This is a genomic window from Providencia sp. (genome assembly GCF_040396775.1).
Taxonomy (GTDB): Bacteria; Pseudomonadota; Gammaproteobacteria; order Enterobacterales; family Enterobacteriaceae; genus Providencia.
Window position 1 is genome coordinate 1 of sequence record NZ_JBEBNT010000026.1, and the last position, 51,103, is coordinate 51,103.

At 42.4% G+C, this 51,103-nt stretch carries 36 protein-coding genes, 1 tRNA gene and 1 riboswitch; of the genes, 22 read left to right on the forward strand and 15 right to left on the reverse strand.

Features of this window, described 5'->3' with window-relative positions:
• Window positions 1–179 precede the first annotated feature (179 nt).
• The 6 genes from cpdA to ftsP all read left to right on the forward strand — a co-directional run bounded on the left by cpdA (window position 180) and on the right by ftsP (window position 8,494).
• Window positions 180–1,019: a 3',5'-cyclic-AMP phosphodiesterase gene (gene cpdA / locus ABWP91_RS18490; protein ID WP_353244479.1), complete on the forward strand. Its 840-nt coding sequence runs from the start codon at window positions 180–182 to the stop codon at window positions 1,017–1,019.
• 6 nt (window positions 1,020–1,025) lie between these two features.
• The gene (yqiA, locus tag ABWP91_RS18495) at window positions 1,026–1,607 is read left to right on the forward strand and encodes an esterase YqiA (RefSeq protein WP_353244480.1); all 582 of its coding nucleotides are present in this window, start codon (window positions 1,026–1,028) and stop codon (window positions 1,605–1,607) included.
• Window positions 1,608–1,694: 87 nt separating this feature from the next.
• On the forward strand, window positions 1,695–3,590 hold the full coding sequence (gene parE / locus ABWP91_RS18500) for a DNA topoisomerase IV subunit B (protein WP_353244481.1): 1,896 nt from the start codon (window positions 1,695–1,697) through the stop codon (window positions 3,588–3,590).
• 34 nt (window positions 3,591–3,624) lie between these two features.
• A complete protein-coding gene (gene parC, locus ABWP91_RS18505; protein WP_353244482.1) occupies window positions 3,625–5,880 on the forward strand; it encodes a DNA topoisomerase IV subunit A in 2,256 nt (751 codons plus the stop codon).
• Window positions 5,881–5,977: 97 nt separating this feature from the next.
• Window positions 5,978–6,718, forward strand: coding sequence for a 1-acylglycerol-3-phosphate O-acyltransferase (locus ABWP91_RS18510; RefSeq protein ID WP_353244483.1), 741 nt, complete (start codon window positions 5,978–5,980; stop codon window positions 6,716–6,718).
• 357 nt (window positions 6,719–7,075) lie between these two features.
• Window positions 7,076–8,494 carry a cell division protein FtsP gene (gene ftsP, locus ABWP91_RS18515; RefSeq protein ID WP_353244484.1) on the forward strand — a complete coding sequence of 473 codons (1,419 nt, stop codon included), beginning with the start codon at window positions 7,076–7,078 and terminating at the stop codon, window positions 8,492–8,494.
• A 70-nt stretch (window positions 8,495–8,564) separates the two neighbouring features.
• On the opposite strand, the gene ABWP91_RS18520 is transcribed toward ftsP, so the two are convergent.
• The gene (locus ABWP91_RS18520) at window positions 8,565–9,179 is read right to left on the reverse strand and encodes a LysE family translocator (RefSeq protein WP_353244485.1); all 615 of its coding nucleotides are present in this window, start codon (window positions 9,177–9,179) and stop codon (window positions 8,565–8,567) included.
• A gap of 249 nt (window positions 9,180–9,428) precedes the next feature.
• Here ABWP91_RS18520 and folA point away from each other — a divergent pair, with 249 nt between their 5' ends.
• Window positions 9,429–9,926, forward strand: coding sequence for a type 3 dihydrofolate reductase (gene folA, locus ABWP91_RS18525; RefSeq protein ID WP_353244486.1), 498 nt, complete (start codon window positions 9,429–9,431; stop codon window positions 9,924–9,926).
• 61 nt (window positions 9,927–9,987) lie between these two features.
• Here the strand turns inward: folA and apaH are convergent, their stop codons facing one another.
• From apaH to lptD, 6 genes are all read right to left on the reverse strand, one after another.
• Window positions 9,988–10,818, reverse strand: a complete 831-nt coding sequence (gene apaH, locus ABWP91_RS18530; protein ID WP_353244487.1) for a bis(5'-nucleosyl)-tetraphosphatase (symmetrical) ApaH — start codon at window positions 10,816–10,818, stop codon at window positions 9,988–9,990.
• 2 nt (window positions 10,819–10,820) lie between these two features.
• Complete coding sequence (apaG, locus tag ABWP91_RS18535) at window positions 10,821–11,198, reverse strand: Co2+/Mg2+ efflux facilitator ApaG/CorD (RefSeq protein WP_047755704.1); 378 nt, start codon at window positions 11,196–11,198, stop codon at window positions 10,821–10,823.
• An 18-nt stretch (window positions 11,199–11,216) separates the two neighbouring features.
• Complete coding sequence (rsmA, locus tag ABWP91_RS18540; protein ID WP_273805172.1) at window positions 11,217–12,026, reverse strand: 16S rRNA (adenine(1518)-N(6)/adenine(1519)-N(6))-dimethyltransferase RsmA; 810 nt, start codon at window positions 12,024–12,026, stop codon at window positions 11,217–11,219.
• Window positions 12,023–13,015, reverse strand: coding sequence for a 4-hydroxythreonine-4-phosphate dehydrogenase PdxA (gene pdxA / locus ABWP91_RS18545; RefSeq protein ID WP_353244488.1), 993 nt, complete (start codon window positions 13,013–13,015; stop codon window positions 12,023–12,025). The genes rsmA and pdxA overlap by 4 nt, the downstream gene beginning before the upstream one ends.
• Window positions 12,999–14,318: a peptidylprolyl isomerase SurA gene (surA, locus tag ABWP91_RS18550; protein ID WP_353244489.1), complete on the reverse strand. Its 1,320-nt coding sequence runs from the start codon at window positions 14,316–14,318 to the stop codon at window positions 12,999–13,001. Before surA ends, pdxA begins: the two co-directional genes overlap by 17 nt.
• A 368-nt stretch (window positions 14,319–14,686) precedes the next feature.
• The gene (lptD, locus tag ABWP91_RS18555; RefSeq protein ID WP_353244511.1) at window positions 14,687–17,059 is read right to left on the reverse strand and encodes an LPS assembly protein LptD; all 2,373 of its coding nucleotides are present in this window, start codon (window positions 17,057–17,059) and stop codon (window positions 14,687–14,689) included.
• Window positions 17,060–17,240: 181 nt separating this feature from the next.
• Between lptD and djlA the strand changes: the two genes are divergently transcribed.
• Window positions 17,241–18,056: a co-chaperone DjlA gene (gene djlA / locus ABWP91_RS18560; RefSeq protein WP_353244490.1), complete on the forward strand. Its 816-nt coding sequence runs from the start codon at window positions 17,241–17,243 to the stop codon at window positions 18,054–18,056.
• Between the two features lie 287 nt (window positions 18,057–18,343).
• On the opposite strand, the gene rluA is transcribed toward djlA, so the two are convergent.
• The 6 genes from rluA to thiB form a co-directional block, all read right to left on the reverse strand.
• Window positions 18,344–18,994, reverse strand: a complete 651-nt coding sequence (gene rluA / locus ABWP91_RS18565) for a bifunctional tRNA pseudouridine(32) synthase/23S rRNA pseudouridine(746) synthase RluA (protein ID WP_353244491.1) — start codon at window positions 18,992–18,994, stop codon at window positions 18,344–18,346.
• Between the two features lie 214 nt (window positions 18,995–19,208).
• Window positions 19,209–22,115, reverse strand: a complete 2,907-nt coding sequence (rapA, locus tag ABWP91_RS18570; RefSeq protein WP_353244492.1) for an RNA polymerase-associated protein RapA — start codon at window positions 22,113–22,115, stop codon at window positions 19,209–19,211.
• Window positions 22,116–22,499: 384 nt separating this feature from the next.
• On the reverse strand, window positions 22,500–24,851 hold the full coding sequence (locus tag ABWP91_RS18575) for a DNA polymerase II (protein ID WP_353244493.1): 2,352 nt from the start codon (window positions 24,849–24,851) through the stop codon (window positions 22,500–22,502).
• Window positions 24,852–24,913: 62 nt separating this feature from the next.
• Complete coding sequence (thiQ, locus tag ABWP91_RS18580; RefSeq protein ID WP_353244494.1) at window positions 24,914–25,618, reverse strand: thiamine ABC transporter ATP-binding protein ThiQ; 705 nt, start codon at window positions 25,616–25,618, stop codon at window positions 24,914–24,916.
• Window positions 25,611–27,215 (reverse strand): thiamine/thiamine pyrophosphate ABC transporter permease ThiP, encoded by a 1,605-nt coding sequence (gene thiP / locus ABWP91_RS18585; RefSeq protein WP_353244495.1) that lies wholly within the window; start codon window positions 27,213–27,215, stop codon window positions 25,611–25,613. Before thiP ends, thiQ begins: the two co-directional genes overlap by 8 nt.
• On the reverse strand, window positions 27,191–28,195 hold the full coding sequence (gene thiB, locus ABWP91_RS18590; RefSeq protein ID WP_353244496.1) for a thiamine ABC transporter substrate binding subunit: 1,005 nt from the start codon (window positions 28,193–28,195) through the stop codon (window positions 27,191–27,193). The genes thiP and thiB overlap by 25 nt, the downstream gene beginning before the upstream one ends.
• Window positions 28,196–28,253: 58 nt before the next feature.
• Window positions 28,254–28,351: riboswitch (TPP riboswitch) on the reverse strand.
• Window positions 28,352–28,464: 113 nt separating this feature from the next.
• Between thiB and rppH the strand changes: the two genes are divergently transcribed.
• The 13 genes from rppH to ABWP91_RS18655 all read left to right on the forward strand — a co-directional run bounded on the left by rppH (window position 28,465) and on the right by ABWP91_RS18655 (window position 47,869).
• A complete protein-coding gene (gene rppH, locus ABWP91_RS18595) occupies window positions 28,465–28,998 on the forward strand; it encodes an RNA pyrophosphohydrolase (RefSeq protein WP_042845994.1) in 534 nt (177 codons plus the stop codon).
• 4 nt (window positions 28,999–29,002) lie between these two features.
• A complete protein-coding gene (gene ptsP, locus ABWP91_RS18600; RefSeq protein WP_353244497.1) occupies window positions 29,003–31,249 on the forward strand; it encodes a phosphoenolpyruvate--protein phosphotransferase in 2,247 nt (748 codons plus the stop codon).
• A 168-nt stretch (window positions 31,250–31,417) separates the two neighbouring features.
• Window positions 31,418–32,314, forward strand: coding sequence for a prolipoprotein diacylglyceryl transferase (lgt, locus tag ABWP91_RS18605; protein WP_353244498.1), 897 nt, complete (start codon window positions 31,418–31,420; stop codon window positions 32,312–32,314).
• Between the two features lie 115 nt (window positions 32,315–32,429).
• On the forward strand, window positions 32,430–33,281 hold the full coding sequence (locus ABWP91_RS18610) for a thymidylate synthase (protein WP_353244499.1): 852 nt from the start codon (window positions 32,430–32,432) through the stop codon (window positions 33,279–33,281).
• Window positions 33,282–33,593: 312 nt separating this feature from the next.
• On the forward strand, window positions 33,594–34,079 hold the full coding sequence (locus tag ABWP91_RS18615) for a prepilin-type N-terminal cleavage/methylation domain-containing protein (RefSeq protein WP_353244500.1): 486 nt from the start codon (window positions 33,594–33,596) through the stop codon (window positions 34,077–34,079).
• A complete protein-coding gene (locus ABWP91_RS18620; protein ID WP_353244501.1) occupies window positions 34,073–34,678 on the forward strand; it encodes a prepilin peptidase-dependent protein in 606 nt (201 codons plus the stop codon). Before ABWP91_RS18615 ends, ABWP91_RS18620 begins: the two co-directional genes overlap by 7 nt.
• Complete coding sequence (locus ABWP91_RS18625) at window positions 34,678–35,115, forward strand: YgdB family protein (protein ID WP_353244502.1); 438 nt, start codon at window positions 34,678–34,680, stop codon at window positions 35,113–35,115. The genes ABWP91_RS18620 and ABWP91_RS18625 overlap by 1 nt, the downstream gene beginning before the upstream one ends.
• Window positions 35,112–35,498, forward strand: a complete 387-nt coding sequence (locus ABWP91_RS18630) for a type IV pilus modification PilV family protein (protein WP_353244503.1) — start codon at window positions 35,112–35,114, stop codon at window positions 35,496–35,498. The genes ABWP91_RS18625 and ABWP91_RS18630 overlap by 4 nt, the downstream gene beginning before the upstream one ends.
• Entirely contained in the window at window positions 35,476–38,853 is a 3,378-nt protein-coding gene (gene recC / locus ABWP91_RS18635; RefSeq protein ID WP_353244504.1) for an exodeoxyribonuclease V subunit gamma, read from the forward strand. The genes ABWP91_RS18630 and recC overlap by 23 nt, the downstream gene beginning before the upstream one ends.
• Before the next feature lie 17 nt (window positions 38,854–38,870).
• Window positions 38,871–41,774, forward strand: coding sequence for a pitrilysin (ptrA, locus tag ABWP91_RS18640; RefSeq protein WP_353244505.1), 2,904 nt, complete (start codon window positions 38,871–38,873; stop codon window positions 41,772–41,774).
• Window positions 41,775–41,779: 5 nt separating this feature from the next.
• Window positions 41,780–45,382, forward strand: coding sequence for an exodeoxyribonuclease V subunit beta (gene recB, locus ABWP91_RS18645; protein ID WP_502935825.1), 3,603 nt, complete (start codon window positions 41,780–41,782; stop codon window positions 45,380–45,382).
• Complete coding sequence (gene recD / locus ABWP91_RS18650; protein WP_353244507.1) at window positions 45,382–47,229, forward strand: exodeoxyribonuclease V subunit alpha; 1,848 nt, start codon at window positions 45,382–45,384, stop codon at window positions 47,227–47,229. Before recB ends, recD begins: the two co-directional genes overlap by 1 nt.
• A gap of 70 nt (window positions 47,230–47,299) precedes the next feature.
• Window positions 47,300–47,869, forward strand: coding sequence for a hypothetical protein (locus ABWP91_RS18655; RefSeq protein ID WP_353244508.1), 570 nt, complete (start codon window positions 47,300–47,302; stop codon window positions 47,867–47,869).
• A 108-nt stretch (window positions 47,870–47,977) separates the two neighbouring features.
• Here the strand turns inward: ABWP91_RS18655 and argA are convergent, their stop codons facing one another.
• Window positions 47,978–49,321 (reverse strand): amino-acid N-acetyltransferase, encoded by a 1,344-nt coding sequence (gene argA, locus ABWP91_RS18660; protein WP_353244509.1) that lies wholly within the window; start codon window positions 49,319–49,321, stop codon window positions 47,978–47,980.
• Window positions 49,322–49,568: 247 nt separating this feature from the next.
• On the opposite strand from argA, the gene amiC reads away from it, so the two are divergent.
• The gene (gene amiC, locus ABWP91_RS18665; RefSeq protein ID WP_353244510.1) at window positions 49,569–50,819 is read left to right on the forward strand and encodes an N-acetylmuramoyl-L-alanine amidase AmiC; all 1,251 of its coding nucleotides are present in this window, start codon (window positions 49,569–49,571) and stop codon (window positions 50,817–50,819) included.
• 133 nt (window positions 50,820–50,952) lie between these two features.
• Here amiC and ABWP91_RS18670 read toward each other — a convergent pair.
• Window positions 50,953–51,029: transfer RNA gene (locus ABWP91_RS18670), tRNA-Met, on the reverse strand.
• Between the last annotated feature and the right edge of the window lie 74 nt (window positions 51,030–51,103).

Consider the following 51,103-nt stretch of genomic DNA (forward strand, 5'->3'; position numbering starts at 1 on the left):
AGCTCCGATTGCCGCCTTCTTGCAACTCGAATTATTTAGAGTAATTAAGCGTGTTTTTTGGGGGTAGTGAAGAAAATTCATAAGCTAGGTAGGCTAACTGTCAGTGCGTTGAGTTTTTGTATAGTTGTAATGAATAGAATAGATTAAGTATTAACAATATTGACGGAAAAGGAAGACTTTTGGATAGCCAGCTTGAAGTGACTGCAAAGCACTCTAACATTGTGAGAATTTTACAGGTTACTGATACGCATCTGTTTGCAGATACAGAAAACACCCTGTTAGGTGTAAACACCTATAAAAGCTATCAGGCGGTACTTGATGCTATCGCAGCACAAAATCTCCCAATTGACTTGATCGTTGCAACAGGGGATTTGGTTCAAGACCAATCACCAAAGGCTTATCAACACTTTGCAAAAGGCATTGAACGTATTCCCGCACCTTGTGTTTGGCTTCCTGGAAACCATGATTACCCACCTGCAATGGTCGAAAGCCTGCGCGTGGCTGGTATTTCAAGTGCGAAACAAATTTTAATTGGTGACGAGTGGCAAATCCTCATGCTGGACAGCCAATTGCAAGATGTGCCTCACGGTGAGCTTTCTGAGCAGCAATTAGAATGGATGAAAGTGAGTTTAGACGCGGAACCACAACGCACGACATTAGTGATGCTGCACCATCACCCTCTGCCATCGGGCTGTACGTGGCTTGATCAGCACAGCTTAAGAAATTCACATATCTTAGCGGACTATTTAAAAGGCTACCCAAATGTGAAAGCGATGCTTTGTGGGCATATTCATCAGGAAATGGATGAAAACTGGCATGGGATCCGTTTATTAGCCACACCATCGACTTGCGTTCAATTTAAGCCTCATTGCACTAATTTTGCATTAGATACCGTTGCTCCTGGCTGGCGATATCTAGAGTTAAGCGTGAATGAAAAAGGGCAAAGGCATGTTACGACGACCGTACATCGCTTGGAAACCCGCGAATTTAGCCCTGATTTAGATTCTGACGGTTATTAATTCGCGATGGCTACCTTACTCTATATTCATGGCTTTAATAGCTCGCCGTTATCAGCAAAAGCCAATAGCTTAAAGCAATGGATAGAAGCTAATTACCCACATATCAATATGATAGTACCTCAATTACCGAATTTCCCAGCGCAAGCCGAAATGATGCTAGATGAAATAATTCAGCAACATCGACATGACCATATTGGGTTGGTTGGCTCATCCCTTGGCGGTTATTTTTCAATTTGGTTTTCAGAGCGTTATCACCTTCCCGCAGTGATAGTAAACCCTGCTGTCCGACCGTTTGACTTGCTACAAGACTATTTGGGTGCCAATATTAACCCCTATACCCATGAACAATATGTTCTGGAATCCAAACATATTGGCGAGCTAAAATCACTGCATATCGAACAGCTTTCTGCATCTCATCGAATTTGGCTGTTACAACAAATGGGGGATGAAGTACTTGATTATCGCGAAGCTGTTACCTATCTTTCAAAGTGTAAACAGACTGTGGAACCTGACGGTAATCATGCTTTTACTGGTTTTGACGCTTACTTTTCTCAAATTGTCCATTTCCTTCAATTGGTAGAGAAATAGTGCTAAAACGCATGAACACTGTTATTATCACCAGTAACTCACTGATTGAATAGTTCAATTAATCACCAATTACCGCAGAATGACAATATGACTCAATCTAGTTATAACGCAGAGGCTATTGAAGTCCTCAGTGGTTTGGAGCCTGTTCGCCGCCGTCCGGGGATGTATACCGATACCTCGCGGCCGAACCATTTGGCTCAAGAAGTAATTGATAATAGTGTCGACGAAGCGCTTGCTGGGCACGCGGGGCACATTGAAGTTATTTTATATGCAGATCAATCCATTGAAGTGATTGATGATGGGCGTGGAATGCCTGTCGATATCCACCCAGAAATGAAAGTCTCCGCGGTTGAATTGATTTTAGGTCAGTTACACGCAGGGGGAAAATTCTCCAATAAAAACTACCAATTTTCAGGTGGTTTGCATGGGGTAGGTATCTCCGTCGTCAATGCGTTATCAAAACGTATTGAAGTGACCGTGCGCCGTGATAGCCAGGTTTATCAAATCGCCTTTGAAAATGGCGATAAAGTCGAAGATTTGCATGTGATAGGCACTTGTGGGAAGCGTAACACAGGGACCAGCGTGCATTTTTGGCCTGATGAAAGCTATTTCGATAGCCCGAAGTTTTCAGTTTCCCGTTTAACTCATAACTTAAAAGCCAAAGCCGTTTTATGCCCTGGCGTGAAAATCACGTTTAAGGATCAGCTCAATAATACTGAGCAAAGCTGGTGCTATAGCGACGGGTTAACAGATTACTTGATGGAATCCGTTGATGGCTTAGAAGCCTTGCCAGAAAAACCTTTCACAGGGGAGTTTTCTAGCGAAACGGAAGCGGCACAATGGGCACTGTTATGGTTACCAGAAGGTGGCGAGCTACTTACTGAAAGTTATGTGAACTTGATCCCAACCGCGCAAGGCGGTACTCACGTCAATGGTTTGCGCCAAGGCTTGTTGGATGCGATGCGTGAATTCTGTGAATTCCGTAATATCCTACCACGCGGTGTAAAATTATCGGCAGATGATATCTGGGAGCGCTGTACCTATGTGCTTTCGGTAAAAATGCAAGACCCACAATTTGCTGGGCAAACCAAAGAACGCCTGTCTTCACGCCAATGTGCCGCCTTTGTTTCAGGGGTAGTCAAAGACGCCTTTAGCCTGTGGTTAAACCAAAACGTACAAATCGCGGAACAACTGGCAGAAATGGCGATTTCAAGCGCACAACGCCGGCTGCGTGCGGCGAAAAAAGTGGTGCGTAAGAAGCTAACAAGCGGCCCTGCTTTGCCGGGCAAGCTGGCGGATTGTAGCTCGCAAGACTTAAAAATGACTGAATTGTTCCTCGTTGAAGGGGACTCGGCAGGGGGCTCAGCGAAGCAAGCCCGCGACCGCGAATATCAGGCGATTATGCCACTGCGTGGTAAGATACTGAATACATGGGAAGTTTCTTCTGATGAAGTATTAGCTTCACAAGAAGTCCATGATATTTCTGTGGCGATTGGTATTGACCCTGATAGCGAAGATTTAAGCCAATTACGTTACGGTAAAGTGTGCATCCTTGCGGATGCGGACTCTGATGGTTTGCATATCGCGACACTGCTGTGTGCGTTATTTGTACGGCACTTCCCAACCTTAGTGAAAGCGGGGCATGTGTATATGGCAATGCCGCCGTTGTATCGTATTGATTTAGGTAAAGAAACCTTTTACGCATTAGACGAAAGTGAAAAAAATGCGGTTCTCGACAGGTTAAGCCGTAAACGTGGAAAACCTAACGTTCAGCGCTTTAAAGGGCTGGGGGAAATGAACCCACTTCAATTACGTGAAACCACGTTGGACCCTAATACTCGTCGCCTTGTTCAGTTGATCATCGATGATGAAAACTACCAAGAAACCCTTGCAGTGATGGATATGCTTTTGGCGAAAAAACGCTCAGAAGACCGCCGCAATTGGCTGCAAGAAAAAGGCGATATGGCTGAAATTGATGTCTAACATCCTGCGATAAAAAGAGTAAGGAACGAATTGAATGAGTGAAATTACTCATGATGGCGTGGAGCGTTTACCGCTTCATGCCTTTACTGAAAGCGCCTATCTAAACTATTCGATGTACGTCATCATGGATAGGGCGCTGCCGTTTATTGGTGATGGGCTAAAACCTGTTCAGCGTCGTATCGTGTATGCGATGTCAGAACTGGGCCTCAGCAATAACGCAAAATATAAAAAATCAGCAAGAACTGTCGGTGACGTGTTAGGTAAATATCACCCACATGGTGATAGCGCGTGTTATGAAGCGATGGTGTTAATGGCGCAGCCGTTTTCTTATCGCTATCCATTAGTGGATGGGCAAGGAAACTGGGGGGCACCTGATGATCCGAAATCATTTGCTGCGATGCGTTATACGGAATCACGTTTATCAAAATACGCTGAAGTATTACTTAGCGAGTTAGGCCACGGTACTGTCGACTGGGTTCCAAATTTTGACGGCACGATGAACGAGCCGAAAATGTTGCCTGCTCGTTTACCCAATATTTTGTTAAATGGTACAACGGGGATTGCGGTTGGGATGGCAACGGATATTCCGCCACACAACGCCCGTGAAGTGGCAGAAGCCTTGGTTGCTTTACTGGAAAAACCGTCCCTGAACCTTGATGAGATTATGGGGTATATTCCGGGGCCTGATTTCCCAACAGAAGCTGAAATTATCTCATCCCGTGAAGATATTCGTAAAATTTATCAAAACGGCCGTGGTTCAGTACGCATGCGTGCGGTGTGGGAAAAAGAAGATGGTAATGCCGTCATTACGGCATTACCTCATCAGGTTTCAGGTGCTAAAGTTCTTGAGCAAATCGCGAGCCAAATGCGCGCGAAGAAATTGCCGATGGTGGAAGATTTACGTGATGAATCTGACCATGAAAACCCAACACGTTTAGTGATTGTTCCGCGCAGTAATCGCGTTGACCTCGAACAAGTGATGACTCACTTATTTGCCACAACTGATTTAGAAAGAAGCTACCGCGTTAACCTCAACATGATTGGCTTAGATAACCGCCCTGCGGTGAAAGGCTTGGTTGAGATATTAACGGAGTGGATTACTTATCGTCGCCAAACTGTGCGTAACCGTTTGAATCACCGTTTAGACAAAGTTTTAAGACGTCTGCATATTTTAGACGGTTTATTAATTGCTTACCTGAATATCGATGAAGTTATTGAAATCATCCGTACTGAAGATGAGCCTAAAACGGTGTTGATGTCTCGTTTTAATATTTCGGATACTCAGGCAGAGGCTATTTTAGAGCTGAAATTACGTCATTTAGCCAAATTGGAAGAGATGAAAATCCGTGGTGAACAAGACGAATTAGCCAAAGAACGTGATGAACTACAAGCGATTTTAGGTTCAGAGCGCCGCTTGAATACATTAATCAGAAAAGAAATTCAGGCGGATGCAAAAGCTTATGGTGATGATCGCCGTTCTCCACTCCAAGAGCGTGAAGAAGCGAAAGCGATGAGCGAGCATGAAATTCTCCCCTCAGAGCCAATCACGGTTGTGCTGTCTGATATGGGGTGGGTGCGTAGTGCGAAAGGCCATGATATTGAGCCAACTAATTTGAATTATAAAGCCGGCGATGGCTTTAAAGGTGCAGCCCGTGGTAAATCGAACCAAGCGGCAGTGTTCCTTGATACCACTGGGCGCAGCTACTCGGTTGACCCACTGGAATTGCCATCTGCGCGTAGCCAAGGTGAACCGCTTACTGGCAAATTAACCTTACCACCAGGCGCAACGATTGAGCACGTCTTAATGGCGCCAGAAGAGCAAAAATACTTGATGGCATCAGACGCGGGTTATGGGTTTATTTGTACATTCAATGATTTGGTGACAAAAAATAAATCTGGTAAAGCGCTGATTTCATTGCCTGAAAATGCAAAAGTACTGGCACCAATTGAGCTAAACAATGAGCAAGAAGATTTGTTATTGGCCATTACCAAAGCAGGGCGTATGTTAATCTTCCCTGTGGCCGATTTGCCTCAGCTTTCAAAAGGTAAAGGGAATAAAATTATCAATATTGCAGGTGCGCAAGCTGCAAGCGGCGAAGATGTATTAACATGGTTGATGCTGTTACCTGTTGGTGCTTCAATGACACTGCATTTTGGTAAACGAAAACTGAAATTTAAATCTGAAGATCTACAGAAATACCGCTCGGAGCGTGGTCGTAAAGGGACATCGCTACCGCGTGGAATGCACAATATTGAGCGTATCGATATCGAGCCTGTAGATAACGCATAACAATAAATTTAATGGGTGCCTTATCAAGGTATTGTATTTGGCACCGAAGGTTAAAATTCATCGTGGGGCGCTGATGCCCCGCTAATTTGGGGTTAGTATGTTAGCGCTTATTAGAGCGATTATTGTCATTATCTACACCATCCTCGTTTGTGTGGGCGGTGGTATCTATTGCTTATTCAGCCCGCGTAACCCAAAACATGTGATGACATTCGGCCATATGTTTGGGCGTTTATCAGTGGTTTTTGGTATAAAAGTCATCAATCGTGTGCCTAAAAAAGCCAAAAGCTACGGCCCAAGTATTTATATTGGTAACCACCAAAATAACTACGATATGGTCACGATGTCCAATGGTGTGCTGCCTAGAACGGTGACTGTGGGTAAGAAAAGCTTGGTGTTTATCCCATTCTTTGGTTTCTTGTATTGGATCACTGGCAACATTTTGATTGACCGTGCGAATCGTTCAAAAGCGCATAACACAATTTCTCAAGTGGCCGATCAAATCAAAAAACGTAAAATTTCCGTGTGGATGTTCCCTGAAGGAACGCGTAGTCGTGGCCGTGGTTTATTGCCATTTAAAACGGGTGCTTTCCATGCGGCTATTGCAGCGGGCGTGCCGATTGTGCCAGTGTGTGTATCCAGCACACAGGGCAAAATTGCGTTAAATCGTTGGAATAATGGCCATGTTATCATCGAAATGCTAGATCCTATCGATACTTCAACCTATACCAGAGATCAGGTTAGGGAACTCTCGGAGTATTGCCATTCATTGATGGAAGCGAAAATCAAAGAGCTTGATTTAGAAGTCGAAGAACTGAATAAGCAAACGAAAAAAGCATAATAAATTAAGTCGATACGTCAAAAGGGTAATGAGCAATCATTGCCCTGAGTTTTACCGAGGCCTGCTCCTGCTAATTAACGTTAAGCCAATAATTATTTTCCTACCTTATATTATTTCCTAATTAATAAACCACACAATTTATAATTCTATTAATTAATTTTTTATATATTAGAAAGATATTTTTAGAATTTAATCTTTTTTCGCGATATCATGGCTTGCAAAATTAGCGAAGTAACAAATTGTTGTCTCTAAGTCGTATTATTACTAGCGCCAATCTAAAATTAGCCAACTTATAGGCTAAAAATATCGAATATCTAAAAATAAAATGCGCTGGAATGTTTATTTAGCGGAGAATTTATGTCATTCAATCGATGCCAAACCCTAGTAGCGGTAGGGTTGGCTCTGTGTGCGTTATATGCGCCAATTAATGCGAGTGCAGAAGGCGCGACAGCATTACCTGTGCCCCCATTGTTAGAGTCTCGGTCTGGGCAACCACTCTTCTTAACATTACAAAAAGTCCATTGGTCTTTTGATGGCAAATACTCTGCGGATATATGGGGTATAAATGGTTCTTCACCCGGGCCGACGGTAAAAGTCAAAAATGGCGATGATATTAAGCTGATATACAGTAATCGCTTACCCGAAGCGGTGTCAATGACCGTCAGCGGGCTACAGATACCCGGTACGCAAATTGGTGGTGCGGCAAGGTTGATCTCTCCCAATGCGGATTGGTCTCCCGTGATCCCAATTCGCCAGAATGCGGCGACGCTTTGGTATCACGCAAATACCCAAGGGAAAATGGGAGAGCAAATCCATAATGGGTTACTAGGCATGTGGATTATTGAAGATGATGTCACAAAAAACCTTCGCTTACCTAACCATTATGGTGTAGATGATTTCCCTGTGATCATTCAAGACAAACGCTTGGATAACTTTGGTGTACCTGAGTATAAAGCTGAAGAAAACGGCTTCCTCGGGGATACATTATTAGTCAATGGTGTACAAAACCCCTATGTCGAAGTCTCTCGCGGCTGGGTACGTTTACGGTTATTAAATGCATCGAACTCACGTAATTATGTAATGAAAATCAGCGATGGTCGCCCATTTGCGATGATAGCCTCAGATCAAGGGCTGTTAACAGCACCAGTCAATGTTCAAGAGTTACCACTTGCACCGGGAGAAAGGCGTGAAGTGCTCATTGATATGGCTAAAACGCAGGAGCTGACTATTACTGCGGGTGAATCTGCCACGTTTATGGATAGATTAAAAGGGTTGTTTGAGCCTTCGAACAGTTTGATCTCGACGAATGTGTTGACGATTAAAGCAACCGGTTTGATGTCATTGGTCACCGATGGTTTACCGACACAATTGACGGAAGATAAGACGCAAGTGACTTCCAGTATTACCCAAAGAGATATTCACCTTAATGATGGTTTTGGTATTAATAATGCAGCCATTGATACTAACCGTGTGGATATCACCAGCCGCCAAGGAAATTGGGAGCGTTGGGTTGTCACCACGAATGAACCTCAAGCGTTTCATATTGAGGGTGTGCGTTTTAAAATCATCAACCGTAATGGACAGCCTACGCCACCTGAAGACTATGGTTGGAAAGATACGGTTTGGGTTAGTGGTCGCACTGAATTATTGGTGCAGATGATGCAACCTTCCTATAATCATTTCCCGTTTTTATTCTATAGTCAAAACTTGGAAAAAGCGGATTTAGGTTCAGTGGGGCAGATGGTGGTTGCACCACAAGAAGCGATACAATACTAATCGTTTGTCAGAAAACAAAAAGCAGGCACTTTATTTAGCGCCTGCTTTTTTTATGTATTAAATAAATAAATTAGCTAAGTGCCACACGAATTCCGAAAGCAATTAAAATCACGCCAAGCACTCTATCGACGTATTTTTGCACTTTGGCTAAGCCTTTTCTGACAGGGGCACTTTGGATAAGAAATACTAAAATGGGCCAATAAATAACGGCTAATCCCCAGATAATAAAGGCAAACCACAGTTTTTCTCCAAATGTTGAGTTGATGTCCAACACTTGGGTAAATACGGCAAGAAAGAACAGCGTCGCCTTGGGATTGAGTACATTGCACAGAAATCCCTGCATAAAGGCTTTTTTAAAGGAAACAATTTCGTGTTTAGTGGTATTTAAATCAGCTAAATTGCTCGATTGGGGCAACAAGCTTTTAATTCCTATCCAAACCAAATAAACGGCACCAGCGTATTTTAAAATATTGAATAGCCATGGTGTGGTGGTAATGAGTACAGCAAGACCTGCAACGCAGTAAGACATGTGCAAGGCAATGGCTGCAATCACACCAAAGGCGGTCATGAGTGCAGCAGAACGTTGGTAACGGGCGGCATTTTTGACAATAAGGAAGAAATCGGGTCCCGGTGAGAGCATCCCTAATGCGGCGATCGTCGCCACCATAATACTGGTTTCGTACATGATACAGGTCTCTTTGTTTAGCACTGTTTTGCTATTTTTTGGGGCCTAACCATTATCTACTGAATGTCTGGCTCTTCAGAGAGGAAAACAGGCTCTTTTTTGATTTTTAATGTTATTTTTAGTCTTAATTTTAGCAATTCGAGTATAAGTGATTCAAAGCTGTTTAAGGAAGTTTAAATTTAGTCGACGAAGCAAATCTCTTTACGTATAGTGTGCTCAATTTTTATATTTTGCTTCTAAGGTGAGTAAATGAATATTAGCTTAATCGCAGCAATGGCGATCGATCAGGTTATCGGCATGGAAAAAGCGATGCCTTGGAATTTACCTGGGGATCTCGCGTGGTTCAAACGAAACACGTTAAATAAACCCGTGATTATGGGCCGTGTGACTTATGAATCTATTGGGCGTCCATTACCGCAGCGAGTCAACATTGTACTGAGCAGTCAGCCTGCGGGCGCGGATAATACCGTTATTTGGGTGACTTCTATTGAAGAGGCGCTCGCTGCCGCACAAGCAGTAGAAAACGTAGAAGAAGTGATGGTGATTGGTGGCGGTAAGGTTTACCAACAATTTCTGCCATTAGCCAATAAACTTTATTTGACACATGTTGATGCAGAAGTGATTGGTGATACGCACTTCCCTGCATATGAGCCAGATGAGTGGGATTCTATCTTTACGGAATATCACGAAGCGGATGAAAATAATACTCATGGGTATTGCTTCGAAATTCTGACGAAAAGAGATTGATTTTCAAGCGATGACAAATATAAAAATGGCGCTTAATTGCGCCATTTTACATTTTATTCAATCAGGATTCTTTACGGCTCTTTTGGTAGGACTTTTGGTGGTGATATTGCTTGGTTTCCCAATGGAGTAACGTTAAATCGCCTCCCCAGCAGCAGCCCGTGTCCATTGCATACACGTTATCTGGTGTACACTTTCCTTCCAGTGATGCCCAATGACCAAAAAATACGGAATAGTCTTCAGGTAGCTGGCTAGGTAAATCGAACCATGGCTTTAAAGGTGCAGGGGCTTTTTTGGGATTTTCTTTGCAGATCATATCCAACTGACCATTAGGGAAACAGTAGCGTAAACGTGTCAGTGCATTAGTGCTAAAACGTAAGCGAGCAAGCCCCATCAAGCTATCAGACCAATTGTTTGGCATATCACCATACATTGAGTCAATGAATAAAGGATAGGCATCACTGGAAAGAACGGCTTCCACTTCTCTCGCACACATTTTGGCTGTTTCAATGTCCCACTGCGGCGTGATCCCTGCATGGGTCATCACCATTTTGCGCTCTTCATCGATTTGCAATAGCGGCTGGCGGCGTAACCAGTTAATTAGCTCATCCAAATCAGGTGCATGCAATAATTCATCAAGGTGGTCTTTCGGCTTATTGCGGCTAATTTTGCAGTAGATCCCAAGCAAATGAAGATCATGATTGCCCAAAACTAAGCGGGCAGAATCCCCTAGGCTTTTGACATAACGCAAAACTTGCAGCGACTCTGCACCTCGAGCGACTAAGTCACCAGTTAACCATAGCGTGTCTTGTTGCGGGTCAAAATTGACACTGTCCATCAATTCACGTAATTCACGATAGCAGCCGTGAATATCACCTACTATATATGTCGACATAATTAATTAATCAGTGTTGGAATTGCCAGACGAAAAGCAGGGATATCCACATGGAAATTATCCCCTTGCGTACTAATCATCACGTAATAGCCTTCCATCGTCCCCATTGGTGTTTCAAGAACGGCACCGCTGGTATAACGATATTCGGTTCCCGGCTGAATGATTGGCTGTTCGCCCACAACCCCTTCACCTTGAACTTCGGTTTTATGGCCATCACTGTTCGTAATGAGCCAATAGCGGCTCATTAATTGGATGGGATCGCGCCCTAAATTGCGAATGCAAATGGTATAAGCAAACACATATCTGGCAATATCGGGCTGAGATTGGCTCTCGATGTAGACACTCTGAACTTGGATGCTCACATTCGGCTCGTTAAGCATAGTGCCTCCTTCAATATTCTATTCTGATCGGTTAGAAAGATAGTTTGCCATTTTGCAGTACTGTTCAACAGAAATATTTTCAGCACGAGTACTCAAATCGATGCCTAATTCGGTTAATTCTTCAACGCTAAATAAATCACCAAGGCTGTTACGGATGGTTTTACGGCGTTGATTAAAGGCCTGCGTAGTTATCCGACTTAAGAATTTAATATCTTTAACAGGATATGGATTCTCACTGTGTGGGATCAAGCGGACAATGGCAGAGTCTACTTTCGGTGCTGGAGTAAATGCTGTTGGCGGCACTTCAAGTACAGGCACGACGTTACAATAATATTGCGCCATCACACTCAAGCGGCCAAAGGCTTTGCTGCCGGGGCCTGCAACTAAGCGGTTAACCACCTCTTTTTGCAGCATAAAATTCATGTCAGCAATGGAATTGGTGAATGTGAATAGGTGAAACATTAATGGCGTGGAAATATTGTAAGGTAAGTTACCAAACACACGCAGTGGCTGGCCAGCTTGTTTAGCCAATTCACCAAAATCAACGGTCATCGCATCTTGCTGAATGATCGTTAATTTATCTTTGAGTTGTGGATGGACGTGCAAACGCGCCGCGAGGTCACGGTCAAGTTCGACTACCGTCATTTTTTCAATGCGGCTACCGACAGGCTCCGTAAGTGCGCCTAAACCGGGGCCGATTTCAACGATGGATTGACCCGGCAGAGGGTTCATTGCATCAACGATGCTGTCGATAATAAATTGGTCAGTTAAAAAGTTCTGCCCGAAACGTTTGCGGGCAAAGTGCCCCTGATGGACTCGATTATTCATGTATTCTTAGATGTCATTTGGATAGCTAATGTCAATGCGGTGATAAAACTTCCCGCATCTGCATGACCCGTACCTGCGAGCTCAAGGGCTGTGCCATGGTCGACGGAGGTGCGGATAAACGGTAGGCCGAGGGTAATATTTACCGCTCTACCAAAACCTTGGTATTTTAACACAGGAAGACCTTGATCGTGATACATTGCTAGAACTGCATCAGCGTGGTCTAAGTATTTGGCTTGGAAAAGAGTATCAGCAGGCAGTGGCCCGACTAAATGGATGCCTTGTGCCCGCAAACTTTCCAATGCAGGTTCAATGGTATCAATCTCTTCCGTACCCATGTGGCCACCTTCCCCTGCATGAGGATTCAGCCCACAGACGTAGATAACGGGTTTTTCAATGCCAAACTTAGTTTGCAAGTCATGATGTAAAATGGTGATGACTTCATGAAGGCTTTGCTGCGTGATTGCGGCTGAAACGTCTTTTAACGGAAGGTGTGTTGTTGCAAGGGCCACGCGTAACTCTTCTGTTGCCAGCATCATAACAACGCGTTCACAACCACTGCGATCAGCAAAAAACTCGGTGTGCCCACTAAAAGTAACCCCAGCATCGTTAATAATGCCTTTATGTACTGGCCCTGTCACAATGGCGGAAAACGCACCTGTTAAGCAACCATCACAGGCTCTAGCAAGGGTTTCAACCACATAGTTTCCATTGTCGACATTAAGCTTACCTGCTTTCACTGGGGCGTTTAATTGTACTGGAACAATAGAGAGATGCCCCGCAGCGTGTGTTTTAAGCACCTCACTTGGCACATATTCACTTAACGTGAGTGGCAAGTTTAGTGTTTTAGCGCGCTCAAGTAACAAGCTAGGATCTGCGCAAGCAACAAGCTCAACAGGCCATGCCTGCTGAGCGAGCTGGATAAGCAAATCTGGGCCAATCCCGGCGGGTTCACCGGGGGTAATCACAATAGGCTTAGTTAGATTTTTCATCTTTAGCTTGGTTATCGCGACCATCAACAATTTTCACGTAAGCGGAAGCTCGTTGTTCTTGCATCCAGCTTTGTGCTTCTTCGTTAAATTTACGGTTGAACAGTAAACGGTAAGCTTGGTCTTTTTGTGCGGCGTCAGTTTTATCAACACTGCGTGTATCTTCTAACTGAATTAAGTGCCAGCCAAAACTTGAAGGAACCGGTTGGCTTAATTCACCTTTATTCAGTTTCATCAATGCATCACGGAATGCTGGGTCGTAAATATCAGGCATATTCCAGCCCAGTTCACCACCTTTTAATGCACTACCCGGGTCTTCTGAGTTTTCTTTCGCAGCATCTTCGAATGACACGGCACCAGAGCGGATATCTTGGGCAATTTTATTCAGCTTTTGTCTTGCTTGTGCATCATCCATAATTGGAGATGATTTAATCAAGATATGACGCGCTTTTACTTCAGTCACAGAGATAGGCTGGCTACCCCCGCTGACATCGTTCACGCGTAAAATATGGTAACCGACACCTGAGCGGATTGGGCCTGCGATATCACCTTTTTTCGCATTTTTTAGCTGTTCAGCAAATACGACTGGAAGCTCTTGCAAACGTGACCAACCCATATTGCCGCCTTTGAGCGCTTGAGGGTCCGCAGAGTATGCAATGGCTAACTTACCGAAATCACCGCCTTTTTTCAGGTCAGCTAAAATTTTATCCACTAATGCTTCCGCGGTTTTTAGCTGTTCTGGTGTTGGGTTTTCTGGTAATGGGATCAAGATGTGACTTAAATTGACGCCCATTTCATAGTTAGCTTGTGAACTCATTTGCTCAGCAAGAGCATCAACTTCTTGTGGCAAAATGGTAACGCGACGGCGAACTTCGTTATTACGAACTTCGGCAATAAGCATCTCTTTGCGGATTTCACTGCGGTACTGGTTCATGTTGATGCCATCAGCGGTTAAACGCTGTTGCATTTGTTCCAGTGTTAAACCATTTTGACGTGCAATATCAGTGATAGTTGCAGTCACTGCTTCATCTGGGATATTGATCTGCATTTGGCTTGCCATTTGCAGCATGATGTTATCCATCACCAAACGATCGAGGATTTGATGACGTAGCGTTTGATCATCAGGGATCTGCTGGCGTGCGTTCTGTGCATTCAGTTTAACTGTGTTAATCATATTCTGGATGTCACTTTCCAGCACAACTCCGTTATTGACAACCGCAGCCACTTTATCCATTTGCTGTGGCGCAGCCAACGTAGCAGAGCTTGCGAACATCAGTCCCAGAATAAGCGTTCTCCAATTCTTCATAATGGTCCTATAATATTGACTTTGATTCCGCTAAATGCGGGCTAATACGTTGTTTATTCGTTTTACTCGTCATACTTCAAGTTGCAGTGTTGTTGACTGCACTCACTCGCGCAAGTCACATACTGATGTATGTTCCTAGCGACTCACTCATTTGTCGCCTAACTGCACCTCGAATTATTTACTTGTCATACTTCAAGTTGCAGTGTTGTTGACTGCACTCATTCGCGCAAGTCACATACTGATGTATGCTCCTAGCGACTCATTCATTTGTCGCCTAACTGCACCTCGAATTATTTAGAGTAAATGCATCTCAAATTGTTCACTCGCGCAAGTCACATGTTATTCAGAATAAACGATGCTATTTGTTATCAGAAAGCACGCTGGTAAGGCATGATACCCGCTTCTAACATTTTCTGACTACCTAAACTATGATTGTTATTTAGGCCTCTAAGTTCCACATTGACTGACCATTTATTATCATATTCGCTGCTGAACTTCTCTTTTTGCCAACCGACAATCTTCCGTTCATAGCCAAGGTTGACTGCCCAGCAACAGGTATTGTATTGCAACCCAACCAATTGGCTTGCAGATTGCTGTTGTTTGGTATCGTAATAATAGGAACCAACAAAGCCCCATTGTTCGCTTAATGGCCAACTTACAACTGTACCAACTTGGGAAATACCTTGTTGGTATTCAGGTAGTGTATAGGTATAGCCGCCATTCTCTGCTTCATCTCGACGGAAAGTAGCTTGAATATAATCACGGTCAACAAAGCGGTAGTTTAATTGGACTAAGCGGTCAGCATCTAAACGGTACTCTGCAACGGCATTACCCATTGTGACGTTACCGAGGCGGCGGTCGTATTGTAACCCGCCACGAATACCCCAGTTTTCATCAATACGCCACATGGAATCTGTTGCCCACAGTAAAGAACCTGTGTTGCTCTTATCATCGATAGGGCTGTTAGAGTTTCCTGCACGTGGACGCTCAAAGTAATAGATTTGCCCTACAGAGAAATTAAAGCGTTCCGCGAGTGCATCATCATAAACGCGAGTCGTTAAACCAGTCGTGAACTGATTTGCAGAGGCGATACGGTCAAGGCCACTGTATATACGGTCACGGAATAAACCGCTGTAATCCGATTGCAGTAAAGAGGAGTCAAAGTTATTGATATTGTCCTGATCTTTATAGGGAATATACAAATATTGAACGCGAGGCTCTAATGTTTGCACATAATCGCTGCCTTGGAAAAGGTCTCGCTCGAAAACGACTTTAGCATCGCTCTTAAACATTGGGAGCACGCGGCTAACGTTTTTCTCTAGGCTGCTATCCGTATTTGATGTTGGAATATCTTGGTCATAATGGGTCGCATACAGTTTGATGCTGTTATTCATGTTTGCCCAGCCATTTGATAATGGCAGGTTCACTTCAGGCTCAATGTGTAAACGCGTTGCATCAGGGTTATTTTTACCTACGCTGGTAAAGCGAGCGGCTTGCGCATAGGTATGCACATCAAAAGCACCTAAATTATTTTTATAATAATTGAAGTCAACTTGCGGCTCTGCTTTATAAGCGCGTTTGTTCGGGTTATCCGCAAAAATTTGGAATTGTTTGTGGGTAACTTTCGCATTCCAGTTGGTATCTGAATAGCCCGCGCTGAATTTTTGCGTGGCGTAGCCATCGGTTGTACTACCGTACTGGGAGCTAAAATCGGTAAAGTATTGCGGATCGCTAACTTTGGTGTAGTCAGACGCAAAATTCCAGTGCCCCGCGTAGGTGCCTGAATGGCGCCAGTAGAATAACCAACGGTCATCGCTATCACGAGCAGCACGTTTTTCACGTTCTTTATCTTTGATATAAGCACGGTCACGGGCGATGTAATCAAAAGCGACTGTGCCTGTTCCCGGCGTGATCAGATAACGAAATTCGTTGTTTAACTTCACGCCTCTGTGGGTCATAAACTGAGGTGTGATGGTCGCATCATAATTCGGGGCAATATTCCAATAATACGGTAAAGAGAACTCTAAGCCGTCGTTAGTCGAATAGCTACCCGTTGGGATTAAGAAACCAGAGCGGCGCTTATTACCAATCGGTAATTGCATGTAGGGGCTGTAGAAAATCGGTACATCACCGACTTTAAAGCGCGCATGCCAAATTTCCGCCACTTCTTCCTCACGGTCGATAATGACTTCAGACCCTGCAACGCTCCAGCTATTATTGCCCGGTAAGCAGGTGGTGAATGTCCCGTTTTCCATGATGGAATAGCGGTTTTCACCACGCATTTTCATTTTCGTCGCGTCACCACGGCCTTGGCGACCGACCATCATGTAGTTACCGTCGTTTACGTCGGTATTTTTATTATCTAAGTTAGACCAAGCGGAAGGGCCTTTTAAGATAATTTGCGGGTCGTCATAGTGAACATTACCTGTTGCGGTAACTTCGCGAACAGGTGGCTGTCCCGCAGTTTCAGTTTGCGTTAGTTTAACTTTATCAGCGGTCAGCGTTTGGTTCCCTTGTTGGATATCGACATTGCCGTCATATTCAACAAAATTAGGGTATTCACCACGAACATCTTCAGCCGTAATGTTAATTGGCAGGTTGTTAGAGTCGCCTTTTACAATTGGTTTTGTGTAAACAGGGACGCCCAACATACACTGCTGCGCAAGGTCAGCATGCGCTTGCTGACTATAAATAGCCGCCCATACAAGGGTGGCAACTAGTGTTGGATAGCTTTTTTTCATCATTAAATATGCGGTTCCGTCATCATTGGCACAGCCAGCAAACGCTCAAAGACTAACTTAGCCAACCACTTTGCGCCAGTATAATGTAAGAAACTTTACGCGCGGGTAGTTATGCATAGAGCAGAATGAATAGTATGATAATGCAAAATTGCATTTTGAGCATTGAAGAATTGAGGGATATATGCACTATTGGGGTAAAATTATTGGCGTAATACTCGCAATCGTCTCTGGATTAGGTTTTTGGGGGGCGTTAGCGGGGTTAATTATTGGCCACGGCTTTGATAAAGCATCAATACAACGTAAATTTGCCGGGTCGATGAATAAGCGTGATCGCCAAATTATTTTCTTTGCGAGCACCTTCCAAATTTTAGGGCATTTAACCAAGTCTAAAGGCCGTGTAACTGAGACGGATATTCAGCTCGCATCAAATTTGATGGACAGAATGCAACTGCACGGCGAAACCCGAAAAGCGGCTCAACAAGCTTTTCGAGAAGGGAAATCACCTAACTTTCCTTTACGTGATGTTCTAAAACAATTACGCATGGCATGCTACGGTCGATTCGACTTAATTCAGATGTTTCTGGAAATTCAATTACAGGCCGCTTTTGCCGATGGCTCCCTTCATCCAAACGAAAGAAAAGTACTGTTTATCATTGCAGAAGAGCTTGGTATTTCAAAAGTTCAGTTCGAACAATTCTTGGATATGATCCAAAGTGGTCGCCAATTCGGTCAAGGATACTCCCAGCAGCAATCAGGGGGCTATTACCAGCAATCTAATGGCCCAACACTCGAAGATGCCTGTAAAGTCCTTGGTGTGTCTCCTAGCGACGAGCCAACTAAGATTAAGCGTGCTTACCGCAAGTTAATGAGCGAGCACCATCCAGATAAATTAGTGGCAAAAGGTTTACCGCCAGAAATGATGGAAATTGCGAAGCAGAAGGCTCAATCAATCCAAGCGGCGTACGACTTAGTTAAAAGGGAGCTTGGCTTTAAATAACTTTCCCCGTCATACTTCGAACTATAGGGGTGTTGGCTGCTTTCGGCTACTCAGGTCACATACTTATGTATGCTCCCTGAGATATCCTCAATTTGCCGCCTACCTATAGTCCGAATTATTTAGGGGAAAGAGGGAAGTGGTATATTCCGTTTTCACGCCGCAGCGTTGTTGGCTGCGCTCGCGAACCCTAGTCACATACTTATGTATGCTCCTAGGGCTCCACTCTCTTGCCGCCTAGCTGCAACACGAACTATTTAGGGGATAGGGAAATCAATCGATTGAGTAACCTAAAAATCGGGCTGGCAGGTAAAATGCATTGGTGTGCCATATTCAGGGTGGGTAATGTATAACTCCTGAGCATGTAACTGCAAACGAGGTGCAAGGGCTTTGGCCTCATCGTGGGCATAGAAGCGATCGCCAAGGATAGGGTGACCCAATGCAAGCATATGAACGCGCAATTGATGGGAACGGCCTGTGATCGGTGACAGTTTCACGCGAGTGGCTTGTTCTTCACGTCCCAATACTTGGTACTCTGTTTGCGCTGATTTACCCGTTTCAAAGCACACTTTTTGCTTTGGCCGATTTGGCCAATCACAAATCAACGGCAAATCAATCAGCCCTTCTTCTTTCTCTAAGTGACCCCATACTCGCGCAATATAGACTTTTTTAGGCTCACGCTCTCGAAATTGGCGCTTGAGTTCACGCTCGGCAGCTTTATGCAGCGCAACGACCATGACACCGCTAGTCGCCATATCAAGCCGGTGAACAGATTCTGCTGCGGGAAAATTACGCTGAACGCGGCTCATAATGCTGTCATGGTGTTCAGGGGCTTTTCCTGGTACGGAAAGTAAGCCACTGGGTTTATTCACCACTATGATATGTTCATCTTGGTAGAGCACATGCAGCCAAGGTTCAATGGAGGGATGGTAAGGTTCCATAAAATTACCCGTCATACTTCAAGTTGTAGGGGTGTTGGCTTCATTCATCTGCTCAGGTTACATACTTGTGTATGCTCCCTGAGATAGCTTCATTTGCCGCCTACCTACAACTCGAATTATTTAGGGTAATTCAATTATTACGTAAGTAAATCGAGTTGTAGATTTTAAATTAATTATCGAACCATAAAGTGTTCTATGGTTCGATTGTTATAGCTTACTGATGCGTCACGACAACTAAGCGGATGGCATCGAGGCGCCATGTGGCTTGGTCAATATTGGTCATCAGTTGTTGGCGTTCTTCCTCGATAATATCCAGTTCTTCATCACGGATATTTGGGTTGACCGCTTTTAGCGCTTCTAAACGTGAAAGTTCTAAGGTTAACGCTTTATCAGCGGCATCTTTCGCGCTCTCAATCAGTAATTTAGCTTCTTTTTCCACCATCGGTTCAGACAAACGCAGAACTGAATGCACTTCGTTTTGTACTGCATTCACCAGTTTGCTCGCCATATGGCGGTTAATCGCATTTAATTGGCGGTTAAAACTTTCAAACTCAACTTGAGAAGATAAGTTATTGCCTTTTAAATCAATTAATAAACGTACTGGTGTCGCGGGTAAGAAACGGCTGATTTGCAAGTTTTTTGGTGCTTGCGCTTCGACCACATAAATTAACTCAGTTAATAACGTACCGACAGGTAATGCTTTGTTTTTCAATAAAGAAACTGCGCAGCTGCCCGTATCGCTCGATAACACTAAATCTAACCCATTACGGATGATCGGGTGTTCCCAGCTGATAAATTGCGTATCTTCACGGGAAAGCGCTTGCTCTCTATCAAACGTGATGGTGCAACCATCTTGTGGAAGACCCGGAAAATCAGGGACTAACATATGGTCGGATGGCGTTAAGATGATTAAGTTATCACTCTTATCTTCCTGATTAATACCAACAATATCAAACAAGTTTAGTGCGAAGTTAACCAGCTCAGTGTCGTTATCGCCTTCACCAATTTCTTCTGCTAGTTGGTTACCTGCATCTCCACCGTTTGAATGCATTTCCAGCAAACGGTCACGGCCTTGTTCTAATTGCAGTTTTAAGCAGTCATGTTCGTCACGGCACGTTTTGATGAACTCATCAAACCCTTCGGTGACTGTTGGTTCTGCCATAAATTGCAGCAGTGGTTGGTAGTATTTATCGTAAATAGCGCGACCAGTCGGGCAGGTATGCTCAAAGGCATCTAATCCTTCGTGATACCAACGGATAAGCACGGCTTGTGCGGTGTTTTCTAAGAAAGGCACATGAATGCTAATATCACGGCTTTGGCCAATACGGTCTAAACGGCCAATACGTTGCTCTAGCAAATCAGGGTTAAACGGCAGGTCAAACATAACTAACTGGTTTGCGAACTGGAAGTTGCGGCCTTCTGAACCAATTTCAGAGCACAGTAAGACCTGTGCGCCTTCTTCTTGAGAAGCAAAATACGCCGCAGCACGGTCGCGCTCTAACAGGGATAACCCTTCGTGGAAGACGGCAGCACGAATCGCTTCACGTTCACGTAAAACTTGCTCTAATTGCAGTGCAGTCGCCGCTTTTGCGCAGATAACCAAGACTTTCTCATTGCGATTCGCGGTTAAAAAGCCCATCAGCCATTCAACACGGGGGTCAAAGTTCCACCACGTCGCATTTTCACCTTCAAACTCTTGGTAAATTTGCTCAGGGTAGAGCATTTCTTTGGCGCGAGTTTCGGTGTCTTTTTTGGTGCCCATAATACCTGCGACTTTAATTGCGGTCTGGTATTGGGTCGGTAATGGCATTTTTAACGAATGCAGTTCGCGACGAGGGAAGCCTTTAACACCATTACGGGTGTTTCTGAATAACAGGCGACTTGTGCCGTGCCTGTCCATCAGCATGTTAATCAGCTCTTGGCGAGCGGCAGTGCCATCTTCCGTTTCGAGATTAGCGGCTTTCAGTAATGGCTCAATATCTTGCTCTTTGATTAAATCATTGAGTAAATTTTGTTGATCATTAGTCAGTTTATCGCCAGATAATAACAATGAAACAGCATCGGCAACTGGGCGGTAGTTATCTTGCTCTGCAACAAATTCCGCATATTCATGAAAACGGCTTGGGTCGAGAAGGCGCAAACGTGCGAAGTGACTTTCTTGACCGAGCTGCTCAGGCGTCGCAGTTAACAGAAGGACTGAAGGAATATTTTCTGCTAATGTTTCAATTACTTGATATTCGCGGCTTGGTGCAGCTTCACTCCATTGTAAATGGTGTGCTTCATCGACAACCATCATATCCCAGCCTGCTTCAACCAGTTGGTCGAAACGCTGCTTGTTGCGGCGGACAAAATCCAGTGAGCACAGGACTAATTGCTCAGTTTCAAATGGGTTATCGCTGTCGTGTTGTGCCTCGCTATAACGGCTGTCATCGAACAGTGAGAAACGCAGGTTAAAACGACGAAGCATTTCCACCAGCCATTGATGCTGCAAGCTATCAGGGACGATGATAAGAACACGCTCAGCACGGCCAGCAATAAGTTGCTGGTGGATTATCATCCCAGCTTCGATGGTTTTCCCTAAGCCCACTTCATCTGCGAGTAAAACGCGTGGATGGTGGCGCTTGCCGACTTCGTTGGCGATGTGTAACTGGTGCGGAATTAAACTGGCGCGTATGCCACGCAGGCCTGTCGCTTGGTGCTTAACCTGTTCGCTTTGAAATTTACGTGCGCGAAAACGCAGTGCAAAGCGATCCATACGGTCAATCTGGCCTGCAAATAAACGGTCTTGGGGTTTATTGAAAGTTAATTTGCTATCAAGAAACACTTCTCTGAGGCTTACATCAGCTTCTTGCGTGTCTAAACGCGTACCAATGTAAGTTAATAATCCTTTATCTTCTTCAATGCTTTCAACTTGAAGTTGCCAGCCATCGTGGCTGGTGATGGTATCACCTTCATTAAACATCACTCGGGTAATGGGCGCATCACTGCGTGAGTAAAGGCGGTTTTCGCCACTTGCAGGGAAAAGTAACGTTACCATGCGGGTATCGATAGCCACAACGGCGCCTAATCCAAGTTCGCTTTCTGTATCGCTGATCCAGCGTTGACCAAGAGTAAATGGCATAGATTTAACTTAATTCCATAAATTTGTGAGTTATTCTTAGATTTTTTTAGACAATTTTTATCAGAATCTTCGCCCAGTGTTGGTGCAACTCATTAGTTGTTGCACAAGGAAGAATTCGATTTTTTGTAAAAATAGTCATTACCTGATGATTAATTATACACATTAATAAATTCAAATTGCAGTGGCTCACTGTCATTGCTTTAACTTCTTAGCGAAAAACGCGTTAAAGATAAGGCAAGAAGTGCTGATTGAATTATAACGAGTATTACTGATTATCGCGCATTATTTGTGCAGTCGAGCTGTGCGGATATCAAAGGGGCGTTATATTAATTCAACCGCGGCTTATCGTCACCTGTTAAAAAAGCATCAGTGGAATAATAAATTTTAAAACAACAGGGTAATTTGGCCTGTTAATAGGGTATCAAAGTCATCCTCTAAGAAAGGTAAGATAGCATCGGCTATTGGTTTGATTTGCTTAGAAATATAGTGTTCATAATCTGGCCTTGCTGTCACTATTTCGAGTGGTTCAGGCCCCGCTAATGTAATGATATAGCTTATCCAGCCCCCGTTTTGGTACTGCAATGGACGCTGTAATTTTACATTATAGTCATCTGCGGCACGTGCCGCGCGAACATGTGGCGGCACATTTCGTTGATAATCAGTGAGTTTTCGACGTAAGCGTTTACGGTAAACTAAACGGTCATCAAATTTACCCGCCCGAATATTTTGGATATATTCACGAATATATTCACGATACGATTGGCGATGAAAAATTCGAGTGTAGAGCTCTTTTTGAAAAATTTGTGCGAGTGGCGTCCAATCTGAACGGATCGTTTCTAGCCCTTTGAATATCATTTTATCTTGGCTTAAACCTGCATAACGTTTTTTACTGCCCATTTCAGCACCACGCACGGTTGGCATAAGAAAACGGCGATAATGTGTTTCGTACTCAAGTTCAAGCACGCCTTCGAGTTGCCATTCATCCTTTAAATGTTGTTTCCACCAATCATTGACGTAGTCACGAAGGGCATAGCCAATTTTTTGTGCTTGTTCTTCAGAGTGTTGGTCACGTAGCCAAACAAATGTGGAGTCTGTATCCCCATAAATGACTTGATAACCTTGGGATTCAATCAATCGCTTGGTTGTACGCATGATTTCATGGCCGCGCATGGTGATTGAGGCGGTTAAGCGCGGGTCGAAGAAACGGCAACCTTCAGCGCCAAGCACACCTGCAAAGGCATTCATAATAATTTTTAAGGCTTGAGAAAGCGGCGCATTTTGTTCTTTTTTGGCTTTATCGCGCGCTTGCCAAATATGGCTAACAATATCGGGTAAACAATGGGTTGTACGTGAAAACCACGCTTGGCGAAAACCTTGCACAGAATGTTGTGGTTCGGGGTGAGCAAGCCCTTCAATCATGCCTGCGGGGTCAATTAAAAAGGTACGGATAATTGAGGGGTACAGGCTTTTGTAGTCCAGCACTAACACAGAGTCATACAGGCCCGGTTGTGAGTCCATCACAAATCCGCCTGGGTTTAACTGCATTTTGTGTTCAGTTAAATTCGGCGCGATAAAACCAAGGCGGTGTAAACGTGGAATATAAAGGTGGGAAAATGCCGCAACGGAGCCCCCCATTTTATCTGGCACTAAGCCTGTAACCGACGAACGTTCTTGCAAGAACGCCATGAGATCGGTTTTTTCGAAAATACGGTGGACTAAAACGCAGTCTTGAATGTTGTAGTGTGCCAAAGCGGGCTTATCATGAGTAAAGCGGCGGTTAATCTCGTCCATTCGGTCGTAGGGGGTATCAATTGCTTTACCTTCACCAAGGAGCTCTTGGGCGACGGATTCCAGACTAAACGAAGCAAAATGCCATGTCGCATTTTTGAGTGCATCTATGCCGTCGATAATAAGCCGACCTTGGGCTGAAGCGAAGAAAACGCCTTGTTTGAAGCCATGTTCCCGCCACTCAAGTTTTGTCCCTTGCCGCCCAAATAACAGCGGAATGCCATAGCGTTCTGCGTGTTTTTGCAAAACCTGTAGGTCGAACTGGATTAAGTTCCAACCGATTATGGCATCAGGGTCGTACTGCTGTAGCCATTCATTGAGCTTATCAAGCAATTGAGGCCGGCTATTTACATACACAAGGCGATGATCCGAATTTAATGCAGGGCCTTGGTCTGGGCCTAACATAAACACCACGTTGTCACCACAACCAGATAGCCCGATTGAATACAGCTCACCATGTTGGCTGGTTTCGATATCAAGAGAAACGGCTTTAATGGGGGGGCGGTAGCCTTCGCAAGGTTTGAGTTGATATTCACCGCGAGAATTACGGGAAAACCACACTGGTGCTGTAATAAAGCGCTCCATTAAATAGCGTTCACAAGGGCGAATATCGGTTTCAAAAAGCTCAACACCTAATTCTTTACAGCTTTTTTCGATATTCTGTAATTGGCGGTATTGGTGGCAATAGATGGCGTAGACTTTTTCCCTTTGAAAGTCAGAGAGTTCAAGTAATCGGTAGCTGACATTCGGTTGTTCATCTAAAAGATGCTGAACAATTGGTAGCTTTGAAGCTGATAAAAAGCCAACTGCTTTTTGATTGGGAATGGTTATTTTTTGCGGGTGCGTGTCTGTGAGAAGCCAATACGTGGCCTCAACACCGTGGCGGGTGTCTTTCCAGTGCCGACTTAAGATAAAGCCTTGTTGTACAGGGAACATTGATTGGGGCATTGGGCAACTCGGTTCGCTAAGTTACCCAATAATATACGACAGTAGTGTGAATTTATACAGTATTAATTGGTGTTGGTGGCACGAAGAAGTGCAGAAGCGGCACTTTGCCCTTGCAATAAAGCTTGTGTATCGCCGTCATAGGCAATTACACCATCAGCGATGACTAACGTTCTTGGGGCAATTTGCAGGGCGTCATCCACATTATGAGACACCATTAACAATGTGATGGATTTTTCTGCACAAACCGTTTTTAACAACATAAGCATTTCATGGCGCAGGGCAGGATCGAGGGCTGAAAAAGGCTCATCAAGCAATAAAATCGGTTGATTGCGAACCAAGCAGCGGGCAAGGGCGGCACGTTGGCGTTGCCCTCCTGAAAGTTGTGCAGGCAAGCGGTCTAAGCACTCAGTTAAACTGACATGAGCCGCAATTTGCTCGACAACCTGCATTTGCGACGAGCCCAATCGCAGGCTTGGCTGCAAACCAAGGGCGATATTTTGTCGTATCGTTAAGTGTGCGAATAAATTGTTTTCTTGAAATAGCATGGAAACAGGGCGTTGTGCTGGTGGCGTGAAGGTGTGATCTTGCCCATTAAGTTCTATTGCGCCTGTCTTGGGAAACTGAAAGCCGCTGATTAAGCTCAATAACGTGCTTTTTCCCGCACCGCTTGGCCCCATAATCGCGACACATTCCCCTGATTTTACTGAAAAATCAAATGACATCGCTAAGTTATCATATTGGTAATCTAAATTTGTCAGCTTAATCATGGTGTTTTCCTGAAATGCGTTCAAGCAAGCTAAATAAACAAAAACACAGCATTAGCAGCAGCATCGCGGTTACCGCGCCATCATTGGTACGATATGCTCCAATTTGCTGGTACAAATAATAGGGAAGCGTGCGGAAATTTTCATTACCAAACAGCGCCACGATGCCAAAATCCCCCACTGAAATCACACAAGCAAATGCGAGAGCTTGGGCAATTGGTTTACGTAGTGCTTTGAGCTCAATAATTTTAAAACGGTTAAACCCGGTGATCGCTAAGGATTGGCATAAAGGGTTATATCGCTCCGCGGTGTCTCTCATAGGGTTTTCGAGGACTTTTAAAGCATAGGGGATAGCTAACAGGGCATTGGTCATAATCACCACAGGGTAGGGCGATTCAGGTAGCCCAATGGTTTCATTGAAAAAGATAAAAAAACCTGTTGCAAGGACGATCCCTGGCATAGCTAAAATAATTAAGCCGCTTAACTCAATCGCTTGTCCAAGTCGCACGGCTTGGCGTAAACGCAGCTCACGGCTACTCCAAAGCAGCATCAAGGTGAGAGTGACACAAACTACACCTGCACAGAGCGCAATAAACAGCGACGTTCCTGTGGCTTGCCATAATGCAGGTTGCTGTAAGACCGATAATAGCTGCCCGTTTAAACCATCGAAAACGACGGCAAGCAGCGGGGGGAGCAACAATAACATCGCCGCAGCAATGAATAAGCAATCACGAATGCGGCGAAAACGGTTATCTGCGGGGTCTACCCATTGTGTTTGGTGGCTAAAACCGACTGAAAATAAATTATTGATTTTTTGACAAATAAACATCAATCCAATACAGAAAAATAATTGGATGAGCGCCAGAATTGTCGCTCTACCAAGGTCAAAATCATAATTAAGTGCTTGATAGATTGCGAGTTCAATCGTTGTTGCCGCAGGGCCACCACCTAAAGCGAGTACGGTGGCAAAACTGGCAAAGCACAACATAAAGATCAGTGCTGCGGTAGGGAGGATTTGCCTACGCAAATATGGCCATTCTAAAATTTTAAACTGTTGCCACTCATTAAACCCTAATTGCGCTGTCATTTGCCGTTGTTCAATGGCGATATTTTCTAAGGATTGCAATAACATCCTCGTGGCGAGCGGCATATTAAAGAAAATATGCGCAAGTAAAATACCTGTTAAGCCGTAGGGTGAAAAGTGGTATTCCACACCTATCCAGTGGCTGATTTTTGCCAGCCAACCTGTTTGCCCATATACCGATAAAATACCAAATACAGCGACTAAAACAGGGAGGACAAGCGTCATCGCACAAAGGCGTATAAATAATGTACGCCCCCAAAAACGACGGCGGTAAAGTGCTCTTGCAAGGAAAATGGCAGGAAGCACGGAAAAAATAGCGGACAAAAAAGCCTGCCAAAAGGTAAAGCCAATGACATGCCATAGATAACTGTCGCTGATGATGTCATCAATGGCGATTTCAGGGGCAAAAAACCACAGCGCTCCAAAACTGAGAAGCGCTATCGTAATTAATAAACCGGAAGCGAGAACTCCCGGTAATAAAGAGAGATTAATTAACGACTGACGGCTGTTTGCCATAAACGAGTCCAGTTTTGACGTTCTTTAGCCACTTCTTGTGAACTAAATTGTAAGGCTTTTTGGGGCAGAGGCAGTTGGTTATAAACCTCTGGCAGAGGAATATCAATCACAGGATACATCCAGTTAGTGGTTGGTAATGTATTTTGGAATTCAGGTGTTAAAACGAATTGCAAAAATTGCTTAGCGAGTTCAGGTTGTGGGCTGTTTTTCAACCTTGCGGCGACTTCTACTTGCATGTAATGGCCTTCATCAAACAAGGCAGCGGCGTAGTTATCTTTTTTGTCGTTGAGCATTTGGTAGCCCGGCGATGAGGTATAGCTCAGAACGAAATCGCCTTCACCTTTTAAGAATAAACCGTATGCTTCGCTCCAACCTTTGGTGACCGTTAAGGTTTTTCCAGCCATTTTTTTCCAAGCATCTGCGGATTTATCACCATATAGTTTTTCAATCCATAACATCAGCCCAAGCCCTGGTGTGCTGGTGCGTGGGTCTTGGTAGATGATTTTCCAGTTATTTTCACTATTTAATAGCGCATCCATACTTGTGGGAGGTTGTTGGATTTTATTTTTGTCATAAATGAAAGCAAAATAGCCATAGTCATAAGGAATGAAAATAGAGCTATTCCATGCAATGGGTAATTTTAAGGCTGTCGTGTCAATTTCAGCAGGGGCAAAGAGGCCTGTTTTTTCAGCGGAATCTAATAGATTGTTATCTAAGCCTAAAATGACGTCAGCTTTACTTTTTTTTCCTTCCATTCTTAAACGGTTTAATAGCGCAACGCCATCTCCCAACGCAACAATTTTTAATTCGCAGTCACACTGAGCTTCAAAATTCTTTTTAATTTGCGGACCTGGTCCCCACTCTGCGGCAAAGGAGTCATAGGTATAGACAGTTAGGGTTGGTTTTTCTGCCCATGCGAATTGACTTAAACTGAGTGTACTAAGGGTAAAAATCGATGCTATAATTTTGTTTTTAAACATGCTTTTTCCTGCGCTAAAAGAGAGTGACACAGGATTTGAGAGTGAACCGATGCAGGTTTGCAGGCGGTGGCTCAAATCCCTACGCCGGTATTAACCGGATCAGGTTCTACGGGTTATTTCTCAGCCAAAATAATATTGGCACCCCGTTGAGACGCTCACTATTGTAGAGACTTCGGACATATCTGCAAACTGTATTGATATAGGTTTACCAGTTAGGGTATGTGTGAAACAATTAGGTATCTTTCAAATTTGGTTATTGGGGTAGTCGAGTGATTGATGATGATGGCTACCGCCCGAATGTAGGAATTGTAATTTGTAATCGGCAAGGGCAGGTTTTATGGGCTCGCCGCTATGGTCAACACTCATGGCAGTTCCCTCAAGGAGGCATCAATCCGGGGGAATCACCAGAGCAAGCGATGTATCGTGAGTTATACGAAGAAGTTGGGCTACAGCGTAAGGATGTCAGGTTATTGGCGTCTACCCGTAATTGGTTACGTTACAAATTACCCAAGCGTTTGGTGCGTTGGGATACAAAACCAGTTTGTATTGGGCAGAAACAGCGTTGGTTTTTACTCCAATTGCAATGTAATGATGCCGATATAAACGTGCAGCGCAGTAAATCGCCAGAATTTGATGGCTGGCGATGGGTCAGTTATTGGTATCCTGTCAGGCAGGTGGTCTCTTTTAAACGGGAAGTCTATCGCCGTGTAATGAAAGAATTCGCTCCAGTTGTTATGCCTTTACAGGAACAAAAATTACCACAACGACCTGTTTTTAATAACCGTAGGCGCGGAGCAAAGTAAGCCTATGTTGATGCGTTTACGTGAAATTGTCGAAAAAGTTGCGATGGCGACAAGTTTGACTGATGCGCTCGAAGTGTTGGTGAATGAAACCTGCAAAGCAATGCGAACTGATGTGTGTTCGATTTACTTGGCTGATCATCCTCGCCAATGCTATTACTTAATGGCAACCCGCGGGTTAAAAAAACCTAGCGGGATTGCTGTTCGCCTTGGCTTTGATGAAGGCGTTGTTGGCGCGGTTGGGCGCCAATCTGAAATGCTAAACCTCGCTGATGCCCGTGAACATCCTCAATACAAATACCTTCCTCAATTAAAAGAAGAGCAGCTTAAAGCCTTTCTTGGTGTCCCCATTGTTTATCGGCGCCAATTATTAGGCGTGCTTGTTGTTCAGCAGCGTGAAAAACGCCTGTTTAATGAGACAGAAGAATCTTTTATGGTGACTCTGTCGATGCAGCTCGCTGTGATCCTATCGCAAGCACAATCCAAAGGGATTTTTGGGCAATATCGGCAAAATAGAATTAAAGCCATCCCAGTTTCTCAGGGAATCTCAATGGCCTATGGTTGGCAAGATAACTCACAACCCTCTTTTGATAGTATCAGCCAAACCAGTGCCATTGATATTGATAGTGAAAAGCAACGTTTAATTACCGCTTTAGAAAGTGCAACGGCAGAATGTCGGCGGATCAGTAAACGCTTTATGGCGAGTTCTGCGAAAGAAAGTGCGGCAATTTTTGACCTTTATAATCATCTGCTTAGCGACCCTCAGCTTAAAAAACATTTATTTGCGGCCATTGATGATGGTGCTGCCGCTGAGTGGGCAGTGAAAATGGTTATTGAAAACTATGTTGAGCAATTCTCTCGTTTACGTGATCTCTATTTAAGAGAGCGAGGCGCAGATCTCAAGGCGTTAGGTCAACGTCTATTATTCCATCTTGATGACTCGTTAACGGCGAATGAACAGTGGCCCGATCGCTTCATTTTAGTGGCTGATGAACTCAGTGCCAGTGTGCTTGCTGAATTGCCAATGGAGCAACTCGCGGGTGTTATTGTACGTGATGGTGCAACACACTCGCATTCGGCAATCTTAATTCGAGCAATGGGTATTCCTGCTATTATGGGCGCCGATATTGAACCGTCTTTACTGCATAACCGTCATTTGATTTTAGATGGTTATCGTGGCGAAGTGTTCATTGAACCTGAAAATCTAATTATTCAAGAATATCAGCAGATTATTGAAGAAGAAAACGTTATTAGTCGTTTAGCAGAGGGAACTTTAGAGCAAGATGCGACTTTAATCGGTGGTGAGCCGATACAGATCCACTTAAATGCGGGGCTGAGCCCGCGTTACGAGCAGCAAATTAATACTGGAGTTGATGGCGTTGGGCTATATCGCACAGAACTACCGTTTATGCTGCATAATGGTTTTCCTTCAGAAGACGAACAAAAACAGTTATATAAAGAAGTTTTACAGTTATTCCCAACAAAGCCTGTGGTGTTACGCACCCTCGATATTGGGGCAGACAAACAGCTTCCGTATATGCCTATCAGTGAAGAAAATCCAAGCCTAGGTTGGCGAGGGATCCGCATAATGCTTGACCAGCCTGAGATTTTTTTAATTCAATTAAGGGCGATGTTACGAGCTAATGCATTAGCTGGAAATTTACGTATTCTTTTGCCGATGGTGACCAGTATTAATGAGATAGATGAAGCTATTTCATTAATAAATAGAGCAAAGGAAGAGGTCAGTCAGTTGATTGGGCAGACAATAAAAATGCCGCAGGTGGGGGTGATGCTTGAAGTGCCTTCATTGCTATTCTTATTACCGGAAATAAAAAAACGTGTCGATTTTATTTCTATTGGTACCAATGACTTTACACAATATTTACTTGCAGTTGACCGCAACAATACACATGTCGCTGCGCTATATGATAATCTCCATCCTGCGGTCATTCGCTTCCTTGCGAAGGTTAGTGAAGACTGCCAGCGTCTAGGGCTTCCTGTCAGTGTGTGCGGTGAGATGGCAGGCCAGCCACTCAGTGCTATGATATTAATTGCCCTTGGTTACCGCTCGTTAAGTATGAGTGGGCGCAGTGTCCCGCGGATGAAATACCTTATTCGCCAGCTTGATCCTGTGTTAATGCCTGATTTAGTCAATAAATTATTAATGGCTGAAACATGTGAAAGTGTTCGAAAAGAAGCTAGCCATTTTATGGAAATACATCATTTAGGTGGTTTTGTGCGTGGTGGCATTTAGCGCCTTTATTCTTGTTCGTCTGCGGTTAAATTAGGCTAAAGTGATTATATACGAGTATAAGTCACCATGCTTTTTGTTGTATGCTTTCGCGCTCTTCAAATAAATTGAAGTGTATTGAATACTTTATAGTCAGCCAATAGTTGGCTTAATCATTAAAAGTGGGGAACGATGAGTAACAGCTACTTAGCATTTCCGGAAATTGATCCTGTTATGTTCTCAATTGGGCCAGTATCGCTGCACTGGTATGGTTTTATGTACCTTGTTGGCTTTGTTTTTGCGTTATGGCTAGCGGGGCGCCGTGCTGCAAAACCAAATAGCGGTTGGACAAAAAACGAAGTTGAAAACCTACTGTATGTTGGTTTTGTTGGTGTTTTTGTTGGTGGGCGCCTTGGCTATGTATTTTTCTATAACCTCCCTGTTTTCCTCGATGATCCGCTTTATCTCTTTAAGGTGTGGGATGGTGGGATGTCCTTCCATGGCGGCTTAATTGGTGTTATTTGTGCCATGATGTGGTTTGCACATCGAACTCGTCGTCGTTTTCTCCAAGTTTCTGACTTTGTGGCTCCATTAATCCCATTCGGTTTAGGTATGGGACGTATCGGTAACTTTATTAATGGTGAGTTGTGGGGGCGTGTCACCCTTGATACACCTTGGGCTTTCTTGTTCCCACATTCACGCAGCGAAGATATTCAATTGGCGGCTCAAGACCCTTCTTTACTGCCGATTTTAGAGCAATATGGTGTGTTACCAAGGCACCCTTCACAGCTGTATGAAATGTTCTTAGAAGGTATTGTCCTGTTCCTCATTCTTAACTTGTTTGTTCGTAAACCAAAACCAATGGGTAGTGTTTCAGGGCTGTTTTTAATCGGCTACGGTGCATTTAGGATCATTGTGGAGTTCTTTAGGCAGCCTGATGCGCAACTTGGGTTGTTTGGTGGTATCAGTATGGGGCAGATTTTATCTATTCCTATGATAATCATTGGTATTTTAATGATTGTATGGGCATATAAGTACGGTAAAAATGTTCCTGCTCATAAGCCAGAAAAAGAGCCTAAAGGTAGTTAGCTAGCATTGTTATTGTGGTTAGCTTAGTATTTTAAGTACAACAATTTCACTGAAGATAACGTATTTAGTACTAAGCTTACCAGTTAAGTTATTTTTTGAATAAAAGAGAGCCACTATGAAGCCGTATCTAGATTTATGCCAACGTATCATTGATGAAGGGCAATGGGTTGAAAATAAACGCACAGGCGTTCGTTGTTTAACTGTTATTAATGCCGATCTTGAATATGATGTTGGTAATAATCAGTTCCCTTTGATTACGACTCGTAAAAGCTTTTACAAAGCAGCGATTGCAGAGCTACTCGGTTACTTGCGTGGTTATGATAATGCAGCACAATTTCGGGAAATTGGTTGCAACACTTGGAACGCAAATGCGAATGAAAACCAAGCTTGGCTGAATAATCCTCATCGAAAAGGTGAAGACGATATGGGCCGTGTTTATGGTGTTCAAGGCCGCTCATGGCAACGCCCAGATGGCACTCATCTTGATCAACTTCAGAAAGTTGTTAATAACTTAAAAAATGGTATTGATGACCGCGCGGAAATCATCACTTTCTATAACCCTGGTGAATTTGAAATGGGGTGCTTGCGTCCTTGTATGCACACTCATACATTTTCATTATTAGGTGATACGCTGCATCTAACATCGTATCAGCGCAGCTGTGATGTTCCGCTCGGTTTGAATTTTAATCAAGTACAATGCTTTGTTTTACTTGCAGTAATGGCACGCATCACGGGCCATAAAGCAGGTAAGGCCTATCATAAGATTGTAAATGCACATATTTATGAAAACCAGTTACCGTTGATGAGAGATGTGCAATTAAAACGTGAACCATATCCTTCTCCTTCATTAATTATTAATCCAAAAATTAAAACGTTAGAAGATATTGAAACATGGGTAACTACTGATGACTTCAAGCTCGATGGGTATCAATGTCATGAAGCTATCAAATATCCATTTACTGTTTAATTAATGATCCTCTTTTGTGACTATGGTGGCTTTAGATAAAGAGTCACCATAGGTTCTATTCTTGAATACATATTTCCCCTCCTTGAGCTATCCGCGCTTTGCTAATGCGTTTTATTTTGTTGCTCCTCGAGTAAGAAAACTGCACATTTTTTCTCTCCCTCAATTGTTTTGCGAAGCGCTTCGCAAATTGATTTAAATACAAATCAAGCGTGTTCATTTTTTTGGGAAGCGCTATGTAAACAACAAATCATTTACTCGTTATCTCGTTTTTTTTAAGCGAGATTTTCCTCTGTACATGTATGGAGGATATTTATGAAAATCGTACTGAGGAAGACTGAATTAGGTTTTACATTGGTAGAGATTTTAATTGTGCTATTTATTTGTTCTTTAACTGTTTTTTCAGGGCTACATTATTGGGAGAAATACATTGAACAACAAAGGCTTATTGATACAGCGAGGCAAGTGTCTGAGTTTATTTACCATCATGTAAAAGAAGGCATTTATTTAAATCGACATCAAACTCTTTCCGTTAGTTTAGGGAAAGCTACTTGGTGGATGTCCATCAAAGATGCAAACACCCGCCAAGAAGTAGGGAAAATCACGTCTGATAAATTTCAGGGAATTGAACTCGCTAAATCAACGAGAACTTTCGTTGATTTATATGGGAAGCAAGGAACTAGCCGCGCATTTAGTTTTCAGTTAAAGAATAAAAATGACGCTATTTCTGTTTACATGTCTGCTTTAGGACGGGTTAGAACGTGTTCATATCACAGTGTGGCTGGGGTACCTAAATGTTGATCCCAATAAGTTGCTTAAACAAGACAAAGCAAAGGGGATTTACGTTAATTGAAATGTTGGTTGCGATGGCGATAAGTAGTCTTATTTGTGTTGCTGCTATGAGTAGTATTCCGTCAATCTTTAAGGAGACATATCGAGCTTACTTTCAATATCAATTAGATAAGGAGGTCAGGCAAATTTTACTAAATATGGAAAAGGATTTTATGCGGATTGGTTTTTGCAGCTCTTCTAGCTGTCTTGGAGAGCCAATAGTGATTAGTGCTAAATCGTTCAGTGAGGGAAGAAATACTTGTATCATTTTTGCCTATGACCAAGATTTATCAGGCAAATGGGTTGATGTTAGGTCAAAAACAACTGAGACAGATTATTTTGGCTATCGGTTAAATAATGGAAAGTTAGAGTCAAACAGGAATGTTAGGGATTGTAGCGGAATACGCTGGCAGTCATTGTTTGATGTAAAATTGGTGACTGTAAAAAAATTATCCTTTAATTGGCTTATGAATATTCAACTACTAGAAGTAGTTATGAGTGTAGAAACAAAGTTATTACCTAGACAGGTCTTTGATTATCGAATTGCCGTGAAACTTAGGAATTTATAATGGTAAAAATGGACAGCCAAAGAGGTAATATTGCTTTAGTAATGACTGTTGTTTTAATGACAATGGGCTTGTTATTAATTAGCTCTCTCCATTTTTTTCAAAGACGGGCACAGGACGAGTGGCACAAAGAAACGAAATATTATAATGAGTTTAATCGGGCTGAATCGGCATTGGCATGGGGGCTAACATTATCTTGGGAAATGAACACAAAGAAAAAATGGGTTTGTCAGCAGAATGCAACACAAAATTGGACAAGTTGTTTAAAGCTTTATAGTCGTTCAACTTCTATTTTATCGGGTCAAAGCCCCTATAAAGATGGCTTAGATATAAAAGTGTATCAATTGGTTGAGTGGGATGCACTGAAACAGAAAATTATTCCTCATAAGAATGGCTGGTTAGATTATTGTCCAGTTAAACAAAAAGGATTTTGTTTGTGAAAATACATCAACAAGGGTTTGCATTAATAGAATCAATGGTTGCTATGGTAGTTTTTGCCATCTTACTTATCGCTTTGTTAAACTATACACAATATATCGTATTGAATTTTAATCAATTATATAAGAGTTCAATGGTTGTCAGAGGATTGCATAGTGTATTAGAAAAGCAACGCCTACCTACCGATGGAATTTCAAATACGGAAAGCTCTTTCATTGATACAGATTTGCGATACTCTGTTGGGAAGATTGAACAAAGTCACCGCTACCCAGCGGAGTTTTGCACTGAGTTGATGGTTTCATTACTTATTTCTAGGCAGCGGCTTTCGCTCAGCCGTTGGTATTGCTCAATAGGAGAGCGTCATGTTTCAAGTCTATCATTCTAACCAATTAGATTTGTTAAAAGATCTCATTGCCCACTTAATGAAAAATGAACCTCTATCTCATCCTTTTGAGCAAGAAATCATCTTAGTGCAGAGCCCTGGGATGTCTCAGTGGTTACAGATTGAACTCGCAAAACAATTTGGGATTGCCGCGAATATTAACTATCCGTTACCAGCTACATTTATATGGGACATGTTCAGGCGTGTGCTACCTGATATACCGAAAGAAAGTGCATATACCAAACAAGCAATGACATGGAAATTGATGACAATTTTACCCAAGGTTATTGATGAGGAGGAATTCGAACCATTAAGGCATTATTTGCAGCATGATACAGATAAAAGAAAACTTCATCAGCTTGCAGGCAGGGTTGCAGACCTATTTGACCAATATTTAGTTTATCGGCCTCAATGGATTGAAAAGTGGCAACAAAATGAGCTAATAGAAGGACTCAGTACCAATCAGCTATGGCAAAAAAGGCTGTGGTTATGTCTTGTTGAATACTCAAATGAATTAAACCAATCACCTTGGCACCGCGCTAATTTATACGAAAATTTTATTGGTAGACTAAAAAGTACACCTTCTTTAGGGAAAATGCTTCCTAAACGTATTTTTATTTGTGGGATCTCATCACTACCACCTGTTTATCTTCAAGCGTTGAATGCAATTTCGGAACATACTGATATCCATCTAATGTTTAAAAACCCTTGTCGTTATTATTGGGGGGATATTCAAAGTGCCTCTTTCTTAGCTAAGCTACAACAAAGAAAACTACGTCATTATCTTGATAAACATGAGATATCACGTTTTAAAATTGAAGAGCATGTACCTCATTTATTTAATGATGATGGTGAGCAGGATATCGTTAATCCGTTACTAGCTTCGTGGGGAAAACTGGGGCGAGATAATTTATATTTTATTTCTCAAATTGATACAGCGAATGAAATTTCTGCTTATGTTGATACCAATAGAGTAAGCCTACTAGAAAATATCCAGCAAGATATTTTAGATCTTGAAAATCACGCACAGCTTGGAACGACATTAGAAAACTATGAGACAAGCCAAGGAAAAGGGCTAATACATAAAGGGGATGATTCTATTTCGTTCCATTTGTGTCATAGCGCCCAGCGTGAAGTCGAAGTGTTGCAAGATTATCTGTTGTCTATCTTTGAAGATGACCCATCATTAACACCAAGAGATGTGATTGTTATGGTGGCAGATATCGATAGTTACGCCCCCTATATTCAGGCTGTCTTTGGAAATACATCATCTTCACATTATATTCCTTTTTCTATTTCTGACAGGAAAGCATTACAAGCACATCCAATTTTGCAAGCGTTTATCACGTTGCTAGATTTGCCTCAAAGCCGATTTTCTACAGAACAAGTGCTTAGTTTACTGGAGGTTAAGGCTTTTTCTCAGCGTTTTGGGATCGATGAAAGTGAACTAAGTTTGCTACGACGTTGGGTGAATGAGTCAGGGATCCGCTGGGGGCTTGACGATGACAATGTACGTTCATTTGCTTTACCTGTTATAGGGCAAAATACGTGGCAGTTTGGCTTAAGTCGAATGTTATTAGGTTATGCCATGGATAGTCGAAATGGCCCATGGAATGGTATCTTACCTTACGATGAGTGCAGTGGTTTGGCAGCTCAGCTAGCAGGAAAATTGGCTTTATTAATTAATACATTAAGAGAGTGGCGTACAGTATTAGAGCAAGAGCGGCCGCTTGATAAATGGAAAGAGCTTTGTCAGCAACTTATTGATAGCTGCTTTAAGGTTGATAGTGAAACAGAGCTGGTTTTGGTTCTTTTAACCGAACAGTGGCATCAAATCATCGAAAATGCTATGGAATCAGGTTATGACAAACCTATTCCACTTCGTTTGATCAGAGACGAACTTTCAGTACGCTTTGATGATGAAAAAATTAGTCAACGCTTTTTAGCTGGAGCTGTTAACTTTTGTACACTGATGCCAATGCGCTCTGTTCCATTCAAGGTAGTGTGTTTGCTGGGTATGAACGATGGTGCTTACCCACGAAGCATTCCGCCATTAGGGTTTGATTTAATGGCAGAAAAACCAGCGAGAGGAGATAGAAAGCGTCGAGATGATGACCGTTACCTCTTTTTAGAGGCACTTAACTCAGCAACTAAGCAGCTCTATATTAGCTATATCGGGCTTTCAATTCGTGATAATCAACCATGTAATCCATCTGTCTTAGTGACGGAATTACTTGATTATATTTGCCAAAGTTTCTGCTTGGAAGGTGATGAGTTACTCAATATTGATGACAGTTCTAAGCAGTTAAAATCCCATCTGGTTACCCTGCATACCCGAGTACCTTTTGCAAAAGAAAACTATCTTCCTCAAACACCTTATCAAAGTTTTGCAAAAGAGTGGCTACCAGCGGCTAAGACAACTGAACGGGTAGAAAACTCTTTTTGTTTAGTTCTCAAAGATCCTGAAGAGGAAATTACACATATTTCCTTAGAGCAGCTTTTACGTTTTTATCGTCATCCTATTCGTGCATTTTTCCAGCAACGTCTGAAAGTACATTTTTCAATTGAAGAAACTGAGCTGCCTGAAGAAGAGCCTTTTATTCTTGGGCGTTTACAACGCTATAAAATTAATGATCAAATTTTAGATTTGCTTGTCAAAGAGGAAAGCCCTGATCCTTTTTATCATGCGCTTAAAGCATCGGGGCAATTGCCTGCAAAACAATTTGGTCAGCTTTTTTGGGAACAGCAACTGAATGAGATTGTTCCATTAGCTGAAAAAATAAAAGATTATGAGGTTCAGCTATTTGATTATCCAATAGATTGTGAAATTGAAGGGATCAAAATTACAGGGCAGCTTAAGAATGTTCACGAAACAGGCATGTTACGTTATCGACCAGCTTACCTAACCGCGAATGATGGAGTCCAGCTATGGATTGAGCATCTTTTTTTTAATGCTCAAGTTGGTGAAGGGGAAAGTGTTGCATTGGGGCGTGATAACAGTATTTGGCAGTTTTCATCCATTGAAAAAGATGATGCATTAGGTTATTTAAAAAGCTTAGTAAAAGGTTATTGTGAAGGGCTAAACACCCCATTAATTCTTTTAAACCAAAGTGGCTGGAATTGGTTAACGGCTTGTTTTGATAAAAAAACGAAGCAATATGATTTCTCATCAGAAGAAAGCCAACAAAAAGCATTATCAGCCTTAATTCAAAGTCTCCAAGGGAGTTCGATGAAAAAAGGCGAGATGGAAGATGATTACGTGTTGAGGGCTTGTAGAAACTTGAATAGTACAATGATTCAATCGCTGTTACAGAATACACAGCGTTTTTTACAACCAATGACTAAATATTTAAAATAACGGGAGTGCATTATAGGATGCAATATTTATCCAACAAGATCGCTCAGCTATTCTTATTATTCATAGTATTAGGGTGTGGTAGTGCTATTGCTGCTCAACCACTCTGGCAACTGTTACCTGAGACTATTAATAAGAGTGAGAGCGATCCTCGCGAGTATAAGGCAATAAAGCTGAGTAACGATATGACGGTTTTATTGGTTTCTGATGCTAAAGCAACCAAATCATTGGCAGCTGTTTCTATCCCTGTAGGAAGTATTGAAAACCCAGACAGCCAATTAGGGTTAGCTCACTATTTAGAACATATGGTATTGATGGGTTCTAAAAAATACCCTGAACCAAGTAGCTTTTCTGAGTTTTTACAAAAACATGGTGGTAGTCATAATGCAAGTACAGCACCACACCGTACAGCATACTATTTTGAAGTGGAGAATGGCGCTTTAAAAGAGGCGACTGACAGATTAGCTGATGCATTAGCAGAGCCACTATTAGATCCAACTAATGCTGATAGAGAGCGTAATGCAGTTAATGCAGAATTAACGATGGCTCGTTCTCGTGATGGAATGCGTATATGGCAAGTGCGTTCTGAAACACTAAACCCGCAACATCCAAATTCTCGCTTTTCTGGTGGTAACTTAGAAACGTTAAAAGATAAGCCCAACAGTAAATTGCAGGACGAACTTGTTGGTTTTTATAAGCATTATTATTCATCTAATTTGATGAATGGTGTTCTCTATGGTGATCAATCAATTGACTCTCTCGCTCAAATAGCGCAAGAAACATTTGGTCGTATTCCTAATTTTAATGCTAGTGTTCAGGCCATTAGTACTCAAGCGGTTACGGATAAAGAAAAAGGCATTATTATCCATTACGTGCCAGCTCAGCCGCAAAAAGCGATTCAAATTGAGTTTAGCATTAAAAATAACATGGCAGATTTTCGCAGTAAAAGTGATAGCTATATTAGTTACTTACTTGGGAATCGTAGTCCTGGAACATTAGCTGATTGGCTTATTTCACAAGGTTTAGCTGAAGGTATAAGTGCATCTGCATCACCAAATGCAGATAGAAATTATGGTTCTTTCTCTATCTATGTCACTTTAACGGATAAGGGGTTGCAGGAACGTGACCAAATAATTGCCGCTATTTTTTCCTATATAGATTTAATTAAAAATGATGGTATAAGTGAAAGTTACTTTGATGAAATTGCAAAAGTGCTTAACTTATCTTTTCGTTATGGTTCAGTTGTTAGGGATATGAACTACATTGAATGGTTATCTGACCAAATGATAGATGTCCCTGTTAATCATGTGCTTGATTCTGATTATATTGCGGATAAATATGATCCAGCCGCTATTAAGCAACGCTTATCAGAACTGACAGCGCAAAATGCGCGAATTTGGTTTATTAGCCCTGACGAGCCAAGCAATAAGAAAGCATATTTTGTCGAAGCGCCTTATCAAGTTGACCGAATCACGCAAAAACAGTTTGAAAACTGGAATAATTTAGAGTCTAAAATGCACTTTAAATTACCAGCATTAAACCCCTACATAGCGGATAAGCTGCCATTAATTAAATCGGAAAAAGACTATAAACACCCCGAGTTTATTTATCAAAATGGAAATACTCGTGTGTTATATATGCCAAGCCAATATTTTGCAGATGAGCCTAAAGCAAGTATTACGTTGTCTTTGCGTACAAAGCAGGGCGAACAAAGTGCGAAAGACCAAGTCACAGGGGCATTATTGCAATATATTTCCTCATTAAAAATGGATGAACTGCAATATCAAGCGTCAGTTGCTGGTATGTCTGTTTCTGTTTCTGTTTCGCAAGGTGTTGGCTTACAGCTCAATGCCAGCGGTTATACCCAACATTTACCTGAGCTCTTTTTGTCCATGACTAAGCTGTATTTAAGCTTTGAGCCAACCGAGCAAGAGTTAGCACAGGCAAAATCTTGGTATAAGGAACAAATTGCCGTTGCAAATAACGCAAAAGCTTATGAATTGGCAATGCAGCCCCTTCAGCGCATTAATAGCGTACCTTACTTTGAGCAAGAACAGCGCCTTGCAGAGTTGGATAAAATATCACTTAGTGATCTAACTAATTATCGTCAATTATTGGTGAAAAGCGCAGCATTACAGGCACTCGTTTTCGGAAATATTAATGAGTCGCAAAGCATCAAAACAATTCAGAATGCTCAAAAGTTATTAAATAGTGAGGGGACTGAATGGTGGCGTGGCGATGTGGTTGTTATTGATAAAAACTATTTAGCTGACTTCCATAAACAAGGGAATAGTTCTGATAACGCGCTTGCTGAAATCTTTGTCCCAGATGGCTATAGCCGTATAGATGGCGCAGTATTGTCAGGTATTTTAGCGAAGGTGATTCAGCCTTGGTTCTATGATCAATTAAGGACTAATGAGCAGTTAGGTTATGCGGTATTTGCATTTAAATCTGGCCTAGGCGATCAGTGGGGAATGGGCTTTTTATTACAAAGCAACGCTAAAACACCAGATTATCTTAATACGCGTTATCAAGCGTTTTATGCTCAGGCGTTAGATAAGCTTAAAAAACTACCAGCTGATGAGTTTAATCAGTATAAACAATCAATTATTACTGAAATGAACCAGCCACCGCAGACATTCTACGAAGAGCTAGGGCGTTATTCATCAGACTTTTCACGCAATATTTTTAACTTTGATACTCGTGATAAAGTGTTGTCAGCCTTAGGTTCGGCAACAAAAGAGCAAGTTATTGAATATTATGAAAATGCAGTCATTAAACGTAAAGGGCTAGCGTTAACATCTCAAGTTATTGGTCAAGATGTTAACGAGAAGTCTGGTTTTGCTCAACTGAAAGGCTGGGTGTTTTACCCAACAGCTTCAGAGCTACAAAAGATTTTGCCAATAAAGGAAGATGCTGAGTGAATAAAATGCAGGTAGAGTCCCAATTATTGAATGTATTTTCTTTGCCTCTAAGTGGACAAAGACTGATTGAAGCTTCGGCAGGGACAGGAAAAACATACACCATTGGTATACTTTATCTGCGACTTTTATTAGGTCTGGGGGGCGAAAATGCCTTTCCTCGACCGCTTAGTGTTGAAGAAATTTTGGTTGTGACGTTCACAGAGGCGGCAACGAATGAATTGCGTGGGCGAATTCGGCAGCGAATTCATGAAATGCGTTTGGTTTGCTTAAGAAATGGGGTTGGGTTTGAGTCTCAACCTGAGTATCTGGAATTGCTTGGTGAGCTTGCAGGTGAAGAGCAACTAAAATTTGCAGAAGAGTGGTTATTGGCTGCCGAACGGCAAATGGATGAAGCCGCCATTTATACTATCCATGGATTTTGCCAAAGAATGCTAGTGCATAATGCATTTGAATCAGGTGTACTCTTTGAGCAAACAATGATCCAAGATGAATTCCCGATTCAAAAACAGGCTTGTGCAGATTTTTGGCGCCGTCATTTTTACCCGCTTGATTACTCAATGACTAAGGTTGTGCAGTCCGAATGGAATGGGCCTGAGGCTCTGTTAGCTGAAATAAGGCCTTTCTTGCAAGGGGATATGCCGCTCATTATTAATCAGCCCAAGGTTCAAGAGTCATTGGAGGAACGGCACCAACGCTTGGTTTCTCTGATTGAATCAGTGAAATCCTCTTGGCGAGAAAATGCAGGGGATTTCGAAAAGCTAATTACAGACTCTGATGTTGATAAACGCAGTTATAGTTCTCGTTTTTTACCGAGCTGGTTAATAAAAATTGGACAGTGGGCAGAAGAAGTCACCCAAGATTATGACTTTCCTAAAGATCTTGTTCGTTTTTCTCAAACAGTATTACATGAGAAATCAAAAAGCGGCCAAGGCCCTGAGCATGTGGTTTTTCAGCAAATTGAGACGTTACTCACTCAGTCATTAACTTTAAAAGATCTTGTTATCCCATTAGCGATTTCAGAAGTTAGACAAACTATAACTGATGAAAAACATCGCCGCGGGGAGATGGGGTTTGATGACCTTTTAACGCGTTTAGACCGTGCGCTTAGTCATGATGGCGGAAAGTTCTTAGCACAGGCGATTAGCCAGCGCTTTCCTGTGGCGATGATTGATGAGTTCCAAGATACAGACGCACAGCAATACCGTATTTTTCAGCGGATTTATCAAGGTGTTGATAATACGGCTCTTTTATTTATTGGCGATCCAAAACAAGCCATCTATGCTTTTCGTGGTGCAGATATTTTTACCTATATTGAAGCGAAAAAGGAGGTTAGTGCTCACTACACATTAGAAACCAACTATCGCTCATCACAAAGTATGGTTGAAGCCATAAATCGCGTATTTAGCCATTGCCAATCACCTTTTATTTTTGAACAGATACCATTCCAGCCTGTTAATTTCGCACAACAAAATGCAGGGAAAAAACTGCTCCACAAAGGTAATGAGGTCAAAGCGCTCACTTTTTGGCAGTTAGATGCAGAGGCAGTCTCTGTATCTGAATATGAGCAAGCAATTGCAAGGCAATGTGCAGCGCAAATTGCACAATACCTACAAGGTGGGCTCGAAGGTAAAACGTACTTTGTGAATAATGAGCAACAGGTTGCGGTTTCAGCTTCAGATATTACCGTATTGGTACGTAGCCGCCGTGAAGCAATATTAATTAGAGATGCCTTAAATCAGTTAAATATTCCTTCGGTTTTTCAATCAAATAGAGAAAGTGTATTTTCAACCCCTGAGGCTAGGGATTTATTGTGGTTGCTACAGGCTGTATTGGCTCCTGAAAAAGAACGTGTATTACGAAGTGCACTCGCGACAGGGATTTTAGGGCTAACAGCTAAAGATATTGATGAGCTTAACCATGATGAAAAAGCATGGGAAAATCTCGTTGATGAATTCTCTCGCTATTCGACCGTCTGGCAAAAGCGAGGTGTATTGCCAATGCTAAGAATGATAATGTCACAGCGTCATATTGCTGAAACATTATTATCTGCAACTGATGGTGAAAGGCGGTTGATGGACGTTATGCATATCGGTGAGCTATTGCAGGAAATGTCACTTCAACTTGAAGGTGAGCACACACTAACTCGCTGGTTAGCACAACAAATAGCTCATCCCGACCACCAATCGGATGCGCAGCAGATGCGGTTGGAAAGCGATAAACACCTTGTTCAAATTAGCACAATCCACAAATCTAAAGGCCTTGAATATAAAGTTGTATGGTTACCTTTTGCTAGCAATTTCTTACCACAATCTAAAGGCTTATACCATGATAGAAATGATTATGGTACGAGGTTAGATTTAGAAGATAGTGACGAAACCGTTGCTTTAGCAGATGAAGAACGTTTAGCTGAAGACCTCCGTTTGCTGTATGTAGCATTAACTCGTGCTATCTACCATTGTAGTGTTGGTATTGCCCCGTTAATAAAGGGGAATAGAAAGAAGAGCGGCGAAACAGATTTGCATTTATCCGCACTTGGCTATGTTCTCCAAAAAGGAGAGGCTGGTGATAATTCGCTGCTAAATAGTATGTTAAGTGAGATCAGTAACGAAATTATTGATGTCATTTCGATTGAGCAGCTTGAATCTGAAAGATTAGTTCTCGATAAAGAAATGCATGATGATTTAATGGCTAGGGAGCTAACACGCTACTTTGACGATCACTGGCGAGTAACAAGCTACTCAGGACTGAGTTATGGGGCAAGTCATTCAGAAGATGAGCAAACCGTCTCTCCACTACAGTTTGCAAATTCATTGGCACCTAAAATGGATATCGAGGCTAGTATTGATATCGAGCAACAAGAAGACGAAAGCGGTAACAGCTTAACGCCGCATCAATTTCCTAAAGGCGCATCCCCCGGAACTTTTTTACATACATTGATGGAAGAAATTAGCTTTAGTGAGCCTGTATCACTCGACTGGTTAACAGAAAAGCTCGAAAGTTCAGGGTTTGATGTTGAATGGGCTCCCATGTTGCAAGAATGGTTAGAGGCAATCGTAAAAGCACCTCTTGCTGAGGACGGGCTCTGTTTATCTGCATTGCAGCCGCAAGATCAGCTAGATGAAATGCAGTTTTATTTGCCCATTGACGCCATTATTAATGCAAAAAATGTAGATAACATAACGCATGAATATGATCCGTTATCTAAGCGGTGCCCGCCATTGAATTTTGAAAAAGTTCAGGGAATTTTAAAAGGGTTTATTGATTTAACATTCTATTGGAATGGAAAATTCTATTTACTTGATTATAAATCGAATTACCTTGGTGAAGATGCATCATACTACACGCAAGAAGCGATGGCTGAAGCCATGATTGACCACCGCTATGATTTGCAATATCAATTGTATTCTTTGGCGCTACATCGCTATTTAAAACAACGTTTACCTGACTATGATTACGAAATGCATTTTGGTGGTGTGTATTATCTCTTTTTAAGAGGGATCGACAATGTTAATTCACAGAATGGTATTTTCTTTTATCGTCCAATAAAAGCATTTGTTAAAGCTCTCGATCAACTGTTTAGCGATACACTTGATAAGGAGGCATGCTAATGAAACCTCTTTTTAATCGAGGGATTGAAGAGCGAGTTTTTACGCCTTTAGATGTGCAGTTTGCTTACAGTATTGCTGATGAAAATAATCCCATTTTATTGGTAGTTGCTGCCCTTTTGAGTGCGGAAACCATGACAGGACATGTGTGTTTAGCGTTATCCGACGTGACACTTGAAAACCTGTTTTCAGGGAGACACCAAGAGCTTGCAAATGATTTTTGGCAAAAAATGGGGCAACCTGATAAAAAAACACTTTATCAAGCGATTCAAAATGCGCATGCAGTCTCTTTAACATCTGAAAATAGTCTTTCCCCATTATTGCTTTCGGAAGATTATTTATATTTCCAACGTATGTGGCAGTATGAGCAGTGTGTTGCGCATTTTTTCTCTAACACATCAGTAAAAAATAACCAGAATAAACAAATTCAACCTGTGTTAGATAGCCTCTTCCCTATTTTAGAAGACATTGATTGGCAAAAAATTGCAGCGGCAGTTGCTGTAACCAGCCGAGTTTCCATTATTTCTGGGGGGCCAGGCACGGGAAAAACAACAACGGTAGCACGCATACTGGCGGCTTTAATTAAGCTGGAAACTCGAACTGAACAACAATTAAAAATTGAGCTGGCGGCCCCAACAGGGAAAGCCGCGGCAAGGCTAACGGAATCACTTGGTAATGCGATGAAAAGCATGCCATTGACAGAAAAAGAGCGTGAAATTTTACCAAAGCAAGCAAAAACGTTGCATCGATTACTCGGAGCTCAACCTGAAAGCCAGCAGTTTCGTTTTAATCGCAATAATTTATTATCGTTAGATATCTTAATTGTTGATGAGGCGTCTATGGTTGATTTGCCTATGATGGCAAAGCTGATAGAGGCGCTACCTGAAAATGCAAAGCTGATTTTTCTTGGTGATAAAGACCAACTTGCCTCGGTAGAGGCTGGGGCAGTGCTGGGGGATATTTGTCAGTTTGCTGATATTGGCTATAGCCCTGAAAGAGCGAAGCAATTAACGGAAATTACAGGTTATTCACTTGGTGAATATTCGTCAGCCGAAGGGCCTGCTATTCGTGATAGTTTGTGCTTATTACGTAAAAGTTATCGTTTTTCAGAACAATCAGGCATTGGAAAACTCGCTTTTGCTGTCAACGAGGGTAATTCAACTCAAGCTCAAAAGTTGTTAAACCAAGAATTAGTGGATGTGCATAATTATGTACAAGAAACCACAGATGATTATGTGAAAATTTTACTTGATGCTTCAGCCTGTTATAAAGATTACTTACTTGCGGTGAAAGCAAATAAATCCCCTGAAGAGGTTTTAACTCAGTTTAATCAATACCGATTACTAGCCGCACTAAGAGAAGGGCCTTTTGGTGTTGTTGGGCTAAATGATAAGCTAGAGAAATTACTTCATCGGCAAGGGCTAATTAACCGGCCTTATAATCATTTAAATAAACATTATGCGGGGCGGCCTATAATGATCAGTCGTAATGATAGCCCATTAGGGCTGTTTAATGGTGATATTGGCATTATTTTACCTGACGAAGAAGGGGCGCTTAGGGCTTATTTTCAGTTTCCTGACGGGAGTACTCGAGGTGTTCAGCCAAATCGCCTTCCTTTACATGAAACGGCTTATGTGATGACGGTACATAAATCTCAAGGTTCGGAATTTACTCATACCGCATTTGTTTTACCCCAATTATATTCACCCGTTATTACTCGGGAGTTAGTGTACACTGCAATCACTCGAGCCAAAAAAGAGCTTTCCCTGTATGGCAATCCGAAAGTATTGCGACGAGCAATCGAAACGCCAACTAAGCGCCGTAGTGGGTTAACGAGACAGTTAGTATAACCATGAAAAGTGATAGCTTAGAAAATTAAACTACTTAACTTGTTAATAATAATGATTTAAAGGTAATGATATGGATAACCAGCAAGAGATGACCGCAGTAACCATTACGTTAAATGCGAGATTAGAACCTGTTAGGCGTGCAGACTTAGAAGATGCATTTGATGAAGTCATGAAAAGTCTGGATAAAGATATTCATGTCACGGGTGGTGGCACACTATTAGGTGATAATGGTGAAGCACAAGAATGTGATATTGAATTGGCCATTGCTGATGCAAGTGATGAAAATATTAGCATGATTATCCAGCTATTTACCTCAATGCTAGCGCCAAAAGGGTCTCGTTTATTTATCCATGGAGAGGATATTCGTATCGACTTTGGTGAGCACGAAGGTTTGGCCGTTTATTTTAATGGCACAGAACTTGCTGATGAAGTTTATGAAAATGGTGACATTAACGACGTTTTTGATGTACTAGATGAAGCCGTGGAAGATATCGGTAGTATTCATGGGGTGTGGGATGGCCCTACCGAAACAGCATTCTACTTTTATGGTAGCTCTTTTGCTGAAATGGAAGCGGCAATAAAGCCGCACTTAGATGCTAACCCACTTTGTGAAAAAGCAAGAATTGTACAAATTGCGTAATTAAATCGATATCAACGATTAATAAGATCCCCCAAATTAGACATCCATGCGTGATCTGGGGGTATTAACTGCACTAACCAACACTTATTTTATTGCAAATAGAGAACACTACTTATCAGATTGGCTCTTTAAATCTAAGATCAAAATTTTAGAGCGGCGCTGGTAGTTATATAAAGCTTGTTTTTTCAGTGGCAGCATCTCAATTTCTGCAGGGGTAAAACCGCGCTCTTGGAACCAGTGAATACTGCGAGTCGTTAATACGAATAATTTTTCTAAGCCTAATTGTTTTGCCTGTACTGCAACACGGTGAAGTAGCTCTTCTCCTCGAGCAGAACTGCGGTAATCAGGGTGAACGGCAACGCAAGCCATTTCCCCTAACTTTTCATCTGGATATGGATAAAGGGCGGCGCAAGCTATCACTAAATTGTCTCGTTCAATAATTGTGAATTTATCGATTTCCATTTCGAGTTGTTCCCGTGAGCGGCGGACGAGTATTCCTTGCTGCTCCAATGGGCGAATTAACTCTAAAATTCCCCCAATATCATTGATATTCGCGCGGCGGATTTGTTCAGCACTTTCCATTACGATTTGAGTACCGATACCATCACGAGAGAATAACTCTTGAATAAGTGAGCCATTTTCTTGGTAACTTAACAGGTGGCTACGACGTACTCCACGGCGGCAAGCTTTAGCTGCCCCCCGCAAGAAACGCACAGTTCCAGAGTAGTAATCTCCTTCAGACTCAAGTTCTTGGATTCGATTCTCTGCCTCATTAGGGAATAGTTCAGATAAGATATTGCCATCTTTATCTGCGACACCTTGAGATGAACAAAACCCGATCAGCTTCTCAGCCTTCATTTTTACGGCTAGCTGAGTCGCAATTTCTTCTGACGTGAGATTAAAGCTTTCCCCTGTCACGGAAACAGCAACTGGGCCAATTAAAACAATAGAACCATTATCTAGTTGATTATTAATGGCCTCTTCGTTTATTCGGCGAATTCTTCCACTGTGGCAGTAATCAACACCATCATCGATACCAAGGGGTTGTGCAATGACAAAATTACCACTGACCACATTAATGTGAGCGCCTTGTAATGGCGTATTACTTAAGCTCATTGACAAACGAGCGGTAATATCGAGCTGTAATGCGCCAGATGCCTGTTTAACATATTCAAGTGTATTTGAATCAGTCACACGGGTATGTTTGTGATAAACCGCATCGTATTTGTGCTCTGCTAGAATATCCTCAATTTGAGGGCGAGCACCGTAGACCACAATAATTCGGATCCCTAAACTATGTAATAAACCTATGTCATTGACAATGCTTGGGAAATTTTCATGCGCAATCGCTTCACCACCAAGCATAATAATGAAATTTTTGCCGCGGTGGGCGTTTATATAAGGTACCGAATGGCGAAACTCATCAACCAACTCGGTGCTGCGCTCTTTCATAACAACCCTCTTTAATGAATTTTTATTCGTTAATAATGTATTTTTATTCTTTTTGGCGAAAAATATCAAGTAAAAGATGGCATAAAAAAATAACAAATATATTTTTATGGGTTACATATCTTTAAATATAAATGTGTATTATTAATGACAGAGAGCACATGATTGGTTAGAGTGCTTATTTCTAGCCAAATAATTGGCTTATAGTCTAAAATCATTTTATTTTTCAGTTCTAGGTTCGGAATTATTGATGAGTCAGCAAGATCACAGCCCATCTAAGCGCCGTTTTATTCAAGGTGCCGCTGCAGTTATGTTACTGAGCGTCAGCCCATTCGGTTTTTCTGCTAATAGCAGCGTGATCGCTGTGCGTATTTGGCCTGCATCGAGTTATACCCGTGTAACGCTTGAATCAAGCGTTCCATTAAAGTATCGCCAGTTTGTGCTAAATAACCCAGAGCGGATAGTTGTCGACCTTGAGGGTGTACAATTAAATAATGTGCTCAAACAGATGGGAACCCAAATTCAAACGCGTGACCCTTACCTTAAACTGGTCAGGGTGGGGCAATTTGACCCTAAAACCGTACGCCTTGTTTTTGAAGTGAAAAATAAAGTAACTCCGCAATTCTTTACTATGTCGCCTGTTGGGGAGTTTAAACACCGCTTAGTCCTTGATTTCTATCCGGGTAAAGGTGTAGATACTAGTGATGATCCACTGTTAGCATTACTCGAGGACTACAATAAAGGTGACCTCGAAGAAAGTATGCCGGCACAAGCGAAAAAACCGGGTAAAGCAGGGACGGATCGCCCGATTATCATTATGATTGACCCGGGACACGGCGGGGAAGACCCTGGCGCGATAGGGAAATATAAAACGCGTGAAAAAGATGTTGTCTTGCAAATTGCACGGCGCTTGAAAGCATTGATTGATAAAGACCCTAAAATGCGTGCATATATGACGCGTAATGAGGATGTGTTTATCCCCCTTAAAGTTCGTGTCGCAAAAGCGCGTAAAATGCAGGCTGATTTATTTGTTTCAATTCACGCGGATGCATTTACTAACCGTTCAGCGCATGGCTCATCAGTGTTTGCATTATCGACTAAAGGAGCAACCAGTAACACGGCTCGCTACCTTGCTCAAACTCAGAATGAGGCCGACTTAATTGGTGGTGTGAGTAAAAGTGGTGACGTGTATCTTGACCACACCATGTTGGATTTAGTCCAGACGGCAACGATTAATGATAGTTTGAAATTTGGTGATGAAGTACTCAAACGTATGGGTAGAGTCAACCGATTACACAAAAACAAGGTTGATCAAGCAGGATTCGCAGTACTCAAAGCGCCTGAAATTCCATCAATATTAGTTGAAACCGCGTTTATCAGTAACCTAGAAGAAGAGCGTAAACTGAAGACAGCTAAGTTCCAACAACAGATGGCAGAGTCTATTTTTGAAGGGGTAAAAGCTTACTTCCGTAATGGTGGTGAGTTAGCGATCCGCAACTAGTTATTGAAAATAGTCAATGTAGAGGTGATAAGCAAAAGCGAGTCGCCTTTTTTATGTGAAGAATTTTTATGTGTGTAGAAATCGAAAAAAATGATTAGTGAGTATGGAAGAGTGTACTACTAGAGGAAGAAATTGGTTGCGGGGGCTGGATTTGAACCAACGACCTTCGGGTTATGAGCCCGACGAGCTACCAAGCTGCTCCACCCCGCGACTGAAGAAGTAAAAAAATTGGTTGCGGGAGCTGGATTTGAACCAACGACCTTCGGGTTATGAGCCCGACGAGC

Coding starts and splice junctions, on each gene's coding strand:
- yqiA (WP_353244480.1), top strand. CDS start 1,026: ATGGCTACCTTACTCTATATTCATGGCTTTAATAGCTCGCCGTTATCA.
- parE (WP_353244481.1), top strand. CDS start 1,695: ATGACTCAATCTAGTTATAACGCAGAGGCTATTGAAGTCCTCAGTGGT.
- parC (WP_353244482.1), top strand. CDS start 3,625: ATGAGTGAAATTACTCATGATGGCGTGGAGCGTTTACCGCTTCATGCC.
- ABWP91_RS18510 (WP_353244483.1), top strand. CDS start 5,978: ATGTTAGCGCTTATTAGAGCGATTATTGTCATTATCTACACCATCCTC.
- ftsP (WP_353244484.1), top strand. CDS start 7,076: ATGTCATTCAATCGATGCCAAACCCTAGTAGCGGTAGGGTTGGCTCTG.
- ABWP91_RS18520 (WP_353244485.1), bottom strand. CDS start 9,179: ATGTACGAAACCAGTATTATGGTGGCGACGATCGCCGCATTAGGGATG.
- folA (WP_353244486.1), top strand. CDS start 9,429: ATGAATATTAGCTTAATCGCAGCAATGGCGATCGATCAGGTTATCGGC.
- apaH (WP_353244487.1), bottom strand. CDS start 10,818: ATGTCGACATATATAGTAGGTGATATTCACGGCTGCTATCGTGAATTA.
- apaG (WP_047755704.1), bottom strand. CDS start 11,198: ATGCTTAACGAGCCGAATGTGAGCATCCAAGTTCAGAGTGTCTACATC.
- rsmA (WP_273805172.1), bottom strand. CDS start 12,026: ATGAATAATCGAGTCCATCAGGGGCACTTTGCCCGCAAACGTTTCGGG.
- pdxA (WP_353244488.1), bottom strand. CDS start 13,015: ATGAAAAATCTAACTAAGCCTATTGTGATTACCCCCGGTGAACCCGCC.
- surA (WP_353244489.1), bottom strand. CDS start 14,318: ATGAAGAATTGGAGAACGCTTATTCTGGGACTGATGTTCGCAAGCTCT.
- lptD (WP_353244511.1), bottom strand. CDS start 17,059: ATGAAAAAAAGCTATCCAACACTAGTTGCCACCCTTGTATGGGCGGCT.
- djlA (WP_353244490.1), top strand. CDS start 17,241: ATGCACTATTGGGGTAAAATTATTGGCGTAATACTCGCAATCGTCTCT.
- rluA (WP_353244491.1), bottom strand. CDS start 18,994: ATGGAACCTTACCATCCCTCCATTGAACCTTGGCTGCATGTGCTCTAC.
- rapA (WP_353244492.1), bottom strand. CDS start 22,115: ATGCCATTTACTCTTGGTCAACGCTGGATCAGCGATACAGAAAGCGAA.
- ABWP91_RS18575 (WP_353244493.1), bottom strand. CDS start 24,851: ATGCCCCAATCAATGTTCCCTGTACAACAAGGCTTTATCTTAAGTCGG.
- thiQ (WP_353244494.1), bottom strand. CDS start 25,618: ATGATTAAGCTGACAAATTTAGATTACCAATATGATAACTTAGCGATG.
- thiP (WP_353244495.1), bottom strand. CDS start 27,215: ATGGCAAACAGCCGTCAGTCGTTAATTAATCTCTCTTTATTACCGGGA.
- thiB (WP_353244496.1), bottom strand. CDS start 28,195: ATGTTTAAAAACAAAATTATAGCATCGATTTTTACCCTTAGTACACTC.
- ptsP (WP_353244497.1), top strand. CDS start 29,003: ATGTTGATGCGTTTACGTGAAATTGTCGAAAAAGTTGCGATGGCGACA.
- lgt (WP_353244498.1), top strand. CDS start 31,418: ATGAGTAACAGCTACTTAGCATTTCCGGAAATTGATCCTGTTATGTTC.
- ABWP91_RS18610 (WP_353244499.1), top strand. CDS start 32,430: ATGAAGCCGTATCTAGATTTATGCCAACGTATCATTGATGAAGGGCAA.
- ABWP91_RS18615 (WP_353244500.1), top strand. CDS start 33,594: ATGAAAATCGTACTGAGGAAGACTGAATTAGGTTTTACATTGGTAGAG.
- ABWP91_RS18620 (WP_353244501.1), top strand. CDS start 34,073: ATGTTGATCCCAATAAGTTGCTTAAACAAGACAAAGCAAAGGGGATTT.
- ABWP91_RS18625 (WP_353244502.1), top strand. CDS start 34,678: ATGGTAAAAATGGACAGCCAAAGAGGTAATATTGCTTTAGTAATGACT.
- recC (WP_353244504.1), top strand. CDS start 35,476: ATGTTTCAAGTCTATCATTCTAACCAATTAGATTTGTTAAAAGATCTC.
- ptrA (WP_353244505.1), top strand. CDS start 38,871: ATGCAATATTTATCCAACAAGATCGCTCAGCTATTCTTATTATTCATA.
- recB (WP_502935825.1), top strand. CDS start 41,780: ATGCAGGTAGAGTCCCAATTATTGAATGTATTTTCTTTGCCTCTAAGT.
- recD (WP_353244507.1), top strand. CDS start 45,382: ATGAAACCTCTTTTTAATCGAGGGATTGAAGAGCGAGTTTTTACGCCT.
- ABWP91_RS18655 (WP_353244508.1), top strand. CDS start 47,300: ATGGATAACCAGCAAGAGATGACCGCAGTAACCATTACGTTAAATGCG.
- argA (WP_353244509.1), bottom strand. CDS start 49,321: ATGAAAGAGCGCAGCACCGAGTTGGTTGATGAGTTTCGCCATTCGGTA.
- amiC (WP_353244510.1), top strand. CDS start 49,569: ATGAGTCAGCAAGATCACAGCCCATCTAAGCGCCGTTTTATTCAAGGT.